Source organism: Paenibacillus sp. y28 (assembly GCF_037137075.1).
GTDB lineage: Bacteria > Bacillota > Bacilli > Paenibacillales > NBRC-103111 > JBBBNV01.
The window spans coordinates 57672-115342 of record NZ_JBBBNV010000005.1 but is presented as its reverse complement, the minus strand read 5'-3'; the positions used below and the strand labels follow the sequence as shown (position 1 = coordinate 115342).

General features: G+C 55.6%; 53 protein-coding genes and 1 riboswitch (2 of these 54 cut by a window edge). Of the genes, 14 read left to right on the top strand and 39 right to left on the bottom strand.

The window, feature by feature from the left end:
- The 3 genes from WBG83_RS06910 to WBG83_RS06900 form a co-directional block, all read right to left on the bottom strand.
- On the bottom strand, positions 1-1785 hold the 5' portion of the coding sequence (locus WBG83_RS06910) for an extracellular solute-binding protein (RefSeq protein ID WP_336743862.1). The gene continues 1209 nt to the left of window position 1, outside the view; only the first 1785 of its 2994 coding nucleotides appear in the window; the start codon lies at positions 1783-1785; the stop codon falls past the left edge of the window.
- A gap of 91 nt (positions 1786-1876) precedes the next feature.
- Positions 1877-2998, bottom strand: coding sequence for an ABC transporter ATP-binding protein (locus WBG83_RS06905; protein WP_336743860.1), 1122 nt, complete (start codon positions 2996-2998; stop codon positions 1877-1879).
- 47 nt (positions 2999-3045) lie between these two features.
- Positions 3046-4359, bottom strand: a complete 1314-nt coding sequence (locus tag WBG83_RS06900; protein ID WP_336743858.1) for an ABC transporter substrate-binding protein — start codon at positions 4357-4359, stop codon at positions 3046-3048.
- 375 nt (positions 4360-4734) lie between these two features.
- On the opposite strand from WBG83_RS06900, the gene WBG83_RS06895 reads away from it, so the two are divergent.
- From WBG83_RS06895 to WBG83_RS06885, 3 genes are all read left to right on the top strand, one after another.
- The gene (locus WBG83_RS06895; RefSeq protein ID WP_336743856.1) at positions 4735-5991 is read left to right on the top strand and encodes an MFS transporter; all 1257 of its coding nucleotides are present in this window, start codon (positions 4735-4737) and stop codon (positions 5989-5991) included.
- A gap of 114 nt (positions 5992-6105) precedes the next feature.
- Positions 6106-6228: a sporulation protein YjcZ gene (locus tag WBG83_RS06890; RefSeq protein WP_336743854.1), complete on the top strand. Its 123-nt coding sequence runs from the start codon at positions 6106-6108 to the stop codon at positions 6226-6228.
- 265 nt (positions 6229-6493) lie between these two features.
- On the top strand, positions 6494-6880 hold the full coding sequence (locus WBG83_RS06885) for a toprim domain-containing protein (protein ID WP_336743852.1): 387 nt from the start codon (positions 6494-6496) through the stop codon (positions 6878-6880).
- Here WBG83_RS06885 and WBG83_RS06880 read toward each other — a convergent pair.
- From WBG83_RS06880 to WBG83_RS06830, 11 genes are all read right to left on the bottom strand, one after another.
- Positions 6837-7760 carry an AEC family transporter gene (locus WBG83_RS06880; RefSeq protein ID WP_336743850.1) on the bottom strand — a complete coding sequence of 308 codons (924 nt, stop codon included), beginning with the start codon at positions 7758-7760 and terminating at the stop codon, positions 6837-6839. The genes WBG83_RS06885 and WBG83_RS06880 overlap by 44 nt on opposite strands.
- Before the next feature lie 39 nt (positions 7761-7799).
- A complete protein-coding gene (locus WBG83_RS06875; protein WP_336743848.1) occupies positions 7800-8465 on the bottom strand; it encodes an SCO family protein in 666 nt (221 codons plus the stop codon).
- Positions 8466-8532: 67 nt separating this feature from the next.
- Entirely contained in the window at positions 8533-9495 is a 963-nt protein-coding gene (cyoE, locus tag WBG83_RS06870) for a heme o synthase (RefSeq protein ID WP_336743846.1), read from the bottom strand.
- Between the two features lie 317 nt (positions 9496-9812).
- Complete coding sequence (csaA, locus tag WBG83_RS06865; RefSeq protein WP_336743963.1) at positions 9813-10142, bottom strand: chaperone CsaA; 330 nt, start codon at positions 10140-10142, stop codon at positions 9813-9815.
- A 15-nt stretch (positions 10143-10157) separates the two neighbouring features.
- Entirely contained in the window at positions 10158-11132 is a 975-nt protein-coding gene (locus WBG83_RS06860; RefSeq protein WP_336743844.1) for an aldo/keto reductase, read from the bottom strand.
- A 149-nt stretch (positions 11133-11281) separates the two neighbouring features.
- Positions 11282-12166: an urease accessory protein UreD gene (locus tag WBG83_RS06855; RefSeq protein ID WP_336743842.1), complete on the bottom strand. Its 885-nt coding sequence runs from the start codon at positions 12164-12166 to the stop codon at positions 11282-11284.
- Entirely contained in the window at positions 12159-12821 is a 663-nt protein-coding gene (gene ureG / locus WBG83_RS06850; protein WP_336743841.1) for an urease accessory protein UreG, read from the bottom strand. Before ureG ends, WBG83_RS06855 begins: the two co-directional genes overlap by 8 nt.
- 99 nt (positions 12822-12920) lie before the next feature.
- Positions 12921-13619 carry an urease accessory protein UreF gene (locus WBG83_RS06845; RefSeq protein ID WP_336743839.1) on the bottom strand — a complete coding sequence of 233 codons (699 nt, stop codon included), beginning with the start codon at positions 13617-13619 and terminating at the stop codon, positions 12921-12923.
- Between the two features lie 153 nt (positions 13620-13772).
- The gene (gene ureC, locus WBG83_RS06840) at positions 13773-15488 is read right to left on the bottom strand and encodes an urease subunit alpha (RefSeq protein ID WP_336743837.1); all 1716 of its coding nucleotides are present in this window, start codon (positions 15486-15488) and stop codon (positions 13773-13775) included.
- Positions 15485-15853 (bottom strand): urease subunit beta, encoded by a 369-nt coding sequence (gene ureB / locus WBG83_RS06835; RefSeq protein ID WP_336743836.1) that lies wholly within the window; start codon positions 15851-15853, stop codon positions 15485-15487. The genes ureC and ureB overlap by 4 nt, the downstream gene beginning before the upstream one ends.
- A gap of 19 nt (positions 15854-15872) precedes the next feature.
- Entirely contained in the window at positions 15873-16178 is a 306-nt protein-coding gene (locus WBG83_RS06830) for an urease subunit gamma (protein WP_336743834.1), read from the bottom strand.
- A 390-nt stretch (positions 16179-16568) separates the two neighbouring features.
- Between WBG83_RS06830 and urtA the strand changes: the two genes are divergently transcribed.
- From urtA to gerQ, 7 genes are all read left to right on the top strand, one after another.
- Positions 16569-17837: an urea ABC transporter substrate-binding protein gene (gene urtA, locus WBG83_RS06825; RefSeq protein ID WP_442955803.1), complete on the top strand. Its 1269-nt coding sequence runs from the start codon at positions 16569-16571 to the stop codon at positions 17835-17837.
- Between the two features lie 126 nt (positions 17838-17963).
- Entirely contained in the window at positions 17964-18869 is a 906-nt protein-coding gene (gene urtB / locus WBG83_RS06820; RefSeq protein WP_336743832.1) for an urea ABC transporter permease subunit UrtB, read from the top strand.
- Between the two features lie 29 nt (positions 18870-18898).
- On the top strand, positions 18899-19990 hold the full coding sequence (gene urtC / locus WBG83_RS06815; RefSeq protein ID WP_442955802.1) for an urea ABC transporter permease subunit UrtC: 1092 nt from the start codon (positions 18899-18901) through the stop codon (positions 19988-19990).
- A 322-nt stretch (positions 19991-20312) separates the two neighbouring features.
- A complete protein-coding gene (gene urtD / locus WBG83_RS06810) occupies positions 20313-21119 on the top strand; it encodes an urea ABC transporter ATP-binding protein UrtD (protein ID WP_336743831.1) in 807 nt (268 codons plus the stop codon).
- A complete protein-coding gene (gene urtE / locus WBG83_RS06805; protein WP_336743829.1) occupies positions 21112-21807 on the top strand; it encodes an urea ABC transporter ATP-binding subunit UrtE in 696 nt (231 codons plus the stop codon). The genes urtD and urtE overlap by 8 nt, the downstream gene beginning before the upstream one ends.
- Positions 21808-22105: 298 nt before the next feature.
- On the top strand, positions 22106-22477 hold the full coding sequence (locus WBG83_RS06800; RefSeq protein WP_336743827.1) for a hypothetical protein: 372 nt from the start codon (positions 22106-22108) through the stop codon (positions 22475-22477).
- A gap of 219 nt (positions 22478-22696) precedes the next feature.
- Entirely contained in the window at positions 22697-23116 is a 420-nt protein-coding gene (gerQ, locus tag WBG83_RS06795) for a spore coat protein GerQ (RefSeq protein WP_442955804.1), read from the top strand.
- A gap of 439 nt (positions 23117-23555) precedes the next feature.
- Here the strand turns inward: gerQ and WBG83_RS06790 are convergent, their stop codons facing one another.
- The 8 genes from WBG83_RS06790 to WBG83_RS06755 form a co-directional block, all read right to left on the bottom strand.
- Positions 23556-25295 carry a hypothetical protein gene (locus WBG83_RS06790; protein WP_336743825.1) on the bottom strand — a complete coding sequence of 580 codons (1740 nt, stop codon included), beginning with the start codon at positions 25293-25295 and terminating at the stop codon, positions 23556-23558.
- 5 nt (positions 25296-25300) lie between these two features.
- Positions 25301-26017, bottom strand: coding sequence for a hypothetical protein (locus tag WBG83_RS06785; RefSeq protein WP_336743823.1), 717 nt, complete (start codon positions 26015-26017; stop codon positions 25301-25303).
- Between the two features lie 2 nt (positions 26018-26019).
- Positions 26020-26967: a sugar phosphate isomerase/epimerase family protein gene (locus WBG83_RS06780; RefSeq protein ID WP_336743821.1), complete on the bottom strand. Its 948-nt coding sequence runs from the start codon at positions 26965-26967 to the stop codon at positions 26020-26022.
- A gap of 229 nt (positions 26968-27196) precedes the next feature.
- Entirely contained in the window at positions 27197-28069 is an 873-nt protein-coding gene (locus WBG83_RS06775) for a carbohydrate ABC transporter permease (RefSeq protein WP_336743819.1), read from the bottom strand.
- 26 nt (positions 28070-28095) lie between these two features.
- Positions 28096-29049: an ABC transporter permease gene (locus WBG83_RS06770; RefSeq protein ID WP_336743817.1), complete on the bottom strand. Its 954-nt coding sequence runs from the start codon at positions 29047-29049 to the stop codon at positions 28096-28098.
- A gap of 150 nt (positions 29050-29199) precedes the next feature.
- Positions 29200-30789 carry an extracellular solute-binding protein gene (locus WBG83_RS06765; RefSeq protein WP_336743957.1) on the bottom strand — a complete coding sequence of 530 codons (1590 nt, stop codon included), beginning with the start codon at positions 30787-30789 and terminating at the stop codon, positions 29200-29202.
- Between the two features lie 342 nt (positions 30790-31131).
- Positions 31132-33372, bottom strand: a complete 2241-nt coding sequence (locus WBG83_RS06760; protein ID WP_336743815.1) for a helix-turn-helix domain-containing protein — start codon at positions 33370-33372, stop codon at positions 31132-31134.
- 310 nt (positions 33373-33682) lie between these two features.
- Entirely contained in the window at positions 33683-34369 is a 687-nt protein-coding gene (locus WBG83_RS06755) for a uracil-DNA glycosylase (RefSeq protein ID WP_336743813.1), read from the bottom strand.
- 252 nt (positions 34370-34621) lie between these two features.
- A riboswitch (cyclic di-AMP (ydaO/yuaA leader) is annotated at positions 34622-34769 on the top strand.
- 212 nt (positions 34770-34981) lie between these two features.
- Between WBG83_RS06755 and WBG83_RS06750 the strand changes: the two genes are divergently transcribed.
- Entirely contained in the window at positions 34982-36163 is a 1182-nt protein-coding gene (locus tag WBG83_RS06750) for a KamA family radical SAM protein (protein ID WP_336743812.1), read from the top strand.
- A gap of 102 nt (positions 36164-36265) precedes the next feature.
- Here WBG83_RS06750 and WBG83_RS06745 read toward each other — a convergent pair whose 3' ends face one another.
- The 4 genes from WBG83_RS06745 to WBG83_RS06730 all read right to left on the bottom strand — a co-directional run bounded on the left by WBG83_RS06745 (position 36266) and on the right by WBG83_RS06730 (position 42281).
- Positions 36266-37816: an ABC transporter substrate-binding protein gene (locus tag WBG83_RS06745; protein WP_336743955.1), complete on the bottom strand. Its 1551-nt coding sequence runs from the start codon at positions 37814-37816 to the stop codon at positions 36266-36268.
- Between the two features lie 104 nt (positions 37817-37920).
- Positions 37921-38790, bottom strand: a complete 870-nt coding sequence (locus WBG83_RS06740) for a carbohydrate ABC transporter permease (protein ID WP_336743811.1) — start codon at positions 38788-38790, stop codon at positions 37921-37923.
- Complete coding sequence (locus WBG83_RS06735; protein WP_336743808.1) at positions 38790-39743, bottom strand: ABC transporter permease; 954 nt, start codon at positions 39741-39743, stop codon at positions 38790-38792. Before WBG83_RS06735 ends, WBG83_RS06740 begins: the two co-directional genes overlap by 1 nt.
- 237 nt (positions 39744-39980) lie before the next feature.
- Positions 39981-42281 carry a helix-turn-helix domain-containing protein gene (locus WBG83_RS06730; RefSeq protein WP_336743806.1) on the bottom strand — a complete coding sequence of 767 codons (2301 nt, stop codon included), beginning with the start codon at positions 42279-42281 and terminating at the stop codon, positions 39981-39983.
- Between the two features lie 373 nt (positions 42282-42654).
- Here WBG83_RS06730 and WBG83_RS06725 point away from each other — a divergent pair, with 373 nt between their 5' ends.
- Complete coding sequence (locus WBG83_RS06725) at positions 42655-43419, top strand: methyltransferase domain-containing protein (protein WP_336743804.1); 765 nt, start codon at positions 42655-42657, stop codon at positions 43417-43419.
- A gap of 263 nt (positions 43420-43682) precedes the next feature.
- Here WBG83_RS06725 and WBG83_RS06720 read toward each other — a convergent pair whose 3' ends face one another.
- From WBG83_RS06720 to WBG83_RS06710, 3 genes are all read right to left on the bottom strand, one after another.
- Positions 43683-45779: an ABC transporter ATP-binding protein gene (locus WBG83_RS06720; protein WP_336743801.1), complete on the bottom strand. Its 2097-nt coding sequence runs from the start codon at positions 45777-45779 to the stop codon at positions 43683-43685.
- Positions 45776-47614 carry an ABC transporter ATP-binding protein gene (locus tag WBG83_RS06715; RefSeq protein WP_336743800.1) on the bottom strand — a complete coding sequence of 613 codons (1839 nt, stop codon included), beginning with the start codon at positions 47612-47614 and terminating at the stop codon, positions 45776-45778. Before WBG83_RS06715 ends, WBG83_RS06720 begins: the two co-directional genes overlap by 4 nt.
- Positions 47615-47714: 100 nt before the next feature.
- Positions 47715-48002 (bottom strand): hypothetical protein, encoded by a 288-nt coding sequence (locus tag WBG83_RS06710; RefSeq protein ID WP_336743798.1) that lies wholly within the window; start codon positions 48000-48002, stop codon positions 47715-47717.
- 82 nt (positions 48003-48084) lie between these two features.
- Between WBG83_RS06710 and WBG83_RS06705 the strand changes: the two genes are divergently transcribed.
- Positions 48085-49068, top strand: a complete 984-nt coding sequence (locus tag WBG83_RS06705; RefSeq protein WP_336743796.1) for a metal-dependent hydrolase — start codon at positions 48085-48087, stop codon at positions 49066-49068.
- A gap of 436 nt (positions 49069-49504) precedes the next feature.
- Here WBG83_RS06705 and WBG83_RS06700 read toward each other — a convergent pair whose 3' ends face one another.
- Positions 49505-49735 carry an alpha/beta-type small acid-soluble spore protein gene (locus WBG83_RS06700; RefSeq protein WP_336743794.1) on the bottom strand — a complete coding sequence of 77 codons (231 nt, stop codon included), beginning with the start codon at positions 49733-49735 and terminating at the stop codon, positions 49505-49507.
- Between the two features lie 110 nt (positions 49736-49845).
- Here WBG83_RS06700 and WBG83_RS06695 point away from each other — a divergent pair, with 110 nt between their 5' ends.
- A complete protein-coding gene (locus tag WBG83_RS06695; RefSeq protein WP_336743792.1) occupies positions 49846-50016 on the top strand; it encodes a hypothetical protein in 171 nt (56 codons plus the stop codon).
- A 154-nt stretch (positions 50017-50170) separates the two neighbouring features.
- Here WBG83_RS06695 and trpS read toward each other — a convergent pair whose 3' ends face one another.
- From trpS to WBG83_RS06650, 9 genes are all read right to left on the bottom strand, one after another.
- On the bottom strand, positions 50171-51154 hold the full coding sequence (gene trpS, locus WBG83_RS06690; RefSeq protein WP_336743791.1) for a tryptophan--tRNA ligase: 984 nt from the start codon (positions 51152-51154) through the stop codon (positions 50171-50173).
- Positions 51155-51382: 228 nt separating this feature from the next.
- A complete protein-coding gene (locus WBG83_RS06685) occupies positions 51383-51511 on the bottom strand; it encodes a hypothetical protein (protein ID WP_336743789.1) in 129 nt (42 codons plus the stop codon).
- Positions 51512-51634: 123 nt separating this feature from the next.
- Positions 51635-51784, bottom strand: a complete 150-nt coding sequence (gene rpmG, locus WBG83_RS06680; RefSeq protein WP_336743788.1) for a 50S ribosomal protein L33 — start codon at positions 51782-51784, stop codon at positions 51635-51637.
- A 225-nt stretch (positions 51785-52009) separates the two neighbouring features.
- Positions 52010-52732 (bottom strand): ABC transporter ATP-binding protein, encoded by a 723-nt coding sequence (locus tag WBG83_RS06675; protein ID WP_336743786.1) that lies wholly within the window; start codon positions 52730-52732, stop codon positions 52010-52012.
- The gene (locus tag WBG83_RS06670) at positions 52722-53648 is read right to left on the bottom strand and encodes an ABC transporter ATP-binding protein (protein ID WP_336743784.1); all 927 of its coding nucleotides are present in this window, start codon (positions 53646-53648) and stop codon (positions 52722-52724) included. Before WBG83_RS06670 ends, WBG83_RS06675 begins: the two co-directional genes overlap by 11 nt.
- Before the next feature lie 15 nt (positions 53649-53663).
- A complete protein-coding gene (locus tag WBG83_RS06665; RefSeq protein WP_336743782.1) occupies positions 53664-54530 on the bottom strand; it encodes an ABC transporter permease in 867 nt (288 codons plus the stop codon).
- A complete protein-coding gene (locus WBG83_RS06660) occupies positions 54527-55516 on the bottom strand; it encodes an ABC transporter permease (RefSeq protein ID WP_336743781.1) in 990 nt (329 codons plus the stop codon). The genes WBG83_RS06665 and WBG83_RS06660 overlap by 4 nt, the downstream gene beginning before the upstream one ends.
- Positions 55513-57066 carry an ABC transporter substrate-binding protein gene (locus tag WBG83_RS06655; RefSeq protein WP_336743953.1) on the bottom strand — a complete coding sequence of 518 codons (1554 nt, stop codon included), beginning with the start codon at positions 57064-57066 and terminating at the stop codon, positions 55513-55515. Before WBG83_RS06655 ends, WBG83_RS06660 begins: the two co-directional genes overlap by 4 nt.
- Before the next feature lie 341 nt (positions 57067-57407).
- A protein-coding gene (locus WBG83_RS06650; protein WP_336743779.1) for a CobW family GTP-binding protein crosses the window boundary here: on the bottom strand, positions 57408-57671 show its 3' portion. The gene runs 972 nt beyond the window's last position; 264 of the gene's 1236 nt are visible here — the last part of the coding sequence; its start codon lies off the right edge, out of view; its stop codon occupies positions 57408-57410.

Sequence of the window (57671 nt, the reverse complement as noted above, 5' to 3'; positions counted from 1 at the left end):
CTGAGTGACATAGTCCCGTCCGCGCTGCACCCACACATTGAGCACCTGATCGTCCATCTCGCCCAGATGGTTCTTCGGTTGGAACGAATAAAAGAAATTCAGGACCAAGCCCTTCGCCCGGGCAAACAGCGAAGCCTCCATCTTCGGAAACGGCTGTTCGACTGGTGTCACATAGATTTCATCCAGCTGCAGCGGCTGCTGCACCAGCGTATCCATATTTTTGCCGATGCGCTCCATGACTGTGCCTATCGTATCAGCCCGGTAAGGGATGTCGTCCACTTTGTTCAGCAAATCGCGAAGATCATCCGCGGAGGTCGCATAGGACTGGCTGACGGTGTCGATGGCGCCGTTAACCTGAACGGTGTCCTTCTCCAGCCTGTCAATCATCTCCGCCGCCCGGCTCAGCCGTTCCGGCAAATCCGGCATCTCCTCGGCCATATGCCAGGTCCGGTTCGCATCGGATTGCTTTCCGGTAAGGGCTTTCAAATCCTGGTCTGCTTCACGAAGCAAATCAACAGCCTGCTCCGTGCCGAGAATGATATGCTTCACCGGATCATGCGTCACGGCCAGCGATAACGTGTGCTTGCCCTTTTCCAAATAAAACTCGTAAGGCCGGCCCTCGCCGGAACCAAGTACTCTGCCCTTCCAGGCGGTGTCATAATCAAAGCGGTACGTAAGCAGCTCCTGGAACGGCACCCGGCCGTCAATGCGGATGCGGCGGAATGAAGCCTTCTGGGACAGTGTATTCTGCAAGGCGCGGAAGGCCAGCTTGTAGTTTCCCGTTTCCGGGATTTCAAACGTCCAGGTCAGCTCCTGGTTTTGGGCAGACCATTTCTTCCCGCCGATGGAGTTGAACACAATTCGTCCCGCCGCTAACGGAACGGTGCGCTGATCCGTATCGGAAGCAATTTGAATCGCCGAATCGTTCTTGACCGCGCCTGACTCCGCCTGCAGCACAAGACCCTTGCTCTGTACCGGCTTCGCTTGTGGAGCCTGCTGAGCCGCCTGCTCATAGGCCTCAAGCGGCTGCTGCGGCACGAGACGAATGGCTTCCAGTGCCACGGCATCGGAGGTTTCCAGCCGCAGGGTACGCTTTCCCTTGGCAAAAAACCACTGCAGCGGACGGGCGTAGGCTCCGGCCGAATCGGTCAATGACTCGGCGGCCCATTCACTCACATCCAGTGAGCGCGGACGGATGTCATTGCCGTCGGTATCCTGTTTAATCAGGTCCAGATCCTTCCACTTCCGGTACAAGGTGACCGACCGCGCTTCCCGGAACGGCTGCTTGCCGTCTACGGTAACATGCAGCGTAACAGGCCGCCGGAAGCCGTACTGTGTCACGGGACGATACGTGAGCTCGATTTCGTACAAAGCGTCCGCCGGCACCTCAATCTCATATTCGGCCCAGGACGGCTTGCCCGTGTTCCAGAGCAGCACCTCTTGTTTTCCTTCATAGGCGGCAGGCCGGAGAACAGGCTCCGACTGCCGGATCGGAGCTGCCGCCCGGATAGTCAGCGGGGCTGCGCCAGGCTGCACCCTCTGCTGCTGCAGGCTCTGAAGCACGGCCGCATAGTAGGGCTCGGCTTCCGTCAGCCGGGATAGCCTGCTCAGGCTGCCCGCACGCGGCGGCTGCTTCGTCTCCTCCTTCACCGCCGGGACGGCCGCAGCCGCCGGAAGCTTCCCTTCCGCAGCCGCAGGCAGGTCAGGGCTGCTGATCAGCAGGCACGCTGTAAGCAGCACTGGTAGTCCCCGCTTCCCCAGACGGCCGATGTATTGCTTGTTCACTGCGCCAAGCCTCCTTTCCCGCACCATGCGCCAGTCCAGCGTGCAGTGCGGCGTCAAATGACGGTGCTGAACCAGCATGCCGCCGGCAGCTTCAGTCCGTGATGCGCTCTCCGGTGTCCGCGTGAAAAAACAGCGCCTTGGACATATCGGCGGCGACGCTTACCTTGGCCTCCTCCGCAAAATGATAACGGGGATTGGCCCTCACGATAAGCATGCGCTCCTGACCGATATCCAAATGCACGAAGCGGTCCGCCCCCATAAGCTCGCTAATATTATGAACGCCGGGAATGACGGCCCGCGGAAACGCCTGAAATACGATTTCGTCCAGGCTGACATTTTCCGGGCGGATGCCGAGCGTCACTACCTTGCCAATCAGCTTGTGTGTGATAAGCTGATGCTTTTTCCCATCCGGAATTTCGAGCGCGAACCGGCTTGTATGGAACGCAATGGTACCGCCGTGCCCTTCATGTAATCGGCCTGAAATGAAATTCATCGGCGGCGATCCGATGAAGCTGGCAACGAAGGTATTGGCCGGCTGCGTGTAAATCATCTCGGGCGTATCCACCTGCTGAATAATGCCATCCCGCATGACGACAATCCGATCCCCCATCGTCATCGCTTCGATTTGATCGTGGGTGACATACACCATCGTAACGCCCAGCTGCTTATGAAGCCTGATAATCTCGGCCCGCATCTGAACCCGCAGCTTGGCGTCCAGATTGGAGAGCGGCTCATCCATCAGGAACACCTGCGGGTTGCGCACGATCGCCCGACCCAGCGCTACGCGCTGCCGCTGTCCGCCGGAGAGCTCCTTCGGCTTGCGGGTCAAATAATTCTCAATTTCAAGTACACGGGCCGCCCGTTTGACGGCCAGGTCGATTTCATGCTTGGGCATTTTACGAAGCCGCAGCCCGAACGCAATATTTTCATACACGCTCATATTGGGGTACAAGGCATAATTCTGAAACACCATGGCAATGTCCCGATCCTTGGGCGGGAGATCATTCACCAGGGTATCCCCGATATAAATTTCCCCCTCTGTAATATCCTCCAGTCCGGCAATCATACGCAGCGTGGTTGATTTGCCGCAGCCAGAAGGGCCGACGAAAACAAGAAACTCCTTATCCCTGATCTCCAGATGGAAATCCTTCACCGCAATCTGTTTCTCCTTGCCGTACCGCTTATAGACGTGATGCATGAGTATACGGGCCATCGTGGCATCGCCTCCCAAGGGAAAGATGTGCTGCTCGGCTTGAATGTCTATTTTTTGGCCTTGACCGCATCAACGGCCTTCGCAGCGGTTTCTTCAATTTTGCGGAACAAGGTGTTGATGTCCGTGGCGCCCAGCGCCCCCTCATGCACCGCTTCCTCGTACGCTTTTTGCGCGTCATTCTCATATTGGGATTTCGAGGGCAGCTTCGCATAGCTGTTGAAAAATACGGCTTCCAGGTTTTTGTCCTTATGCTTGCTATCCTGGCCGAACTGCCTTTTAATCCCCTCATCGTTCAGCGTGGTCATGGTTCCGCTGCGGGCCTGCTGCGTCTGATATTCCTTGCCGGTCAAAAATTTAATCACCTCCATCGCTTCATCCTTATGCTTGCTCTGCTCCGTAATGCCCCAGTAAAACGGATAAGCCGAGGAGCCGATTCCCGGCAGCTCCTTGAAGACCGGCAGCGCCGCAATATCCCAGTTCAAGCCCTCCGCCCCGGATGCCGCCCAGTCCAGATCTGACAAATAAGCGAACATCGCCAAATTCCGATCCTTCAGGAACGGGTCCTTGTAGGGGAGCTTGTTTTTCAAGCCGGCCATCGCATGTTTATAGCCCGGATCGGAGGCAGGCCGGATGTAATAGGTTTCATAAATTTGCTTCCAGCTGTCGCTCGTATTAATGGTCGGCTGGTCTGTTTTGGGGTCCAGGAAGGTGGCGGAGAATTGGTTCGCCCGAAGCATATGGGCCGGAGAAGCGGCAAAGCCGAGGTACTGCTTGCCCGCATCTGTCCGGGTAAGCTGCTTCGCCAGCTCCCCCAGTTCATCCCACGTCATGCCGTTCGTCGGATAAGGCAAGCCGAACTTGTCGAAAATATCCTTGTTGTAGAACAATACAACGTTCTGCGACCAGACCGGCAGCCCGTAAATCGCCTGCCCGCCCGACATCGCTCTGGCATAGTCGATCATGGTAGGCTCGAATGCGCTCAAATCAAGATTCGACTTTTTCATGAGCCCGGACATATCATAGGCAAGCTGGTATGTCTTGACTGTGTTGAAGAAGGCCACGCTTTCGTAGTAAAGGTCAAAGGTTTGGCCCGCTGCAATCAGCTCCTCAATATTGGTGCCCTTGTCTTTGCGGATATACTTGATTTTTACATGGGGAAATTGCTTTTCAATCGGGTCGCTGAATTTCAGCCTGACCTCTTCCTCGGATGTAGCCGCCGTAGAATAAAGCACTAATTCGACCTGGTTCTCCTCTCCGGCCTTTTGCCGGGACAAATCTCCCGCTGCCCGCTCCGAGCCGGTGCATGCAGTGTTGACGGCTAACAGGGCCGCCGCAAGCAAGAACAAGCTTTTTCTTATCACACAGAACCCCCCCATTCCATTTGTTCCAGCCGGATTTTTCACTTGATGCTGAGCCGTATTGTAACAATCCGTCTGCAAAGACGACCACGATCGCGGAGCTGCACTGTTCTATCCCGTCCATTCCCAACGTTGTTGCTCACCGCTCTTCCAGAAGCGTGCCATGTGCCGGGTATACATAATTCTCGATAAACTTCCGGCTGCAGCCCCAACGAAAGCGCTGATGGCTCGGTTAGGTTCATTCTAGTACATCCGGTGTGAAGATGGTGTGAATATTGTAAGCGCTTCATATTCGCGGCTCTTTTCTATGGTCCGGTCATATGCAGCGGACAAGATGCGTACAAGTATAGGAGGAGGCTGGAGAGGAGGAGAGGTGTTTTGAAAACAGCGGTTTGGCTGTACTTTTTTATGTTTGTGGCTATTTTTGATTTGCATGCGCAATATCCCATCTTATCCCCCTTTGCATTATCGCTCGGCGCGGCGCCATCCTTTATCGGGCTGATCATGGGCATTTATTCGCTGACCCATCTGCCCGGCAATCTGCTCGCGGGGTTCGGCGTAGACCGTTATGGCAGCAAGCCGTTTATCGTGACAAGTCTGATCATTGCAGGGGCGGTACTATTGGTGCAGTCTCTGGTGACAGATCCGTGGCAGCTGCTTGCAGTCCGATCGGTAAGCGGCTTTGTGCTGGCCTTTCTGTCCCCGGCATGCCAATCCCTGCTGGCAAAGCTCAGTCAAGATCCGCTGATGCAAGGGAAGCTGATGGCAGGCAACGGGCTTGTACATACGATTGCTTCCGTCTTCTCCCCGGCTGCCGGCGCTTATTTGGTCGCTCAGATCGGCTTTGCCACGGCCTTTACTGTGCTTGGCTGGGTACTCATTGCCACAGGCCTGTTCGCAGCGTTGTTTTTGCGGGATATAAAGCCGGCTGCGGCCGGGATGAAACCGAATCCCTCCGCCGCACCTGCGGTCCCGGCTCCAATCCCTCTGCACGGCAAGCGGCCTGCTTACGGAGCGGCGGCGGCAGGCATGTCCTCCGGCAGCCAGAGCATACGATCCGGAATACCCTGGTTATTCTTCGGTATTCCGCTGGCGATTTCATGCTCGCAGGGCATCATCTCCTTCGAGCTGCCCTTGATGAGCGCGGCCAAGAGCTCCCTGCTTACCTCAGGACTGCTGTTCTCCATGATTAGTGTCGGGGCGCTGATCACCTTAAGCATGATGTTTTTACAGCGCTACTCCCCGCTGGCCCGCACGATTATCGGCTCGCTGGCGCTCGCCCTTGTGTTTTTCGGTATGGCGGTCCATTGGCCTGTGCCGCTGTACGGCTCGCTGCTGCTCATCGGGATGGCCAAAGGGGTTATTTTTCCAGCCATGGCCTCCCTGCTTATTTACTTGACCGGACCGGAACGCTATGGACGCGTGTTCTCGATTTTATCCGTAGCGCTGTCCATCGGCGCTTTCTTCGGCCCGACCCTGGCCGGCCAGCTGCGTGATAACGTGTCCTCGTACTTCATCGCCTTTGTGGTGCTGATGATCGCGCTCTGTCTGCTGTCGGCTATCCGGACGCTGCCGAAGCAGCCGGCCACGCCGCAGCCAGCGCCGCCTCTACGCCACCATCCGCCGGCCGGCTGAGAGGACTGGGGCCTATCTTTGGTGGAGGTGGGTGTATGCACAGACCTTTACCGGCCTCGGGCATAGTATAGAAGTGTCAGGTGACCCTCCGGTTCCGGAAAGGAGTGAAAGCAAATGTCTTGTGGCGAAAACATTGCTCCTGTAGCTGCAGGCTGCGGCGGTTTCTTTACTTCCACTGGCACGATCCTCGTTCTGTTCATCCTGCTGGTCATTGTGTCCCGAGCTATTCTGTACTAAATACTTCTTCTCTGTTGGAGGGGGCCGCAGGCCTCCTTTTTGATTTGGGCGGGTCTTTCTCCTATTCCATGCTGGACGGCGGCTTCCATCCGCCTTATCGGTTAAATTTCCAATGGGTTGTTCATCGGCATGGCAAGTTCGGGTATACTTTGATTATCCCGACGGCCGAACGGCCTTGCGCCTGGACCGGGACGATGACCGTAAGAAAACAGCCGTTCTTCATTTCATTAGAGGATGAAGCCGCGCAAGACAGGAGGAGACGGACATGTCAATCGTTATTATTGTTGAAGGGAAAAATGACCGCAGCCGCCTGCGGCGCCTCGTAACCGGGGAGGAAGTGGAGATTCTATGCACCTTTGGCACATTGAATACGCTTAAGCTGGAGCAGTTAAAAAAACAAATCGGGGACCGGGAGGTCTTCTTGTTCACGGACAATGACGCTTCAGGCAAAAAAATAAGAGCCGCCCTCCGCGACGCATTTCCCGACGCCGTACAAATGTACACGCGCCGCGGGTATGCAGGGGTGGAGGGGACTCCGGAAGAGTACCTGATTCAACAGCTGGAAAAAGCCGGGCTCGATGAATATATCGTCTATCCCGATCCGCTGCCTACGGAAGGAACTGCATCAGGTAAATCACAATCGTCATCGTAAACATGCTGAGCATCGTCGAGGAGAAGACGGCTTGGGAGGCAAATTCCGGCTCGTTATCGAATTCAACGGCCAGCAGCACACTGGATAACGATGTCGGCACTGCGCAGGACAGGAACAGCGCTTTGGCAATATCGCCCTGCAGGCCAAGCATCCAGATGACGACAAAGCCCAGCGCAGGCCCGATACATAACCGCAGGAAGTTGGAAATGAGCACATCCGAGAATTGAATGACCCACTTCATGCTGCCAAGCTGCACGCCGAGCGTAATGAGCGCCGTGGCCACAAAGCCGCTCGACACGTATTCAATCGGCGTATAAATGGGATCCGGCACTTCAATGTGAAAGCCGCGCAGAATGAACGCAAGCGGTATCGCATAAATGGCGGGCAGGCTGAAGATCGTCTTCATCGTCTTTTTCAACTGATTCTTATGCGCATTAACGCTGTACACGCCATACGTATTCGGAATAATATTTTGCATCATCATGATAATGATTTGTACGGACAGGGTGAACGGGTCTCCGCTAAACACAAGCTGGTTCAGCGGAATGGCATAGTTGGCGCTATTGTAGAACAGTACGCTGTTGCGCATCGCGCTGGCCATCGATCCCTTATAGCCCCGCACCCAGATCACGATTTGAACGGCCAGAATAAGCAAGGCGAAGAATAGGAAAAAAAACAGAAGCACCTGGAACAGCACCGCCATGGATAGCGTCGATTCGTATAGCTTGGTGAATATAACAGCAGGAGAAAACAAATAAAAATTAAGCTTGGACAACGTTTTGATGTCCAGCTTAAAGGCCCGCTGCAGGATTACTCCTACACCGAGCATAATTGAAATCGGCACGATATTACTCAGCAAAATGTGGAAAAAATATGCCATGATGACCGCTGCGCCTCCACTCGTGTCCTGATAGTCGTCTTATTTCTCTTTAACCAGCTGCATTAGGGCTTTGGCAATGTCCTTCGGGTCAGCGTCGGCTTGGGAGGCATCGACATACTTGCGGATGTTGCCCTTACGGTCAACAAGCGCGATATAATTGTTATGAGCGAAGTTTCCTTTCTCGTCCTGGATCACGGCAATCCCATACTGCTTGGCCAAATCCACAATCGTCTTCGGATCGCTGCGCAGGAAGTACCACGAGCTTGGGTCAGCCTCCAGCGATTTGCTGTACTGCTGCAGCCGCTCCAGCGTATCCCGCTGCGGGTCAAATGAAATGGAATACATCATGACGTCTGTTCCGAGCACGCCTTTGGAGCTCAGTTCCTTCTGCACATCGGACAAAATGTAGTTTGTCGGAAAGCATACATCCGGACAGTAGCTGTAGAAAAAGTAGACAACCCGTGCCTTGCCGTCGTTCTGCTGCAGGCTTACCTGCTGCCCGTCCATATTCGGAAGCGTAAAGTTCGCAGCCGCTTTGATGACCTTCAGCTGCTCCCCTTGGCTGCTCATGTAATATACAATTGCGCCTACAAGCAGCAGACTGATGACCGCGGTGATGGCGATAAAGCCGCGATTAGGCTTGCCGCCAGCCGGTCCGACGGGTCCCGCCGCTCCAGCCTGATTCATCTGATTTCCCTCACTCATCGCTAATTCCTCCCATGCGTAAAGCAAGTCCCATGGGCTCCATGGGACATTCGTTCGCGCATATTATTTATGTCGTTACCGTATCAATGACCATCACAATAAACAAGATGGTTAAGTAATTGATCGAAAAAACAAAGTTTTTCTTGGCCCAGGTCACATCGTCCTTCGTTTTGAAGCCCATAAAGGACATAACAACCCAGGTCATGCCGAGCACGGTAGCAACCGCCAAATAAATCAAGCCGACATAATTGTACAAATACAGCATCAGGGATACAGGAACCAGCATAACCGTATACCGGATCATGTGCAGCTTTGTTTCGAAATTCCCCTTCACAACCGGCAGCAGCGGAAATCCGGCCGCAGCATATTCCTCCTTGCGGCGGATGGCCAGTGCCCAGAAGTGCGGCGGCTGCCACAGGAACATGATGAGGAACAATATCAGCGCGCCCGCATCCAGGGTTTGCGTGACCGCACAGTAGCCGATAACCGGCGGAACCGCTCCGGCAATTGCTCCGATCGAGGTGCTGAACGTAGAAGTGCGCTTCAGCCAAGCCGTATACACCCACACGTATACGAACAGCCCGACAACGCCAAGCAGCGCCGCCAGCGGACTGCCCAACAGAAAACAGAGCACCGACAACCCGACAACGCCAAGCAGGATGCCGTACCCCAGCACCAGACCGGACGGCAGGCGGCCGGACGGCAACGCGCGTTCCTGGGTGCGGGCCATTTTCATATCAAAGTCCCGATCCAGATAGTTGTTCAGAACACAGCCCGACGCCATAACCAGAGCGGTTCCAATTAACATATATAAGAGTTGAACCCAGCTGACATCCCCTTTCGAGGCTACCCAGAAGCCGCCAAACGCTGTAATGGAATTTGAAAACAAAATTCCCGGCTTCGCCAGCTGCACAAAATCGCGCCATATCGGTTGAGCCGCTGCAGCTTCATTCATCCGTTCTTCCCCCGCCTCCGCGTCATGGCTTGCGGCATGATTGTCAGCAGCATCGATGATGATCGATTTACTCATCTTTATAATTGCTCCCTTCCAAGGCTTAAAGCCTGTCCTCGCCAGACGGAGAACATACAAACCCTATGATAACAAGAGCGGGGGAATTTGACAATAATGGCCCGGAAGCGTTCATAATATTGTCGAATACAAATCGACACCAAAACAAGCCCTGCAACGGCTTGTTTTATATTTTTTCCGCTCTACATCAGTTTGTTCAAGCCCGTCGTATCGTAAACCCGGATCGCCGCAGCGATCTCCCGCTTTTATATGAAAGGCAGCACTCGCCGTCCATTTCTGGCGGCAACCATCAGGCCATCATGGCTTTTCACCGCTGCTCAGGCAACCGGCGTGCCGTTCGGAACCCCCTGCTGCGGCGCCAGCAAAATGACATCGCCCTCGCTCGGCACGGCGCCAAGCACCAGCACCTCCGATTGGAAGCCGGCAATACGGCGGGGCGGAAAATTAACGACGGCGATGATCTGCTTGCCGACCAGCGCCTCGGGAGTATACCGTTTCGTAATTTGCGCGCTTGAACGCTTCACGCCCAAATCACCGAAATCCATGTGCAGCTTGATAGCTGGCACACGAGCCTCCGGGAATGCCTCCGCCTGAATAACCGTCCCGATGCGCAGATCCAGCCTGGTGAAATCCTCTATCGTCGCTATGACTCTCTCCTCCTCTTACGGTAACCGGTAAAAACCGAACGGCGACCCGTAGCGGGTCCCTGCGCTGATCTGATCCAGCAGCTGCAAGCTGTCGGCACCCAGTTGGACGGAAACGCTGCTGAGGTTCTCCTTCAGCTGGTCCGCCCGGGTCGCGCCTACAATGACCGTCGACACGGCCGGCTGGTGCATCAGCCAAGACAACGACAACGATCCGGCCGTTAAAGCAAGCGACTGGGCCAGCTCTTGTACCTGGCCGCCAAGCCGGACCCGCTCCTCGTTCAGAAACGCGCCGAAGCTCGGATCGGTCTGCACCCGGGAGCCCTGTGGAGCCGATTCCACAGCCGCGTACTTTCCGGTCAATATTCCTCCGGCCAGCGGAAAATAAGGAATAATGCCGACCCCTTGGTCCAGGCAAAGCGGAACCAGCTCCCGCTCCGGAGTCCGGTCGGCAAGCGAATAGCTGACCTGTGTGGAAACATATCGGTTCAGCCCGAGCTCCTGGCTGGTGCCCAGCGCCTTCATCAGCTCCCAGGCCGCATAATTGGACGCTCCGATATAGCGCACCTTGCCGCTTCTGACCATATCGTCCAGCGTCCGTAATGTCTCTTCCAGCGGTGTATACGGATCGAACGTATGAATTTGATACAAATCCACATAGTCCGTTTTCAGCCGTCTCAAGCTGCTCTCCAGCTCCCGCTCCAAATGATAGCGCGATGAGCCACGGTCATTGGGGCCTTGTCCCATCGGCAGTCCCGCTTTTGTCGCAAGCACCGCTTCATGCCGCCTGCCCTCCAGCGCCCGGCCGATTATCCGCTCCGATTCGGAGCCGGCGTATATATTCGCGGTATCAATAAAATTCACGCCCTGATCGAGAGCGTAATGGAGGATTTGTGCCGAAGCAGCCTCATCCGCCCGTTTTCCGAAGGCATTCGTCCCAAGTCCCAGTAACGATACACGCAGACCACTGCCGCCTAACTGACGATATTGCATGGACAACACTCCTTGTACAAAGATTATCCCTGTAGTTTACCACATTCCAGCACAATCAGCCGGGGCATACGGCCGAAAGCTTCATGATAATAAATTTGTATTCCGGCTTTCCCACTCGAGCGATTGAACAAAAAATCCCGCCGCACTGCTCATTTTCGAATGAGCGGCACAGCGAGATTCAACCATTCCACACGCAGCTTCGTCCAGATTTCGTCCAGCATACGTTCAATTTCCCAGGCGCGGTGTCCCAGCACCTGAACCGTGACGCCATGCTGCGCCGTCAAACTAACGCCGGCCAGCAGCTGCGGCCAGCCGGCCAGCACGCCGCGAACCATCGGCAGCAGTTCCGGGGTCACCCGGTCGGAGAATACCAGGAGCTGGCCCGTATGGGTATACTTCCCCAGCATGCCGGGAGCAGCAAGCGGCTGACGGCCGGGCTCCCAGTGCTGGGCGCTGTAATAGATCAGGCGATCCCCGTAAAAAACCTCCAGCTTCGTCTCGTAACGCCGATAGCGGAACAGCTCTCCCCGCTCGCTCCGGCCCGGGCAGACGATTTCACGCTGTATGTATACCGATCCGGGCGAGAGCCTGACTGTCTGCTCCGTACTGAAATCCGCATCGGTATACAGCATCACCGGCTCCGGCATCAGCTCCAGCAGCGCATCCTCCTCCAGCTCCACCGTCTGGCACTGGGAAGCCGGAGCCGAAAGGCAGGGATGAACCTTGGTATACGACTGATTCGTAACGAGCACCCGGCTCGCCTGCCCGAGCCGCCATTCCAGCTCATACCGATCTCCAGCCATAATGCCCGGAGAGCAATCCATCAAATAAACCGCAAGCTGTCCGTCCTCCATCGGGAACGTCTTGGCGATTTTGAGCGGAGCGGTGTGTCGATTCGTACGCATTTGCGTACGCATTTGCGGGCTATCGGACAAATTGGGCAATAAGGCGGCGGGGGAAGCCTCCCGGACCTGCGAGGGGTAGGACTGCCGCCCCTCAAAGGAAGCCGCAACCTGCCCCGTCACCCTAAGCATGCTTGAATTCGCCTTCGATCCAGCTGATAATTTGGTCCAGCCCTTGGCCCGTGAACAAATTGGACATGACATAAGGGCGTTCCCCCCGCATCCGCCGGGTATCGTCCTCCATAACATCCAGATTCGCGCGCACATACGGCGCCAAATCAATTTTGTTAATCACAAGCATATCGGAGCGCATAATACCCGGCCCGCCCTTGCGCGGAATTTTCTCCCCTTGCGCGACATCGATAATATAGATAAAAAGGTCCACCAGCTCCGGGCTGAACGCCGCCGCCAGGTTGTCTCCGCCGCTTTCGATAAAAATGATATCCAAATGCTCGAAGCGCTGCTCCAGCTCTTCAATAGCCTCGAAATTCATAGAAGCATCCTCACGGATTGCCGTATGCGGGCAGCCTCCGGTCTCGACTCCGATAATCCGCTCCTCCGGCAGCGCTTCAGAATGAACCAGAATCCGGGCATCCTCTTTCGTATAAATATCATTCGTAATCACAGCTATGCTGTACTTCCCGTTAAGCTGGCGGGCCAGTCTTTCGACCAGCGCGGTTTTCCCCGATCCGACAGGCCCCCCGATACCGATTCGCATCGGACGCGTCCGGTTGATCGCCGGCCTCTCCCATTCGTGATGATGATGTCCTGCAGCCCCTTGGCACATACATTCCACACTCCTTCAATTTTGGTTCGTTTGAGGCAGGATTGTCCGTTTGTCCCGGGCCTCAAAAAAACGCTTCATTAATATAGTGTCTCTCTGTACTTAACTCATAAACAACCGGGAGTACAGCTCCTCATGCTTCATCATAAAAATCTCCGATCCCAGGGCCGTGCTCCTCGGCGCTCCCGGGTCCCCGTCCGCCGCCCGCCGCCAAGCCTCCTGAACGAAGGGAAGCATCGCCACAATAAGCGCCTGGCCTTCCGTTTGCCCCATCGACATCAAGCGCAGCGCGCTCCCTACCGACGTTGTCAGACAAGTATACAAATAACCTTCCGCCGCCATCTCCAGCGGCAGGCCGAACTGCCAGCATGTCCAGCCGTGGACTACAGCATGAGTCCCTGCCGTGTGACGCTGGCGGACAGCCTGTTCAAGCGGCTGCCACATCAGCTGCGGATGCATGTTCTGGCACAGCAGCAGCAGCCTGCGGCCCATTTTTTGCACACCGTCTCTTGTCTCGCTCGCCAGACGCTGGGCATGCAGCCGCTGATCCGTGCGCCACAGCTCTTCCCAGCGCGCTTCCGGCGCATAGGTGTATACGGCTTTGATCCCCATGCCATCGGCCGGGGCCCAGTTCCACACCAGCATCGCCGCCAAGTACCGTTTCAATTCATCGACTGTCTGAATCTCGCCAAGCTGCACCATCGTTTCCAGCCCGAATGAATGCGAGAACGCCCCGATTGGAAGCGCGGAATCAAGAAGCTGGGTGTACGCCAGCCAGGCTGTTGTCCGTTCAGATGACATGGATATGCTCTCCCCCTCTCCGCTCTTTTTGTTTGCTGATTTGACATGCTATGCTCCTCGTTCAAGGGGCAGGGCTGCTCTGTGCCGTGCGTTTTTCAAGGCTGCGCGGAGCAGGGACAACCTCATCCGGACCGCTATGCCTCGGAGCTTGCGCTAGAACATGAAGTACAGCTGCGCCATCGGCAGCTTATGCGCTGGCTCGCACGTCACGAGCTGGCCGTCCACCTTCACCTCATATGTCTCCGGATCCACTTCAATGTGCGGCGTCTCCCCGTTGTGCACCATGTCCTTTTTGCTGATGCTTCGACAGTTCCGGACCGGCTCCACCCGCTTCTCCAGCCCCAGCTCCTCGTGAACCCCATGGTCATAGGCCGCCTGGGAGACAAAGGTCACGCACGTTCTGCGCAGCGCCTTGCCGAACGCGCCGAACATCGGCCGGCCCCATACCGGCTGCGGCGTCGGTATAGAGGCATTCGGGTCCCCCATCTGGGCGTAGGCGATCATCCCGCCCTTCAATACGAGCTCAGGCTTCACCCCGAAATAGGCCGGGCTCCACAGCACCAAATCGGCCAGCTTGCCCGCCTCGACCGAACCGACCAGATGCGAGATGCCATGCGTGATGGCGGGGTTAATCGTAAATTTGGCCACATAGCGTTTAATCCGGAAGTTATCCGCTTCGGCATCGTCAGGCGCAAGCGGCCCGCGCTGGCTCTTCATTTTGTCAGCTGTCTGCCAGGTGCGGATAATAACCTCCCCGACCCGGCCCATCGCCTGCGAATCGGAACTGATAATACTGAATACCCCCATATCATGCAAAATATCTTCCGCCGCTATCGTTTCCGGCCGAATCCGGGAATCGGCGAAGGCGACGTCCTCGGGAATTTGGCTGTCCAGATGGTGGCATACCATCAGCATGTCCAGATGCTCTTCAATTGTATTAATGGTAAAGGGACGTGTCGGATTCGTTGAGGATGGCAAAATATGAAGCTGCCCGGCTGCCCGGATAATATCCGGCGCATGTCCGCCCCCGGCTCCTTCCGTATGATACGTATGAATTGTCCGGCCTCCGATGGCCTCCAGCGTGTCCTCCAAAAAGCCCGCTTCGTTCAGCGTATCCGTATGAATCGCGACCTGCACGTCATACTGATCGGCAACACTCAGGCAGGTATCAATCGCCGCAGGCGTCGTCCCCCAGTCTTCATGCAGCTTGAGACCGATCGCTCCGGCCTCGATTTGCTCGGCAAGCGGAGCCGGGAAGGCGGCATTGCCTTTGCCCAGGAAGCCCAAATTCATCGGAAAAGCCTCCGCCGCCTCCAGCATCCGGTGAATATGCCACGCGCCGGGCGTGCAGGTCGTCGCATTCGTGCCGGTAGCCGGCCCCGTCCCTCCGCCGATCATCGTTGTGATGCCGGAGGCAAGCGCCGTTTCGATTTGCTGGGGGCAAATAAAGTGAATGTGCGTATCGATGCCCCCCGCCGTGAGCATTTTGCCTTCCCCTGCAATAACCTCCGTGCTGGCGCCGATCACAAGATCCGGGGAGACGCCGTCCATGATGTCAGGATTGCCAGACTTGCCGATTCCGACAATAACCCCGTCCCGGATGCCGACATCGGCCTTCACAATGCCCCAGTGATCAACAATGACAACGTTGGTAATGACGGTATCCAGCACTCCCTCAGACCGTGTGCTGCGGCTCGACTGGCCCATTCCATCGCGGATGACCTTGCCGCCGCCGAACTTGCTTTCATCGCCGTACACCGTGTAATCCTGCTCGATCCGGGCCCACAAATCCGTGTCGGCAAGCCGGACCGCATCGCCTGCCGTCGGACCGAACATGGAAGCATACGCTTTGCGCGACATGGTGCTCATGATCTGCGCCCCTCCCATTGCTTCAGACGTGCCGCCGCTTCCTCCGGAAGCGTACCCTGTATCGCCAAGCCCTGGCTCAAGGCATGGAGCCCGTAGGACAGCTTGGCACCGCCCAGCTCTACGAGCTGTACCGGTTTTTCCTCCCCCGGCTCAAAGCGGACCGCCGTACCGGCCGGAATATCCAGCCGCATGCCGAACGCCTTCTCCCGATCAAAACGGAGAGCCAGGTTGACCTCGAAGAAATGATAATGCGAGCCCACCTGCACCGGACGATCCCCGGTGTTCACGACAATCAGCTCCAGAGTCCTGCGCCCCTTGTTGAGCGTGATGTCACCTTTTCCTACACGGTATTCTCCTGGAATCACTTGACTCCCTCCTCGAATATCAACCGCGAATCGGCTGATGAATGGTGACCAGCTTCGTTCCGTCCGGGAATGTCGCCTCCACCTGAACCTCCTGCACGATGGCCGCAACCCCCTCCATCACTTGATCCGCGCAGATCAGATTGGCTCCTTCCTCCATCAACTGAGCCACCGTCCTGCCATCCCGGGCGCCTTCCAAAATTTCCGAAGTCAGTAAAGCCATCGTTTCCGGAACATTCAGCTTCAAGCCGCGGGCCAAACGGCGGCGGGCTAAATCAGCGGCGACGGTAATGAACAGCCTTTCTTTTTCTCTTTCCGTAAAATGCACCTTTGCACCTCCATACCCCTCTAAATCCGAATATTTCCATCTGTTCAGGTCAATTATATTCGATTCTGGCTATGCATGTAAATAAAAATAGTCATTAATGTAATAAAACATAACCCGAACAATCCTAAATAACTACGCTGTATTTAGAACAAAAGTTCGCATTCGCATCCTTTTACCCCCACTAAAACCAAATAGTTAACATAAATATAACTTAAAAACCAGCTAATCACGATGATTTTGTCTTTATTTGTCGTTTTCCAGGAAGTTACGTCATTTATATTGACGTGTATTTTACATTCCTATAACATAATTGCTGTACCCCGGCAGATTACATTTCACTCCTGATGATAGCGGGTATCACGTAAAAAATAGAATGGGGAGTGGAGAGAAATGATGCTGGTAAGAAAAAAATTCGTTTGGGGCCTCTCGCTGCTGCTGGCGCTGTCCATGCTGCTCGCTGCATGCGCTAAAGAGACAGCGGCTCCTGCCGCAGCACCTGCAGGCGGCAAAGCCGAATCCACACCTGCCGCAGGCGGCGGGGATGAAATTCCGGTCGGCGTGCTGCATTCTCTGACCGGCACAATGTCCATCTCGGAGGTTTCGGTCAAAAACGCCACTATCATGGCGATTGATGAAATCAATGCCGCCGGCGGTGTGCTCGGGAAGAAGCTGAAGCCTATCGTTGAAGACGGCGCCTCCGACTGGCCAACCTTTGCCGAGAAGACCAAGAAGCTGCTGCAAAAAGACAACGCGGCCGTTATTTTCGGCGGATGGACCTCCTCCAGCCGCAAGGCCGTCCTGCCGGTTGTGGAGCAAAACAAAGGCTTGTTCTTCTACCCGGTTCAGTACGAAGGACTTGAATCTTCGCCTAACATCTTCTACACCGGAGCAACGACGAACCAGCAAATCGTACCCGCTGTCACCTGGCTTCTGCAGAACAAAGGCAAGAAGTTCTTCCTCCTTGGTTCCGACTACGTCTTCCCCCGCACCGCAAACAAAATTATTAAAGAGCAGCTGAAGGCTGAAGGCGGCAACCTCGTTGCTGAAGAATACACCCCGCTGGGGCATACGGACTACAATACAATCATCGCCAAAATCAAAAAAGACAAACCGGACGTTATTTTTAACACGCTGAACGGGGACAGCAATGTAGCCTTCTTCAAGCAGCTAAAGGATGCGGGCATCGGACCCAAAGACCTGACCACCTTGTCCGTCAGTATTGCTGAGGAGGAAATCCGCAGCATCGGCGCCGACATCCTGGAAGGCCACTATGCAGCCTGGAACTACTACCAGACGACCGATACACCGGAGAACAAAAAATTCGTGGCCGCCTATAAGGCCAAATACGGCGCGGACAAAGTAACCGATGACCCGATCGAAGCCGGCTACTTCGGCGTGTACCTGTGGGCTGAAGCCGTGAAAAAAGCGGGCTCCTTCGAGGTGGAGAAGGTCAAGGCCGCCGCCAAAGGGCTCGAATTCAACGCTCCGGGCGGTAAAGTGACCATCGACGGCGAAAATCAGCACACCTACAAAACCGTCCGTATCGGCGAGGTCATGAAGGACGGCCAGTTCAAAGAAGTGTGGAACTCCGGCCAGCCGGTGAAGCCCGATCCGTTCCTGAAGACGTATCCGTGGGGCGCGGCGGTTCAAGCCAAATAAGCCTCCTTCACCGCAATCGTCATGATCCGCTTTATCCGCACCACCATTCAGGGCTGCCGCTATGGCAGTCCTGACTTGTATCCCGGACAGTCCCCCATTCACGCGCAAAGAAAGAGGTGAGGCGCCTTGAGTATCCTTCTGCTGCAGCTGTTTAACGGCCTCAGTCTAAGCTCGATTCTGCTTCTGATTGCCCTTGGGCTTGCGATTACATTCGGTCTTATGAATGTGATTAACATGGCCCACGGCGAATTTATTATGGTCGGCGCCTACATGGCGTACATGACCCAGCAATTTTTCCAATCCATGATTCCCCCCGCCTATTTCGGCTTGTATTTCATCGTTTCCCTGCCCGTCGCCTTTGCTATGGCCTTTGTACTCGGCTGGCTGCTGGAAACCTTGCTGATCCGGTATTTGTACGGACGGCCGCTAGACAGCCTAATCGCCACCTGGGGAGTCAGCCTCGTGCTCCAGCAGCTGGCACGCACGATTTTCGGCGCGCCCAACGTTGCGGTCAAATCGCCGGAATGGCTGGAGGGCGGCCTCGCACTGACAAGCGAATTGACGCTGCCTTATAAGCGCCTGTTCATTATCGGACTGGTGACGCTATGCGTAATCGTCATTTATTGGTACATGTACCGCAGCGCGGGCGGGCGGCGAATGCGGGCGGTTATGCAAAACCGGGCAATGGCCTCCTGCCTGGGCATCTCCACCCGCCGGGTTGACGCCCAGTCGTTTGCCTTTGGCTCCGGCGTCGCCGGTATTGCAGGATGCGCCCTCACCCTCATCGGCCCGATCGGCCCTTCTATCGGCACGAATTACATTGTGGATGCCTTTATGGTCGTCGTGCTCGGGGGAATCGGCAAGCTGATCGGGACCGTTGCCGGAGCCCTTGGCATCGGGATATTCAATACGATGCTGGAATACGGGACCAGCGCAACCATCGGAAAAGTGCTTGTATTCACGCTCATCATAGCGTTCCTGCAATGGAGGCCCTCCGGCTTCGTCACCGTCCGCTCGCGCAGCCTGGACTAACTTAACGCCCCTGAGAGGAGAGGTTTCCTGTGATAGCTGCTTCCCCAAGAATAAAGCTGCTGCTGGGCGGACTGGCGGTAGCGCTGCTGCTGGCCGCGCCCTGGCTGTTATCGGATTTCCGGCTGTCGCTGCTGGGCAAATTTCTGGCTTATGCGATACTTGCCATTGGCATTGATTTAATTTGGGGCTATACCGGCATTCTGAGCTTGGGCCATGGTGTATTCTTCGGCCTGGGCGCGTACTGCATGGCGATGCACCTGAAGCTTGTATCCGCAGGCGGCGCGCTGCCCGACTTCATGTCATGGAGCGGCGTGAAGAAGCTTCCCGCCTTCTGGGCACCGTTCTCTTCCGCCGGGTTCGCTATCGCCATGGCCATCGTGCTGCCCATGGTGGCCGCAGGCATACTCGGGTATTTAACGTTCCGCAACCGGATTAAGGGGTCGTTCTTCTCCATCCTGTCGCAGGCTCTGGTCATCATTACGGTCACCCTGTTCGTCGGGCAGCAGGGATTCACCGGCGGGACGAACGGGCTGACCAATTTCAGCACATTTTTGGGCTTCGATTTGAGCAGCCCGGATACTAAGCTGGCCTTGTATTATGTCACCAGCGCCGTGCTGATCGCCGTGTTCCTGCTCTGCCGCTGGATGCTGAACGGCCGGACCGGCAAGCTGCTGATCGCGATTCGGGACGGGGAGAACCGGGTGCGCTTCATCGGCTACAATCCCGTCGTTTACAAGGTGTTTATTTACGCTTTATCGGCCGGGCTCGCCGGACTTGCCGGGATTTTCTTCGTTCTGCAGGAGGGGCTAATCTCCCCCGCGCAAATGGGCATCATCCCTTCCATCGAAATGGTGCTGTGGGTCGCCATCGGCGGACGCGGCACGCTTAGCGGCGCCGTCTTGGGTGCGGTTGTAACCAATACGGCCAAAACGACGTTCAGCGAAACCTTCCCCGAGTATTGGCTGTATTTTCTGGGCGGGCTGTTTATTCTGGTCGTGCTGTTTCTTCCCAAGGGCATTGTCGGAACCGTGCAGCATTTTTTTGCAAGGCTTGGCCGGACCGGCGGCCGCCAGCATGCCGAAGCCTCCGGCGCGGAGCCTAGCCAGGCCGCAGCAAAGTAAGATGGTCTTGGACGTATCGTGACAAGTGACAAACATAGCCGGAGTGCGGGATGAAGTGGAACAGCGCAAGCCATTGCCCTTGCAGAAGGATCTTTTGCGATGAGTGGGGTTCGATCGACCGACCGCCACGCAGTGCCGCAACTTGAGGCTTAAAATGGAAAAAAGTCAGGCTGCGAACGGCGAGTGGAGCCCCACTCTGACCACAAACAGTTGACTTTTTTCACCGGATTTCTAGCCATAGATTACTCGTTTTACATCGCCTTGCCATTGATCATCACCCGACCGCCGGACATCCGGCCGACTATTTAAGGAGGAATCAACCATGAATAGCACAGCCCCCCATCCCGCCGAAGGCCATACTGCAGCCGCAGCGGAAGGCAAGCTGCTGGCAAGCGATCAGCTTGAGGTCAGCTTCGACGGCTTCAAGGCGATTCAGAAGCTGAACTTTTCACTCGACAAGGGCGAGCTGCGGTTTCTGATCGGGCCCAACGGCGCAGGCAAAACAACCCTGCTGGATGTTATCTGCGGCAAAGTGAAGCCGTCCAAGGGCACCATCCTGTTCCGGCGGCATATTGATCTGTCCCGGCAGCAGGAGCATCAAATCGCCCAGCTTGGAATTGGCCGCAAATTCCAGGCCCCTTCGATTTTTGCCCAGCTTACGGTGCTTGAGAATATGGAGCTGTCCATGAAGCAGCCCCGCGGCTTGTGGGCGACGCTGACCGCGAAGCTTACCGGCGAGCAAGCCGACCGGATTGCCGAACGACTGGCAATGATTGGCCTGGACGGCAAAGCCGCGCTTCCTGCAGGCTCGCTTTCCCACGGGGAGAAGCAGTGGCTCGAAATCGGCATGCTGCTGATGCAGGAGCCGGAGCTGCTGCTCCTCGATGAGCCGGCGGCCGGGATGACCGACAGGGAAACGGAAAAAACCGGCGAGCTGCTCCATGAAATCGCCGCCAAGCAGTCCATTATTGTGGTGGAGCATGATATGGAATTCGTCCGCCAATTTGCCCGCAAGGTGACAGTCCTGCATGAAGGCAGCGTGCTGCGGGAGGGGACAATGGACGAAATCCAGCAGGATGACCGCGTAGCGGAAGTGTATCTCGGAAGGCGGGTGGAGCGCAGTGCTTAACATCAAGCAGCTTGAAGTCGGTTACGGAGAAAGCATGATCCTGCGAAATGTGAACGTGCGGCTGGAGCCGGGCCAGGTTGTTTGCCTGATGGGCCGCAACGGGGTCGGCAAAACGACGCTGATGAAAACGATTATGGGGCTGCTAAAGCCGAAAAAGGGAGAAATCCGTTTTGGCGAGCGCGACATAACGCCCCTTCCGCCGGACAAACGGGCCAAGGCCGGAATCGGATATGTGCCGCAGGGGCGGGATATTTTTGCCCAGCTGACTGTGGAAGAGAACCTGCTGCTTGGCTATGAGGCCGGACTGCTGCGCAAACCCGCCATTCCGGCGTCGATCTACGACATGTTCCCGGTGCTCAAGGAAATGCTCCACCGCAAGGGGGGCGATTTGAGCGGAGGCCAGCAGCAGCAGCTTGCCATCGCCCGGGCGCTTATGTCCGAGCCTAGGGTGCTTCTGCTGGATGAGCCGATGGAGGGCATTCAGCCGTCTATTGTGCAGTTAATTGAAAGCATTATTGAGAACATCAAGAGCAACCGGGAAATCGCCGTGCTTCTGGTCGAGCAGAGCCTTGAATTCGCCACACGCATCGCCGACTACTACTACGTGCTGGATCGCGGCACGATTGCGGCCGAAGGCAGCTCCTCCGAGCTGAGCGAGGAGCAGGTGCGCCGCCATCTGACGGTTTAACGCCTCCCCCGCCAAGGACGATCCTGAAAGCAGGCCTCGGGCTTGACCGGGGGATTTTTGCATGGGCCTGCAAAAAATTTGTTAAAAAAAGATACGCCATCGGGAACTAAAGACAAGTGCCCATAATAAGATGTATAGTGAGTTCGCCTACTGGGTCAATGCCTATTGCACCGATAGCAGTGCTGGGCGGATCGTTTGGCGTATAAAGGCACAGCGCAAGCATCATGAAGCGGCCTGAACGGCAGGGCTCTATAAACAGGCCGGAATAACGGCGGAAAGGAAGTGAGGCTGTTCAACCATGAGTGTCATTCAGGCGCGTGAGGAGCACACCCGGACCTTGGGCCGGCTCATGCGGGCGGACTGTCTCGATATCAGTAATATCCGCAGCATTGACGACAGGGGCTATCAGAACCCCGGCGGCTTCGAGGCTATGACCCAAGGCGGCTTCTATCAACGGTCGCATGATCAGAAATGTCCCCCTGGCCCCCGCAGAGTCCTTCACGTGCACCGGATTCACCCGGCCCCCTTCGCTCTCATTTTTCTGACCGGCCACCCGCTTTATACCAAGCGGCCCAGCTGTATCAGCGTACCGATGGACATACGGGAGTCCGATATCTCCATGCCGTCCTGTGAACAGATTATGCCTGCTCATCAGTCGAATAGGCAATAGGCGCTTACATCAGCGTGCTTATTCAGAAATAAAACAACGATGCCTTATAGGGCACGTTCATTAGGAGGAACTATACTTATGTTAGCATCTAACTTCAGACCGGGAATGAACACACCTATGCCATACAGCATGCCGGGAAGCGCCACCTTGCCGGCCGGAACCTCCGTTCCGTCAGGTATGCCGATGGGCAGCGGAATGCCAATGGGAACCGGGATGCCGATGGGAACCGGAATGCCAATGGGCAGCGGAATGCCGATGATGCCCGGAATGCCGATGATGCCCGGAATGCCCGCGTCCACGATGCCTACCGTACAGCAAATGAGTTCGCCGATGATGCCTACGGCCATGTCCGCGCCTGCGCCTTCCGTTTCCGGCCAGCTGCCTCTGGAGCAATCGTACATTGAAAATATTTTACGTCTGAACCGCGGCAAGCTGGGCACCTTTTATATGACCTATGAAAATAACTCCGAGTGGAACGCCAAAATTTTCCGCGGCATTATCGAGGCGGCCGGACGCGATCACATCATCATCAGCGATCCCAAAACAGGCATGCGCTACTTGCTGCTGATGGTCAATCTCGATTACGTCACCTTTGACGAGCCAATCGTGTATGACTACCCGACGATTCAACCGCGTTAATATCCTCTGCCGGCTGCCGCAGCTTCCTTCTTGTACCCGTCACCGCATGCCGAGCTTACCTGATTGTATAGCTATTAGAAGTTGAGCGATACTTCTCAGAAAAGGGCGCCGTGCGACCTGATTTTCCGAACAATCGCTGCCGGTTTCAGATTTCTGTAAACACCTCCTCCCAGGGTGAAACCCGGAAACAAAGGCGAATGCTTCGCTTCTCCAGAACAGGTCGCACTCTGTACCTAATTGAATTAAGCTCAGTGAAAAAACAGCGGTTTTTCCGTTGCGGTGAGGATGCTACCGCAAAAGGAAAAACCGCTGCTTGCCGTTCAGCCGTCATGAGAAGGCTTGATGCTTTATGATCTAAAAGACTTGCTGCGCTGTTTCCCTGTAAAGGATTGGTTTCGCTCCCAGCGCCTTGATTACATCATCGCCATGCTGCCTCCGGTTACTTCAGCGTGATTGTAAAGGTATGGTCAAACGGAGTAACCAGATTCACATGTACATAGATGCAGCCTGCGGCATGATGATCCTCGCGCAGCACGGGAATATGATGGTCCCAGGCCCCGGAGCCGATTTCAATGGCATCGTCCCCGACTGAATAAACAGCGCTGCCGCTCTTCAAGAAATACTTATCTTCACCGGCAGCCTGCACGTCGTCTCCGGTCAATTGGCCCTCCGACCCCAAAATAAATGTAAGCTGAGCGCATACATCCTCCCGCTCATCCGAACGGATGCGGATCGACCAGCCGTCTTCTTCTTGAGTCACTACAGCGTTCAGCTCATGAGTCTGAACATGTGTCTTCGACCGATGCTGATGCGGCAGCAAGTACCATGGGCTGATGTCCGCTCCGCCCGTTACATGCTCCGGCAAGTGCGCGCGCGGAATAGGGCCGTTATAGCCCTTTTGCAGGCAGGTGCTGAATTCATACTGGTCGTCCTGCACAGTCAGCTGATCAAACTTGACCACGCCGGGGGAAAAGGCCGACGTCAGCTTCACTCCTAGCAAACGGACCTTGCCGTGCCGCAGCGAAAAGAACGACGGCGTTCTGCTCATCACCGTTACGCTCGTCTGCTCCTCGCGAATACGTATAACCGGCGCTCCGAAGGCCACATGCATGCTGCTGTGCTCAATCTGCATATGGTGCCCGGCCTGCTTCGCCTGCAACAAATTGCTGTCGATCGGGTAATCCAGATTCAGCGTCTTGTTGTACCGTTTGGGCAAGGCTTCCCGCGGAACATCGGAAATCTCCATTTCCGGATACAGTAAAAACCCGAGCAGCGCGTTATTGTTGACCGCCTCAGGATGCGTCACGAACGATCCGGCATAGTCGGACAGGGCGGCGAACTGCGGATCACGGTCATAAGCGGCCATCAGCCGGTACACGTATAAATAATTGGCCAGGCTGGACATCTGACCGAAATCCTGGCGTCCCGAATAATCGGTCACAACCTCGCCGGATGGATGAACCAAATATGCCATCATCTTCAGATTGCGCCGTACGGTATCCAGCAGCTCCGGCTTGCCGAAAATACGGGCCGTAAAATAAAGAGCGATATCGCTTACGGCGTTGTAGATGCCGTTGCTGCGCTCTGTCCATTCTCCGTCTGCTGTAATATCCATGCCTTCCGCCAGCCATTCCTCCGCACGCTCCACAAGCGCAGGCAGACCAAAAATCTCATATAACAGCGCCAGTGCCGCCGTAATGACCCAGCGGTGGTTCGGCGTATGGCAGCCGCCGGTCAGCATAGCCGGAATAGTACGCTCCAGGAACAGCCTCAGCTTTGCTGCTACTGGCTTTATGTTTTCCCGGTCCATGCCCTCCAGCAGCCGGTACACCTGGGTCAAGCCGCCAACGACAAAAGCTGTATCCGGCGGGGAATTGAAATTGGTGGACCCCAGCGACACGGTTCCATCCGCATGCTGCCGGTTCAAAATAAAATCAGCCGCCTTATCCAGCGCCTGCAGCAGCTTCCCGTCGCGGTAATACCGGGAATCCGGGCCCGCCAGAGCGCATGCCCACACAGCCATGACACTCGGGGTTCCCCCATGATTCGGGCGAGGGATGCCTGTAGCATCCATAATTCCCCCGTTATATTTGGACGCCGGGTCGTTTACCTGCTTCTCCAGAAATTGTTCTGTCCATTCATCATTAAGCTGGACCAGCCTCGCGTAAATTGCGTCCATGCCCCTCACTCCTTGTCTCCCATGCTGTCCTGTTTGCGCAGCTTCTCTAATTCGGCCTCCAGCCGTTCCGGAATTTCAGCCAGCAGCGCCGGCCAAGAAACCAGCAGCTCCTGCGGAATCCGGTATTCCTCGAAAACCATAGCCGGCTCAAAGGCCAGCGTCTGCAAATAGCTGCGAACCAGACGGTGATCGCTGTCACCAACCTTGACCCGGTCTTGGATCATTGCCGGCACGGTAACACCGTCAAGCCCCGCATTCACCCCGCACGCTTCCAAAAAACCGGGCACCAGCTCGAACAGCCCGGGATCCGGCAAAAACGCATGCTTGCCCGGCTGGGAATACAGCCGGACATGGCGGTTCTCAACCAGATTGCGGCGATCCTGCCAAAGCCCTCTCAGGAATTTGCCGTGGAAGCTGGCTTCACAATCCAGCACCTGCCCGTCCCGGCCGACATACACCCAGACGTGCTCCAGCTCATACAAATGCTGAATATCATAATCCCAATAAATTGCATACTCCACAATCGCAGCCAGCTGCGAATCATGAAAAGCAAACGATCGCCGGAAGGAAGGGGACGGGCCCGCCTCCCGCAGCACCGTTACACCGACCCGGACCGGATAGAACGGCTCCGCCCGGTCAAAGCAAAGCACCGGCGCAACAGCCTCAGCCAGCTCCCGGTCCGCATCCGCAAGCGGCTGAACAAGCACGTCCCGATTCATCATGCTCACCCTTTCATGGCCTTGATTTTCCCCGTAATGAGGTTATGGCTTTCATGAATTTCATCCGGCTGGCAGGCAGCCTTCAGCTCATACACCTTCACCTGGGCATAATCAATCGCTTCCAGGAAATGATCGAAGTAGGACAAGTCCTTGCTGTGCACATACGGGCACCAATGATCCGACAGCTCCAGCGTTTCATGGATGTGCACGCCATAGATTAAGCGCTTAACCTCGCGCAATTCGGCCAAATTATCGTACAATCCCATCCTATCCATCATCATTGCATGACCGATATCATACCACAGATACACCGGCGCTCCCTTTAAGCCTTCACATATCGACTTGGCCTCCATCAGCGATGGCATCTGGTAGCAGCGGGATCGCGTCTCAATGCCAAGCGCCACATTCCAGCCCTTCTTCGCCGCAGCCTCGCACGCCTGCTCCAGACTGTCCCGGATACGTCCTGCGTACAGCGGGCTTAACCGCTCCCTCCGTTCGGACATCTCCTGCCACAGCTTGCGGTATTCCGGTGAATCCTTGCCAAACTCACGGTACAGCTTCTTCAGGTCCGAGTCAATATTGTAATCGAACGGGACCTCCCCGGGATGAACAACCACCGCTTTCGCTCCGTACCGGTGCGCGTATTCCATGGAACGGATGAGCAGCTCGACGGAACGGCGGCGCTTGGCCTCATCATCAAAGCCGAGCATAACCGAATCGGTATCGTAATCCTTATCCGCAATAAACGGAAACACGTTGTGTACACTGGACACGCCGATCTCCCCCTGCTCGATCATCGGCTCAATCGTTTCCATAAACGCATCGGTCACATTATAATTAAGCTCCACATAACGAAAGCCCAGCTCCTTGATTTCCTCAATCATACTGCGTCCCGTCGTATGCCGCTTAATATTCCAGCATGTTGAGAACGAATAGTCTCCTTTATCCAACACTCACGTCTCCTCCTTGTTCCCGCTTGTACCCATCATACACCGCTTCACAGGTAGTTTGGAAGCACTTTATTTGCGAACTCCGCGTCCGCGTCAATTGCCAAAACCGCCGCCGGATTTGCCATGGAGCATAGGATTCATAAAAAGCCTGTTTAAGCGCTACTGCGAATCCCAATCCAGCACCGCTTCATAGGGGGCGGCCTCCCCGGTTATGCGGTTATGCGGTTACCCTTCATCCCTTTACCGAGCCAATCATAATTCCGGAGACGAAATACCGCTGCAGCCAAGGATACACAATCAGAATCGGTACAGTCGCAAACACGATGCTGGCCGCCTTCAGGCTTTCCGGCAATATCTGCACGATTTGCGATCCTTCCATCTGCATCACATCCGAGGCCATACTGTTCATAATTTGCTGATACAGCTTCAGCTGCAGCGGGTACAGCTCCGGCTTGCTGATGTAGAACAGCGAATCCATAAAGCCGTTCCATCGGTTCACCGCATAGAACAGGCTCAGCGTCGCCACCGCAGGCATCGACAGCGGCAGAACAATTCGAAGCAGGGTGCCGAAGTGGCTGCTGCCGTCCAGCTCGGCGGACTCCTCCAGGCTTTTTGGAATGGAATTGAAGAACGAAATCAGAATGATGAGGTAGAACGGGTTAATGAGCAGCGGCAAAATTAGCGATCCGATCGAATTGACCAGCCCGAGCTGCTTAATGAGAATATATTCCGGAATAATACCTCCGCTGAAAAACATCGTAAATACGATAAGATACATTATCGGCTTGCGGCCCTTCAGCTCCGTCTTGGTCAGCGGATATGCGGCCAGTATCGTCATAGTCATGCAGGACACTGTGAAGATGACGGTCAGCATTACCGTAAGCCCAAGCGACTTCAGCATCGCTTCGTCCGCCAGCACCCGGCTGTACGCCTCGAAATTCAGGTCCACCGGAAAAATCGTAACCGTCCCCGACATAATCGGCTCGTTCGAGCTGAGCGAGATCGATACGATATGCAGAAACGGCGCCAGGCATAAAAGAAGACACACGGCCAGCAGCACCATGTTTATGACATCAAAGGCTCGTTCTCCTGCAGAATGCTTCATCAATAGCGCCCTCCTTTTCGCACACTTTAAATAATGCCTTCATCCGTCGTTTTCTTGGCAATATAGTTGGAGGTCAGAATGAATACAAGCCCGACCACCGCCTGGAAAAATCCGACCGCCGTTGCGACCGAATATTGGCCGGTCTGCATCCCCATTTTATACACGAAGGTACTGAGCACCTGGGAAAAGTCCGCAACTGTCACGTTGCCGATAACAAACGGGCGCTCAAAGCCGATTTGCACCATTTCCCCCAGCTTCAAGACAAGCAGCACGATGATCGTCGAACGAATACCCGGCAGGGTAATGTGCCATATTTTTTTGAGCCGGCTGGCCCCGTCCACATCCGCAGCCTCGTACTGCTCCTTGTTAATGCCGGTCAGCGCCGCCAAATAAATGATGGTGCCCCAGCCCGCGCTGTGCCACACGCCAGTGCCCAAATACGTAATCAGCCAGTAATATTTATCCGATAGAAACGGAATCGGTTCGATTCCGAGATTGCCGAGCAAATGGTTGACAATACCGGTATTGGTGGCGAACACCTGATACACAATCCCGCCGATTAGCACCCACGAGATGAAATGCGGGAGATACAATACCGTTTGAGACAGCTTCTTGAACCATACCGTACGCAGCTCATTCAGCATAATGGCCAGCACAATCGGTGCCGGGAAGGAAACGACGAGATCGAGAAAATTAAGCATGAACGTATTGCGCAGCGCCTCATAAAACGCATCCATTTTGAAAATTTCACGGAACGTGTCCAAGCCAATCCACGGACTGGCGTTAATGCCTTGAAACAAATTAAAATCCTTGAAGGCAATCGTTACACCGTACATCGGGCCATACTTGAAAATACCGAAATACACGACAGGCAAAACGAGCATCATATACAGCTGCCAATACCGTGCGAAATAAACCCCGGTGTTTTTCACTCGCGCACGCTCCCCTTGCCTTACTGCGTAAGCCTCTGCACCTTTCATCCGCTCACAAGCTCCCCTCCCGCATACACGCGGGGCCTCCGCGGCTCGCCTGCTTGACGCAAGACGCGCCTTCCGCCGCTTGCAGGGGCGGCCCGGCTGCGCCGGACTGCCCTGCCGCGCGTGGAACGAAGCCCGCGGGATACGCAATCTTTATTTTTTCATGCTTTTGTATGCTTCCTGGCGTTCCTTCTGAATCGCGTCACCGCCGCTGGACATGAAATCCTTCAGAGCGTCGTCATACGTTTTGTCAAAGCTGTCCGGCTTCGCCATCATCGATTTGACCAGCATCTGCTCATATTTATCCAGCAGGGCCTTGCCGTTCTTCACCTCCGCCTGAATCGGGCGCGGGAAGCGCAGCGGCGCGGCTCCATCCGTCAGGCCGTTCTTGTAGGAGACCATCGCGTCCGCCCGGTAATTTTCCGGCAGCACCAGCGATTTGGCCTTCAGGTTTTTGTCCTCGCTGCCAAAGTCGATATCATTGGAAATGATCGCATTGTCGCCCGGATTGTACAGCAGGTTTTTCGTTTCATCGTTATCCATCAGCACCGGCAGTCCATCCACCAGCTTGTGGTTTTTGCCTTCTTCCCCGTACACAAGACGGGTCAGTACATCCTTTTGCGCCATCCAGTTCAAGTATTTGACCGCCGCTTCGGCATTTTTGCTGAATTTCGGCACCATGATGAACATACCCGCCGGCTGGTAGCCCGGCTTGGCGTGCTTGCCTTCCTCGTTCGTGTACGGATCAATCGGCTGCAGCTTGGCGCCCTGTACGTTTTTCTCCAGAATCGGGTATACGCCCGGCGTCGTTTTGTAGCTGTCGCCCGCATCCTCCGCATACATGCCGACCTTGCCGGTCATAATGTCCTGCCACATCTTCTTCTTATCCTTATCCAGGGCAAAATCCGGGCTGACAAGCCCCTCATTGTACAGCTTGTTCAAGAAGCGGAACGCATCCTTATGCCCCGGCATCAGGACCGGATACTCCCGCGATCCGAGCATCATCATCGAACCGTATTTCTCTTCCTCCGACGTGTTCTTGATGAAGGACCACACCAGCGGCTCATACGAGGCCGCCCCTAAGAAGAAGCCCAGCGGAATCGTTTGATCGCCGCCCGGTTTTTTCTCCTTAAACGCCTTCAGCGTCTTGTATACCTCGTCGGTCGTTTGCGGCACCGGCAGGCCGAGCTTATCCAGCCAATCCTTACGAATCATGGAGGAATACTTGCCGAGATACACCCGTCTGGCCGGGATGGCATACTGTACGCCATCGAACTGCCCGTACTTCAGGGTCGCCTCGCCGAGATAGCTTTTTAAATTCGGGCCATGCTGGTCGATCAGCTTGCCCAAATCCGCAAGTCCCCCCTGCTGCACATAGTTGAATACCACATTGGCGTCATAGGTAAACACAATATCCGGCGCATCGCCGCTGGCCATCATGACGTTCAGCTTCTCCACCTCCTGAGTGCGCGGCACCGGGGTGAATTCTAATTTCATGTTGTTCGGATCACCGAAGCTCTGCTGTATCCATTGGGTCATCGGGTTATTGGAAACGGTCACGCCGGATGGGGAATTCCCCCGGTCGAACACTTCTACCTTTAAGGTTATCGGCGTTTTGGACGAAGAGGTAGTGCTGCCGCCTGCTGCCGTTGTCCCCTCGCTATTTCCTGTGCATCCCGCCAGAAGGCCGAATGCCGTCAAAGCCGCTAATGCAGATACCGCCCTTTTTTTAAACGCTTTCATTTTCAAACTGCTCATCTCCTTCACCCTTGTGTTTCCATCGGCCCGTCATCATTGGCTGTCACCGAAAGGAAGAACGGCGCGATGTAGTTCCGTTATACCGGTAATCGGCAGGCAGGGTCAATCAACATAATTCATCCGGCTAAACCGAATTCCCGGTCTGCCCTTGTACATCGATGAAAACTGTTTTCCGCCAGCAAACTTTTATCCGTTGACGCCGGATTCAGCCTGATTTGACGGCATTTCCAGCCGCCTACTGCCAGTCTGGTCAACAAGAGCGGGCTATCCTCCGGATACCCGCTCTTGTTCAGGATGCCTGCTTTCTTTTTCTTCCATACATGACCGCTACCGGGACCGCATATATTTCCGGTAGTCGCCGGGCGTAACGCCGACGATTTTTTTGAACGTGCGTCCGAAGGAGATCGAATGGGTGTAGCCGACCTGCTCCGAGATATCCTGAATCGGGGCCTCCGTTTCCAGCAGCAGCTGCTTCGCGCGGTCCATCCGCAGACTGACGAGGAAATCAACGAATTTCATGCCCATCTCCTCCTTGAACAGCTGGCTTGAATATTTGGCGCTAACGGAAAACTGCTCGCTGATTAAATTCAGCGACAAATCCGGGTTCGCATAATGATCTTCAATATATTTGCGAATGGCATGAACAAGCTGGTGATGATTTTTGGATTCGCGGATAGCGGTATAGTCCTGATGCAGCTGCTTCAATGCATCCGTCACGGTAGGGAGCAGCTCCTCCAGCGTTTCCGCCTGCTGCAGCGACCGGGTGATGAGCGGGCTTACCTCCCGGCTCCAGCTCTCCGCTGTTTCCGGGGGCAGCCCCTCCAACGAGCGCTGGAACAGCCGCTGGAAGTACTCCAGCAGCTGACGGATATCCTCCCCGCTCAGCACATCCTGCTCCAAATAATGCGCCAGCTGATCCACCTGAAGCGGCCAGGTGTCGTCGGCAATGCGGAATTGCCGGCTCATGGCGTCCATCAGCTGGAAATATTTATGCGTATCGCCGGGCGCCTCGGCTTCGATTTCCTCCACACGGATGACCTGATTGTTGCCGAGCGACATTTTGTAGCCCAGCGCCCGCCCGGCTTCATGGAACGAATCCCGGATCGCGTCCAGCTCCGTTACCTCGCGCCCGATGCCGATAGTAACCGTCAATCTCAAATTGACGGCCACCCACGTGCGCAGCTTATCCAAAATATAATCGGCCTGCTGCTCCTCCGTCCGCTCCGTGCCGCTCTCGTCCACTGCCGTAAACAGCACCGCCAGCCGCGCGTCCCCAATCCATTCCGCCCAGGCCGACAGCCGCTCCATATGGGCGAATTCCTGAACAACATTGGCGAGCGCAAACTTGAACAAGCCTTGATCCTGGCTGCTGTATGCTGCGCTGAAGTCAGCGTACCGGTCCAGCTCGATCACAGCAACAGTGAGGCTGGTAAATCCGCCGGGCAGCTGAAGGCGGCTCATGCTTGCCTCCCAGTCTGAGCGCGACAGCGGCGTCTTGCCTTCCAGCAGCTCCTGGAAAAACTGCTTGCGCCGGATCAGCAGATCCTCCTTGTACTGCTTCTCATACAGGGTTGTCTGATCCGTCAGGCTTTCAATCACTTTTCCGATAAACGAAAATTCATCCCCCGCTCCCCCGGGCTGCCCGCGGAGTTGATGCAGCTGAATTTGCTGCAAAATCATCTCGATCGGCCGATAATTCCGGCGTGTCACATACAGCATATAAACGATACCGAACAAAATCGTGCCAGCCCCAATCAGAATCCAAATATGGGAAATGGCCGAAACCCATCCGAACATACTGCTTGATTTCATCCCGCTGACGAAGTCCCAGCCAATATAATCCGAATGGGCCCTGGTAATGATTTTCCCCTGTTCCTCCGAACCTGATTCGGAATTTATAAGCTCAACCGGATACACCCGATTTCCGCCGCTCCAAATATCGATAAAGGTGATGTCCCGGTTCAGCATCTCATCTACAATGTGCAGCAGCATTCCCACCCGGACATTGACGACAATCAGTCCCTGATTGCCGAAGGGAAGCAGCGCTTTTTTGCTAAGCGAAATGACCTCCTCGCCGGGCTGCAGGCTGAAATCGGTATAGGTCCGGATGGCGGACCAGCCCATCTGCTGCTGCCGAACTGACTGCTCTACAAAGGCTTTATCAGGGAAATTGTCCAGCTTCTCCATCATATTGGTCGTCAGCACCAAGCCGTCCTCAGCCCGGTACAGGTAGATCGATTGAATCAACGGATTATCATTCATCATCTTGCGGATTTCCTTGGAAATCTCATAGTAAATCAGCCCGGACTCAGACTGCTGATTCCGGACAAAAAAGCTGTAAAACGCTTCGTCGCTGACAATCGCATCAAGCACCATCCGTTCAATGCCCTTCAACGACGTTTCCATCGAATGAATGACATAGCTGGAAAAAATCCGGTTCGCCTTCTCGGTTTCCTTGATGGAAACCTCGCTCATCATGGACACAAATATAAAAATGATAACGCTTACAGTAATGAGTAGAACCGGGAAGTAGGACAGCAGCAGACGGTTATACCATGTTTTTTTCATGCGCATCGTTGCTCCTCATAGATAGCTTGCCGACCCAGCAGGCCAAGTCAAAGGTAAAGCGGTTTACCTATTCATATTATATCGTGTTCCCTCGAATGTTCAACCGATATTATTTCCAGAAACAGATGCGCTAAATCAATGTATTCTCTCAGGACGGGAGATAAAATTGGAAAACGGCCGTCCCGAAGCTTCATCGCTGCAGGACTGCCGTTCCGGGTCATTCACTGGAGCCGGGCCAATATTCATTGCATGGCTGTGCCCGTCAAGGCTTTACAGCCTCCGGAAAGTCCATCATTTTCCAATCCAAGCATCATACCTGCGGCAAATCAGGAATTTGCCAGTCGATCGGCTCGCTGCCGATTTCCTGCAGATAGGCATTTGCCCTTGAATACGGGCGGCTGCCGAAAAAGCCTCTGCTGGCCGACAGCGGGCTCGGGTGAACGGAAGAAATAATAAAATGGCGGCCGGCATCAATGAGCTCCCGCTTCTGCAGCGCATGATTGCCCCATAAAATAAACACAATCGGCTTGGCCCGCCGGTTCAGGCACGCAATAATCTCATTGGTGAACATTTCCCAGCCCTTGCCCTTATGCGAATTCGCCTGGCCGGAACGGACCGTCAGGACTGTATTCAGCAGCAGCACGCCCTGCTTGGCCCAATGCACCAGGTAGCCATGGTTCGGTATTGTGCAGCCGAGATCCTGCTGCAGCTCCTTGTACATGTTGCGCAGCGAGGGCGGAATATCCACACCGGGCTTCACGGAGAAGCTCAGCCCATGCGCCTGGCCCGGGCCATGATACGGGTCTTGTCCGAGAATAACGACCTTGACATCCTCATAGGGGGTTAAGTGAAGAGCGGAATAAATATCATACATGTCCGGGTGGATGGGACCGCTCCCGTACTCTTTTTTCAAAAACTCACGCAGCTTGATGTAATAAGGCTTGGAGAACTCCGCATTGAGCAGCGGCGCCCAATCATTGTTTAAGATGGCTGTCATTCCTTCACTGTTCCTCCTGTTCCAGTCTTCTGCCGGGTTCCGAAGCAAGCTGAACGAAGGCTTATCCGCTATTGCCGTTCCGGTGTTTCTCGGGATTCCCTTTGTTCAGCCTGTGTAGTTCGATTATATCCCGAATGGGATAAAGCCGCTACCTCCGTTCGGCCTAGAGCCCGCCGCCGCTTCCCGGCTGACCGCAGCCAAATGTTTTAATTTTCAAAATATTTCATTGACTTCTCAGGTACACTCCGCTACACTAACACTACGCTTAATTTCCGGCCTTGCTCCGGAAAGCGGGGGAACCAATGTTTTTGGGGCGAATCGAGTGCTCTTCCAGGCACCGTAGGGAACCATCTTTCCCGAGTCCGTCAGCTAACCTCGTCAGCAGGAGATGGGTCAATTGAAGGAGTCTGCAATGATTGACCCGTATAGGGTCTTTTTGTGCTTTTTTTGGCCCTTGCTGGCAGAGGTGGCGATAGCCCTGCGTGTGGGGGCTCTTTGCCATTCGCTGTATTTTTGAAGAAAAGGAGGTTGAGAAGTGCCGGTTCCGCACACCCCGCATCCGTATCTGACGGCGCTCACGCGTACGAATGAACCCATGAGGAGGAATGCATAATGCCGCAGCCAAAGTACATCACGGATATTGGTAAAATTACAGCTATTCCGAGTGAAGAACGGAAGCAGCTGATGCAAATTACGGACAAATTCGTATTCCGCGTCAACGACTATTACTTGAACCTTATTCACTGGGACGACCCGGACGATCCGATTCGCAAGCTCGTTATTCCGAACAAGGGCGAGCTGCTGGAATACGGCCGCTGGGACGCTTCGGACGAGGATACAAACTATGTCGTGCCCGGCTGTCAGCACAAATACCGGACCACCGCGCTGCTCATCGTCTCGGAGGTTTGCGGCGCGTACTGCCGCTACTGCTTCCGCAAGCGCCTGTTCCGCAACGATGTGAAGGAGGCCGTGCCGGATATGGAGCCGGGTCTGGACTATATTAGCCGTCACAAGGAAATCAGCAACGTGCTCTTGACCGGCGGCGACAGCCTCATTCTCGGCACACCGAAGATACGCGCCATTCTGGAGCGGCTGCGCCAATTGGAGCATGTTAACATCATCCGCTTCGGCTCCAAGCTGCCTGTATTTAATCCGATGCGCATCTATGAGGATGAAGCGCTGCTTCAGACGATTTCCGAGTTCTCCACGGCAGAGAAGCGCATCTACATCATGGCTCATATTAACCATCCGCGGGAAATTACCGCCGAAGCCCGGCGCGCCTTCGAGGCGCTGCATCAGGCCGGCGCCGTCGTCGTAAATCAGACGCCGATTCTGAAGGGCATCAATGATGATCCCGCCGTTCTTGGCGAGCTGCTGGATAAGCTGTCAACGGCGGGCGTAACCCCGTACTACTTCTTCATTAACCGACCGGTCGCCGGGAATTGCGATTTCGTTCTGCCGCTGGAGCAGGCATACCGCATCACCGAAGAAGCCAAAGCCCTGACCTCCGGGCTCGGCAAGCGTATTCGTCTCTCGATGAGCCATACGTCCGGCAAAATCGAAATTCTCGCCATCGAGGACGGCAAAGCGTACCTGAAGTACCACCAGTCCCGCGATGGCGATTACGGCAAATTCATGGTGCTGGATTGTCCAAAAACAGCGGCATGGTTCGATGATCTGCCGGGCAGCGAGCAGTATTGGAGCAAGCCGCACAAAAAACGTGCGGACATCGTCTCCGTCAACGAGCTGGAAGATTTGAGGCCGGTCGCGGAGCATTCCCGGATAACCGGATAACCGGATGATGACATGCAGACAGCGTTTGCTGATTCATTGAAAGCAGCTTCCCTCATAAGGACGGCCATGCCCGCGTTTTCCTCGCGGCATGGCCGTGTCCTGTTATTTTTGCTGATTATTGCCCTGCACTTTGCCGTACCAGTCCTGAACCCGTTTGGTTACGGCGTCGCCGCCTGATTTTTTCCATTTGTCCACATACTCGTCGAACTTGTCGATCGGCCACTCCCCAATTACAATCTTGGTCAAATATTCCTGGTACAGCTTGTGCGACTGAATGTCCGGGTATCCCTCGTACACCGAGCTCGGCATGCCGTCTCCGGCAATTCTGCGGGCATCCTTCATCCCTACGGCGAATATATCCTTCACCATCCGGGCATCCGCTTCGGAATACAGCTGTTCAATCCGCTTATCCATCGATTCCTTCGTCGTATAGTTCAGCATCCCCAGCGCCAGCGGCTTATCGTCCGTCTGGGGCAGCAGCTTCTTCTTGCCGCCGACAACCTCATGCTGCAGCCCTTCCAGCCCGAACAGCACAAACTCTTCATTAGCCGGGTCATAAAAGAAATCCAGCAGCCTGAGCGAGTGCGGCGCCTGCTTCTCGGCCGATTTCGGAATCAGCCATTCGGCTTCGCCGATGCTTTTCTGGGTTACAAATCCGGTAAAGCCATCCACCTTGGGCAGAGGGAGACCGGCAATATAAGCCTTGGGCGCTGTTTTGCGCATCGCGTCCACCTTATCCTTCAAGGAAGCCGGGAGATGATACCAGTTGCCCACGAGATTGTTGTTGATTTTGGCCTGCCAGACGTCGCCCTTGTTCAGGAATGTCTCGTTATCGAGCAGCTTCTTGGCATACAGCTCCCGCAGGAAGCCGATAGCGGCCTTCATATTGGCCGTCGTCCCCGCGTACCCGATTTTGCCCTCGTAGATGTCCCACTCCGGCTTCCCTTCCCACATCGCAACGCCATACATCGCAAACGTATGATCCATCCAGGTCCCGAGCTCGCGGCCTACCGTCGGAAGCTCATCGGCTTTTCCGTTCTCGTTGGGGTCCTGCTCCTTAAATGCCTTCAATAAGGCGATGTATTCCTCCTTCGTCCCCGGCATCGGCAGGTTCACTTTATCCATCCAGTCCTTGCGGATCATCGGCACCCGCTCCGGGATGAGGTACACCTTCGGAACATAGTAAATTTTGCCGTCCGGCGAGGCGGTTCGAACGACGTCCCACGCTTCCTTCGGTATCCGGCTCCATACATGCGGGGCATACTTCGGCAGCAAATCGTCGAGCGCCAGCGCCCCGCCCTGCTGAATGAGCGCCTGCTCGACACCGCCTACGGGCCGCATAATGTCAGGCAGATCGTTAGAGGCTATCAGGACATTGATATTTTGCGCCGGGTCCGCGCCAGGTGGCGTCGTTTCCAGCTTGTAGGAAACTCCGGTTTTCTCCGCCACGTACTTGACATGCGCATTGTTCGCGTCCGGCGTCGTGCCTTTGCCCAAATGAGTTTTGAGCACTCTTACAGTAACCGGTCCGCTGGCGCCCGCTTCTCCGCTCTCGCTGCCTTCTCCCTCCTTCGGTCCGCTGCAGCCAGCCAGCAGCATGACCAGCAGCCCGGCCACGAGGGGGATAAACCGTTTTTTCATATTCCGCGCCATCATTTAACCGCTCCTTCTCAGCATGTCGCTGTTGTTCTGAATTGTTGCAGAAAAAGCTGCCCTGCGGCTGGCTCCGTTTGCCGTGTTAAACCGGCTTTCGGCGCCTATCCTTTTACAGAGCCGAGCAGGGCTCCTTTCACGAAATATTTTTGCAAATACGGGTATACCAGCAAGATGGGAACAGTTGCAAAAATAATCGTCGCCGCCTTCAGGGTCGTCGCATTGAAGTCGAAGGCCCCTACCATCTGGTTGACAGGGAGAATCTCCTCTGTGTTAATCAAATATTCCCGCAGCTTCATCTGCAGCGGCCACAGCCCGGGATCGCGGATAAACAGCACCGCCCGCTGAAACGTATTCCAATACCCCACGGCATAAAACAAACTGACTGTAGCCAGCACCGGCTTGGACAACGGCAAATACATTTGAAACAAAATCCGGTAGTCGCTGCAGCCGTCTATCCGCGCCGAATCCTCCAGCTCTCCGGGAATGCCCATAAAAAATGTGCGGATGATAATCAGATTGAAGGTGCTGATTAGCCCCGGAAGGATAAGCGACCAAAGTGAGTTCAGCATGCCCAGCTCCCGAATCGTCAGAAAAAACGGAATCATCGGCGCATTAAAAATCATCGTAATAACAATAAACAGCATCACCTGCTTACGGATGAGAAACACCCTTTGCGCAAGCGGATAAGCGGTCAGCACCGTAAACAGCATACTGAGCAGCGTGCCAATCACCGTAATGTACACCGTCACGCCAAACGATGCCCACAAATCGCGCTTCTGCAAAATGTACGCCCAGGAGGCGGCCGTAAATTCGACCGGCAGCAGAAACACCTGCTTGGCATCAGCCGCATAAGGCGAGCTGAACGAGAGCGCCAGCATGTTGACCAGCGGCAGCAGCATCGTCAGGGACGCCGCTCCCAGCACCGCGTAATTGACCCAGGCAAACCCTTTTTCACCCCATGTCTGCTTCATTACCACAGCCCCTGTTCCATTTTTCTGGCAAACCGGTTGAAAATCCACAGCAGCGCAAACCCGATTACCGACTGAAATATGCCAATCGCGGTCGTTACGCTGTACTGCGCCTGCAGCACCCCGGCACGGAAGACGTAGGTTTCAATAATATCGCCGACGGAGTACGTCATCGGCGTCAGCAGGTTGTACAGCTGATCGAAGCCGAGCTCCAGGAAATTGCCAATGCGCAGCAGGAACAGCGTCAGGATCGTCGGGAACAGCGCCGGCAGCGTGATGTAGAAGGTCTGCTTCCAGCGCCCCGCCCCGTCGACAACGGCCGCCTCGTACAAATGCGGATTCACACCGGCCAGTGCCGCCAAATAAATGATGGTGCCCCAGCCGACCTCCTTCCAAATGCCGGAGATGACGACAATGGACCGGAAGAAGCGCTCCTGCTGCATAAACAGCACCGGCTCGAAGCCAAACCACCCGCGAATGACATTGACGATGCCCTGATTGGCCAGCAGCTCGAATACGATGCCGCCGACCACGACCCACGATAAAAAATGCGGCAGGTAAAAGAAGCTCTGGAGCGTCCGCTTTACCAGCATCAGGCGTACCTCATTAAACAGCAGCGCCAGAATGACCGGCGCAGGAAACCCGAACACCAGCTGATACAGCGCGATTAACGCCGTGTTGCGCAGCACATTGTAGAAGTCGGGGTACGTAAAAATAAATTTGAAATTGTCCAGCCCCACCCAAGGGCTGTCCATGATGCCCCGCATAATCTGATACTTCTGGAAGGCAATGATGCTTCCGGCAAGCGGGACATATTTGAAGACGATAAAAAATAAGATCCCGGGTAAAATCATCACATACAGCGCGCGATGCTTTCGGACATTTTCGACATAACGATTCCGGGCTGTCTTGGTTTTGGGGGCACTCGTCTCCCGGCTGGGAACCGCCCTGGCCATAGGCATCCGACCACCTGTCTCTGAGGTTTGTGAAGGAACGCTCTTATCGTAGCTCCTGTCCGGGAATGCTCACAATATGTCGTTTGCCCAGCGAATACACCGTTTGTCCAAAGCTTGCCCCCGCTGGGGGATCGGTTGATCCGCTGGCGCATCGGTTGGCTGCCGCGAGCCCCTCCCAACACGGAAGCCTCCCGTCACCGCGCCGGCACGGTTCAGAGAGGCCTTGAATAAGCAGCTTTAAGAATTCAGTTGATTTAATGCGGCTTCATGATTACGCATCAGCTCCCTATACTTTCCGGGCGTGATGTCCTTATATTTGCGAAATACGCGGATGAAGCTGTTCTCATGCTGGTAGCCGACCTGCAGGGCAATATCCGAAATTTTGCTCGTGGTTTCGATCAGCAGCTCCCCTGCCCGCTCCATCCGCAGCTTCGTCAAGTATTCATGGATGGTTTCGTTTGTTTCCTGCTTGAACATTTGACTTGCCAGGCTGACACTGATGCCGATGGAGGAGGCGATTTCCTGTACGCCTACATTGTCGCCCAGATGCTTCTTCATGAATTCCATCATGTGCTGCACCATGATGAATTCCTTGCTTTGCATCATATCTGCGTACTGCGCCGCCACACGCTTCGCCTCCGCCAGCACAAGCGCCGCGATATCCTCCAGTGTCAGGGCTTCATAGGAGCGCGGCTCCTCGCTCTCCTCTGCACCGGACAGCTCCTTGCTGCGGGCGGTACGGCTCAGCTTGGCGGCCAGCTCCCGCAGGAAGCTTCTTGCTGCGGAAGGCTCCCACTGTTCCTCGCGAATCCCGTTCAACAGCCGTTCCGCCATACGAAGCGCACGCTCCTCCGAACCGGTCTCGACCGCCTCAAGCAGCTCCTGAATCGCTTCTTCCGCGGCATTTCCCTGCCCCATCCCGCAATCGGCCACGTCCTCGTAAGACACCATGCTGCCGTAACCGAAATACAATCGGTATCCAAGCGCATCGTCCGCTTCGTGAATGGCCTGCTTCAGCTTGCCCGCATCGGCATAAGGCTTGCTGAAGCCCGCAGATACGCTGAAATTGAGCAGGCGCCGGACGACTTGCGCCGCTTCATCGAGCTTGTGCTTTAGCGGCGGGCCCGCTCCGTCGGCAGGCTGCAGCACAATGGCGATACGGTCGTGGCCCAGGTCCAGGCAGACACTGCGCCAGCTCGCAGACAACAGCTCCTCCATGATGTTCGTCAGCGCATATTTGAGCAGCACCTGGTCCTGCTCCGGAAGCCGGCCGGCCCACTCCGGATACCGATCGATGGAGATGACAGCCGCCGTCAGCGGAGCATCCGTCCAGTCCGGGAAGTAGCTCGTCCATTTCTGCTCTAATTCTTTCCGGGACTTCAAATTCCCGGTAAACAGATCCTGTATAAATTTAAGCGAGGCCTCGGGCATGGTTTGCCGGACCAATCGGGACAGCTTGTCGTGATCGTTCAGCAGCTTCCCCGTGATATGCTCCAGCCCCACTAAATCCGGGCTCACTTCCGCCTGTCCGTAAGTGGTGAGCATTTTACGCATGCGCCGAACCGGCTTGAACGCCACTGAATGCGTATAGAAGATTGCCACGCCGCCAAGCAGTAACGCGGCAAAGGAGACGGCCAGCACCACGTCCCGTATCACGATGGATTTGGCAAGCAAGCTGTCCTGGGAAACGAGCGACACGTAATCCCATTCTGTCAGCGGGGAGCGGACATGCGAGATCAGCAGGCGATCGCCGTCCTGCACGTAATCTCCGAACGGCTCGCCGCCCAATCTTGACAGCGCTTCCTTTACAATCCTGGCATTGACCGTCCCCACCCCGGCCGAATAAACCAGCTCGCCGTTCTGGTCCAGAATAAACTGCATACGGTTCAAGCCGGATACATAATCCGGCTGCATATTCATCAGCAGCTGATCGCTTTTGAAATTGACCGCGATGATTCCCTTGAATTCTCCCTGAATCAAAATTTTTCGAAACAGCGTGATCTTGTCCGTACCCGAATTGCGTACAGCGGCCGGAGCGATGCGCGGGCGAACCAGCATCACCTTGTCCCCGAACTGGTCCGCAATGTCGATCCAGCTGGAATCGGCGAATGTAAGGGACCGTGAGCTGAAGCCCTGCGGAAATGCAACGAAGCTGTCGTGCATCCGGTCATAAATATAGATGCTTTCCAAATAGGGTGAATTATCAAGAAGCGTTCCGAGGAATTGGTACAGCTCGTTAATGTTGCTGTAGGAATTTTGCTCCTCCATCGTCAGAAACCGGTACACATTGGGATGCAGCGCCACCTTAATGGAGGTGTTATTGGTGTCCTGAATAAATTTGTCGATATAATTCATCCCAATTTGCAGGGCTTGATGCTGGGGGGCGCTCAGTTCACTTTGAAGCACCGCTTTCGAGGTGTAATAGGAGGTAAGGCTGACTGCAAGAATAATAAAGGAGACGAAAATCGTCATCGTGAAAACAAGCCGTGTCTGGGTATCCGCCGGATAATACTTCATTTGCTGGATATGCTTCAGCATGTGTTCCTTTCCCCCACCTTCTGTACAGCTTGGATATGGCTTGAGATCGAGCATAGGCATGTGTCCGCTTTCAATGAACCGGTCCCTGCTCCCGAAGTAAACCGGGAAACGGGTGCAACCGCTCTCTAATTTCATGTTCAACTTTAATGTTCAACAAATCGGCCCGGAATCCTTTTTCTGATGCATGGTTATTCAATTGCAGCGCTCCCGATAACCGGACATGCAGGACAACCCTGCTGCATAATCAGCTTCAGCGGGGTTAAGAGCGCTCGTTCATAGCTTTAACCTATCAACGCTATTTGTTTTATATATTTTTCAATATGACGCTGCTATACTACAATGAAGGCAATTCATCGTAAGGAGGATGCCTGTCATGAATTCGCCACAGAGCTGGAAGCCGGAAATGTATGATGCGAAGCTGGGCTATGTCTCCCAATGGGGGAAAGGGGTGGTTGAGCTGCTGGATGCCCGGCCGGGGGAACGTATACTGGATTTGGGGTGCGGCACGGGAGATTTGACCTATCAGATTGCCCAAACCGGGGCGCATGTTACTGGCCTGGATTTATCCGTTCCGATGATTGAGCAGGCCCGGGCAAAGTATACGGGCATTCCTTTTTTGATCGGCAATGCGGAGCAATTTACTCTGGATGAGCCGGTGCAGGCCGTCTTCTCCAATGCCGCCCTGCACTGGGCAAAGCGTGCGCCGGACGTCATCGCCTCGGTTTGGAACGCGCTTGCGCCCGGCGGCCGGTTCGTGGCTGAATTCGGAGGAAAAGACAACGTCGGCAGCCTTATAAACGCCTTGTCCGGCATTCTGGCTCGGGACTACGGCATAGATGCGACTAAGCGCAACCCGTGGTATTTTCCCAGTATTGGACAATACAGCGAGCTGCTGGAGCGTCAAGGCTTTCGCGTCACCTACGCGGTTCATTTTGATCGCCCCACCATGCTTGAGGACGGAGAGCAGGGGCTGGCCCACTGGTTGAACGGGTTTGCTGATGCGTTTTTCAGCGGCTTTGACGAGTCCGCCAAAACCCGTCTCTATGATCAAATCGCAGCGGCGGTCAGACCGGCTTTGTTCCGGCAGGGCTCCTGGTTTGCGGATTATAAAAGACTGCGGATTGTGGCTGTAAAATAAATCACCCGGCAGTCCCGGCCAGCCTCGTAGATGCATCAGAACTATGGTAATTGTTCAGGTGAGCCTTTTGGTTTCCGATCCATAATAACTTCTTATAGGTTGAGCCGAGAAATATATAAAAAAGGCCCGAACCCTAAGGCCCAGACCAAACTTACTGATTGCTAGAATCAACGTATAGGTGAATATCGATGCATCATTATATTTCTCCATAATTACAACAACCAGCTCACGAATTATAAGTAAGAGTTTTCCCCAAATAACAGCTACTTCGCCTTCTCCAACATCTGCTGATCCTTGTACTGAAGCTCAAACAAGCGGTAGTAATACCCCTGCTGGGCCAGCAGCTGGAAGTGATTCCCGATTTCGCGGACCTTCCCTTTGTGCATGACGATAATTTGATCGGCGTGCTGAATGGTCGACAGCCGGTGCGCGACCACGAGCGTCGTGCGCCCCTTGGAGATGTTATGCAGCGCATCCTGAACGACCAGCTCTGTCTCCGTATCGATATTGGAGGTCGCCTCATCCAAAATCAATATTTGCGGCCTGTAAGCAATCGCCCGGGCAAAGGACAGCAGCTGGCGCTGGCCGAGCGACAGGTTTACGCCGCGCTCGCCAAGCAGCGTCTCATAGCCCTGCGGCAGCTTGCGGATGTACTCATCCATATGCACCATCCTTGCCGCTTCCACTACCTGAGCATCGCTAATCTCCGTGCTGTTCAGCCGGATATTGTGCTTGATGTCCCCGGTGAACAGGAAGACATCCTGCTGCACAACACGGATGTAATGCCGAAGCTGGTCCAGCGGAATATCGCGGATGTCTATGCCGTCAAGCCGGATGCTCCCTTTTTGAATATCGTAGAAACGGTTGATCAGCTGAATGATGGAGCTTTTGCCCGCTCCCGTCGCCCCGACGAACGCCACGGTCTGCCCCGGCTGAATCTTGAAGCTCACATCCTTCAGCACCCATTCCTCGTTGTTGTAGGCAAACCAGACACCGTCAAATTCAATCTCGCCGCGAACCTGCTTCGGCAGCCGCTTGGTCTCCGCTTGGTCTACAATTGCAGGCTGCTCCGACAGCATGCCGAAGATACGCTCCGCGCCGACCATCGCCGTCTGAATCTGGTTGTACTTCTCCGCCAGACTCATCAACGGATTGAAAAATTGGCGTACATAATGGGTAAAAGCATACACGACCCCAAACGTAATTCCGCCGTCCAGCACCGCGCCCCCGCCGTACCATATGAGCAGCGCAATCGAGATATTGCCGAGAAACCCGATCGCCGGCTGGAAAATGGAGTTGATAATCGTTCCCCGCATCCCTGCCCGGTAATGATCCTGGTTATGCTTGTTAAACTGCTCCCACTGGCGCTCCTCCCGGATAAACAGCTGCGTGATGCGCATCCCGGACAGGTTCTCCGACAAGAAGGAATTCAACCGGGCCAAAATGGTGCGCGTGTCCCGCTGGGCCTCACGCTGCACCCGGCGGTACCAGAACGTCATGACCGCCAGCACCGGAATGACCGTGAAGGACAGCAAGGTCAGCTTCACGCTCAGCTGCAGCATGACGATGAAGATGCCGAGCAGCACCAGACAGTCCTTAATCAGATTGACGACGACCTGCGTGTACAGCTGGTTCAGCGTCTCCGTATCCTGCGTCACCCGCACGACAAGCCTGCCGACCGGGTTGCGGTCGAAATAGCCCATATGCATTTTGCTTAGATGGCGGAACAATTGCTCCCGGATGTTATAAATAATGGTTTGCCCCGTATATTGCAGCAGGTTGCTTTGCAAATAGCTCAGCACGGACGCCCCGACGACGGTGAGCAGGAACAAGACGCCGAGTACGGCAAAGCCTTCATAATCCTGCCCGTGGAACACGTCAAGCGCCTCCCGGCCAAGCGGCTCGGCCAGCAGCTCGCGGCCGTCCGCCGCAAGGTACAAATGCTCTCCCCGTTCCACAAGCTGTGTTGACCCCGAAGGGTCGACCCAGTCGCGGATCATGACCTTCCTGCCGTCTGCCTCGACAATCATCGCCTTCTGCAGTCCCTTCGGCACTTCCTGCAGCGCGTTCTCCTGACGGACGTAGGCGAAATGATCCCATTCGATGATCTTGCCGTACTGCTCCAGCTCGCTCTTTTGCGCTTCCGGCACAGCCAGCATCGGCTTCTGCAGCCCGCTGATATGATCGTCAATCGCCACCTTGATAATATACGGGCGGGCCAGATCGGCCACAACCGTCACCAGGGCAAGCAGCATACAAAGCGCAATCATTTTCCAATACGGCTTGGCGTAGGACAGCAGTCTGGCCAGAAGCTGAGAATCCTTCAGCTCCGTATATTCCCGTTCATCTTGAATACTCATCCCCGGGCACCTCCCTGCTGCAGCTTGCCTGCGGCGAGTCCTGTCTGCAAAGAACGCTGCGGCTCCCGGGCATACTCTTTCTGTTCTACGCGCTCCGCTTCCTCATCCAGCATCTGCTTGCGGTACATATCCGCATACAAGCCGTCCTCCAGCAGCAGAGACTCGTGTGTCCCCTGCTCGACAATGCAGCCGTCCTCCAGCAAAATAATCTGGTCCGCGCCCTGCACCGACGAGATGCGGTGGCCGATAATGATGGTCGTTCGTCCCTGCATCACCGATTTCATTCCCTGCAAAATCAAATCCTCCGTCACCGTGTCGACAGCCGACAAGCTGTCGTCAAAGATGAGGATGGACGGCTGCTTGATGACCGCCCGGGCAATGCTGACCCGCTGCCGCTGGCCCCCGGACAAGGAAATGCCCCGCTCTCCTAACGCCGTGTCAAACTGCTTGGGGAATTCCACGATATTGTCGTATACCTGGGCAAGCCTTGCAGCCGTCTCCACCTGCTCATCCGAATACGGACGCGGATCGAAGCCGATGTTATCCCGAATCGTGGAGGAGAACAGAAACTGGTCCTGCGGCACAATGCCAATCTGGCTCCGCAGCGTGCGCAGCGGAATTTCATGAATATCCCGGCCATCGATAAATACGGTGCCGGGCGGCGAGTTATACAGCCGGACCAGCAAATGCACCAGCGTGCTTTTGCCGCTGCCCACCCGGCCCACGATTGCCAGACTGGAGCCCTTGGGCACCTTCAGATTAATATTCGTGAGCGCCGGTTCAGGCGCTTCCGGGTAAGAGAAGGTCAGGTTGCGAATTTCAATAGCGCCGTCGATGTGGTCAATCGATTCATCCGCAACCGTATCATCTACAACTTCAGGCTGTGTATTCAAAATTGCAAGCAGCCGCTTCTCCGAGGCAACTCCCCGCTGCAGCTGGTTGACGACCTTGCCCAAATTTTCAATGGGGCCCATCAGCAGCGACAAGTAGGTGTTAAAGGCGACAAAATCACCCAGCGAGATGGTGTCCTTGAGCACCAAAATCCCGCCAAACACCACCGAGACCAGAAAGCTGAAGCCGACAATCCCGCTGCTCAGCGCGCCGAACAGCGAGTTGGACCGGACGAACCGGCGGTTCATCTCGACCGCATGAGCGTTGTCCTCCGAGAACAGCCGCCGCTCCGCTTTTTCCTGTACGAACGCTTTGACAATCCGGATGCCGGCCACGAATTCCTGTACCCGGCTCGTAAGCCGTGACACCGCATTCTGCACATCGGCAGACTGCTTCTGGATGCGTCCGTTAAACTTATAAGCAACAATACTGAGCAAGGGCAGCGGAAGCATCGTGAGCACGGTCAGCCAAGGGTCAATCATCATCACCATCGCCGCCACCGTAATGGTAATAAGCACAATCGCTTCCAGCACGTTGAACACGCCGCCCATCATGACCTCGCGGATGACACCCACATCACTAATCGCATGGGACATCAGGTCCCCCACCCGCTGATTGTTGAAATATTGTGCAGACAGCCGCTCCCAGTGCTGGAACAGCTGGCCGCGCACTCGCGTTTCAATGACTCTGGACAGCCGGTAAAGCGAGATACGGCCGCTGGAACGGAAAATCGCGACACCGAAGCCCGCGGCAATCATCCACAGCGCGTACTTCACCGCTTCCTGATACGTCAGCTGAGACAGCTCCAGCTTATCGGTGAATTCCCCGAGCAGTTTCGGAATCAGGAGCTGCAGCAAACAGGATATGGACAATAATGCAAAGCCAACTACATACGATGACTTATGTTCCTTGATAAAGCTCCAAAAAATCCGCTTCTTCTCCACCTTGCTCCCTCCGTCATGTTTAGGTCTACATGTAAGGTTACATGGTATAAGAAAGCGTTACAATGGATATCCATGCTGCAAAATATGGACTATTTTATCATCATCTATTCATCTGGATGAAAGGCCACATATGAATCTTGGCTTTCCCGCCGTCCACCCATTGCTCCAGCGGCTTCCAATCCAGGCTGCTTCCGTCCCGCCGCTGGGCGATCCAGTGATTCGCTTCGGCCAGGCCGGCGAAGGTCCACGATTCGACGAACAACCCGGGCTGGTCTGCACCCTCCAGCCATTCCAGATCCGGATAAGCTGCCGTAAGATCCTTCATAAAAGCGCGATATTCCGCAAGTCCACCCACAGTAATTTTATATTCCACCAAAACTTTGACCAACTTTTTCAGCTCCTGTTGATTTAAATTGGACCGAATCATGTTAAAATAGTAGGAAGTACGCATCTTAGGGAGGTACCCTGTATTGGATACTGGCACACATCTTGTGGTCGGCTTTGGCCTGGCCGGGTTAGCCTACATCGACCCTGTCGTCGCATCGGATTCCGCAACAGCCACCGCTGTACTTCTCGGCACAGTACTTGGATCTCAAGCTCCGGATTCAGACGGGCTGCTCCGGCTGCGGGGCAATGCCGTTTACATCCGCAACCACCGCGGCAAGTCCCACTCGCTGCCGGCTATAGTCTTGTGGAGCTTGCTCCTGACGACAGTCCTCGGGTTTATTTTCCCGGCTGCGTCCTGGTGGCACTTGGCCCTGTGGACCACGATTGCAGTAAGCTTTCATGTGTTCAGCGACCTGTTCAACACCTATGGCACGCAAGCTGCCCGCCCGTTCACAAGTAAATGGATATCGTGGAACATTATCCATATCTTCGATCCTTTTATATTTGTATCACACTTGGCGGCGATCTTCATCTGGTCTGTCAAGCTCGCGCAGCCGCAAGTCATATTCCCTATTTTGTACAGCGTGATTGCCCTCTATTATATATGGAGAACCGCCGCTCATGCGGTCGCCGAGCGCAGCATGCCGCGCCGCGATCCCGGCTATAAGCCCGGAGATCGCTATATGCTTATTCCAACCATTAATCTGTACATTTGGAATATTGTCAAGCAAAAAACGGACGGCAGCTATGAGCTGGGCGAGCTGCGCCACGGCCAGGTGCGCTGGATCGACAAGGTCCGCCCCCACAGCCATCCGGCCATTGAGGCCTCCCGGAATCACCCGGATATTAAAGCGTTCCTCTACTTCTCCTCCCACGCATGCGCCGAATACAAGGAGCATCCCTGGGGCTATGAGGTCCGCTGGGCGGATGTGCGCTACCGTCACCGCAAGCAATATCCATGTGTCGGGGTTTTAATTATGGATCGAGACTTGAACCCGCTGGACACCTATGTCGGCTGGCTGAGCGAAACCAGACTGGAGAAACGGCTAAGGATGGACAGCTATTAGGCCGCCGTCTGTCTGGACCTCCGCGGCGCGCGGCGCTTGCAGGCGGTGCAGCCTGTATGTGGTCGACCGACCGCCGTCATGCAGCGAAGCACCGCGCGCTGGGAGCTGCGCGCGGGTGCGCAAAGATGATTTGAAAACTGGAATGAATCTGATGCAAGCTGTTGCCCGTTCGGCTCGCTCTGCTCCCCTCTGGCCTGGCGCACAGGCCATGGCGAGTGGCCGAATGCAGGCCGGGTACACAACAGCGGGCCTGCGGCCGTAAGGACGGTTGGCAGGCCTGTCTAGTTTTTTTAGCGCCCAGGGTTTTACGCTGTATAGAAAGTAACCGGTCATCCATAGTCATATGGTCATACTATGCCCGTTCCTCTTGTTTACAACAGGGAAAAGCCCAAGGGGAATGCCCCTTGAGCTATATCTTTGGTGCCTATGGATGGGCTTAACGGAAAGAGCTGTTGCTGCCAGCAATGGACTGCTCCGCGATTTGAACCAGACGCTTCGTGATGTAACCACCGATAGAACCGGTGTCACGGGAGGTCATGTATCCATAATACCCGTCCTGAGGGATTTGAATGCCAAGCTCCTGAGCTACCTCATACTTCAATTGTTGAAGCGCTTGGTTAGCTTGAGGAACCACCAGAGAGTTGCTGCTGCGAGATTGACCTGCCATAAGGAAAGCACTCCTTTCAATTCGCGATTCGTCTTTGATGTATTTTGCAAGCTTGCAAGCTTAGTATGTTACCGTTGTAGAAGAATATACATCCTAGAGGTGAAAATATTTTGAACCGATTAACCGCTCTTGTACTCGCGCTGCTCTGTACCGCACTGCTGGTCGGCGTCGGGGCTGCGCTCAGCTATGCGCGGCCCGGACTAGCCCTGCTCTTCTTCCTGGCCTCCATGGCCGTCGCCTTCGTCGGCTTCGTGATTAAGGCACGGGGGCGCAAGCGATAGCCCGTACACGATTGCAATCCTGCGCAGCCCAATCAAGAGAAAGCAGCAAACGGGCTTTCTGCCGGTAAGCCGGCGGAGAGCCCGTTTGCTGCTTTTCGTATCTGGTCCATCGGATTTTCAAAGAATACACAGGACTTTCCGCGTGCGCATGGAATTAAGGCAGCAGGAAGCCCATCCGTTCCTTGACCTGGCGCAGTGTGGCATCAGCCACGGCGGAAGCCTTCTCCGCCCCTTCCTTCAGCAGCTTGCCAATCTCACCCGAAGCGCGAATGTCGTTGTAGCGCTGCTGGATCGGCTCCAGCACCCCGACAACCTGCTCCGCCAGGTCCTTCTTGAACGGGCCGTAGCCTTGTCCCTCATAACGCGCTTCCACCTCGGCTACGGTCAAGCCGGAGCACTGGGCATAGATGCTGATCAGGTTGCTGACCTCCGGCTTCTCCGCTGTATCAAACCGCACTTCGCGGCCGGAGTCGGTTACAGCACGGCTAATTTTTTTGCGGATGACATCCGGTGTGTCAAGAAGCGCAATGAAGCTGCCCTGGTTTGGGTTGCTTTTGCTCATTTTTTTGGAGGCATCGTCCAGGGACATAATTCTTGCCCCTACCTTCGGAATGTAAGGCTCCGGAATCGTGAAGGTTTCGCCGAAGCGGTGATTGAAACGGCCGGCCAAGTCGCGGGTCAGCTCCAGATGCTGCTTCTGGTCGTCGCCCACCGGCACCAGGTCGGCATTGTATAACAGGATGTCCGCCGCCATCAGAGACGGATACACGAATAGACCGGCGCCGATCGCATCCTTGCCGGCCGATTTGTCCTTGAACTGGGTCATGCGCTCCAGCTCCCCCATATAGGAAAGCGTCGTCAGCAGCCATCCAAGCTCAGCGTGCGCCCGTACATGCGACTGCATAAACACGTTGGCTTTGGCCGGGTCAATGCCCGCCGCGATAAACAGCGCGGCGACGGCTTCGGACTGCTCCCGCAGCGCGGCCGGTTCCTGCGGCACTGTGATGGCGTGCAGATCCACCACCATAAAGAAGCATTCCGCCTGATGCTGAAGCTCCACGAAATTGCGCATAGCCCCGATGTAGTTGCCCAGGGTCAGCCGGCCGCTGGGCTGGATGCCGGATAATACTTTTTTCATAGGTAACCCCTCCAATGGTTTCTGATAATTTATCAGAAATGTATATAACAAAAAAAGCCTTTCGCCGAAGGGACGAAAGACCGTGGTACCACCCTAGTTTACTTCATGCCTGCCTGCAGCCTCCTTGCAGCAGCACTGCCGCGGCAAACAGCCGCCGTACGTGCTTACAGGAGCCGGCTTACAGCACAAAGCCTCCAATGCTCAAATAACGGTGAGCTGCCGACCGGACTACTTCACACCCGCCTGCCGGACGCTCTCCGGCAAAGCACGGGGCTGTTCACCCGTATGCTCAAGGACCCACTTCACCTGCAGGCTGCACCGGTTCACACCCTCCACCGGCTCTCTGAATTCGCTCATGCAGACTACTGTTCCTGTCATCGCTCGTACTCATATATCATCAACTGAAGCGTTTCCTTGTTATCTGAAATCCGAAAAGTGAAAAACACACCGAACATAATTGTCCGGTGCGGTTGTCATCCATTAGCGGGTTTCGCGGTGCAAAGTTACCCGTTTCAAGCGCGGGCAATATTTTTTCAATTCCATACGCTGCGGATGAGTCTTCTTGTTTTTGGTGGTCGTGTAGTTACGATCCCCAGTTTCGGTGCAAGCCAAAGTTACAACAACGCGCATCGAGGACACCTCCTATAATTTGTGCATACCTAATATCATACCAGCCTGCGCAAAAAACGTCAATACGCTGTAAGGCTTTCATCCAAAAAAGAATGAATATCCGCCTCACAAGCTGATAAAACCATGCAGATTCAACAAGAATGAGGGTTCTTGCGAATATTCCGCCAAATTCCTACTCAGAAAACGGTGATGACAATCAAGGTTATCAGGAAGTACTCCCGCTTCCTATCGGCCGAGCATCTGCGCTGCCTGCTTCCCGGTCAGAGCATTCCATTCTACAATCCGATCACACAGACGGTTCATCAAATGCCGATCGTGACTGATGACCAGAATGCCCATGCCCCGTGTGCGGGCCTCCTCCAGAACCGTGTGCCAGATTTGCGCCTGCGTCATGGCATCCAGCATCGTCGTCATCTCATCGGCGATGAGAAAGCGGGTTTGCGGCCCAAGCGCCCGGGCAACGCAAAACCGCTGCAGCTCGCCGCCCGACAGCTCGCCCGGCCAGCGGTTCAGCCAGCGTGCCTCGATGCCGAGCCGCTCCAGCAGCGAGCCGTCCGGCGTACCGCTCTCTGCAAGTATCCGGCGCATGCGCCAGCGGGGATTCACCGCCTTCTCCGGATGCTGATACACGAGCTGCACGGGACAGTAACCGCGGCCGGATAACGGCAGCCCGTCCAGAAGGACCCGTCCCTCTCCGGGACGGGCATAACCGGCTAGCAGGCGGCCCAGCGAGGTTTTGCCGCAGCCGCTCGGCCCGGCAAGCCCGACAATCTCCCCGGCGCCAATCCCGATATTGATGCCCTGAAACAGCCAGGGCTCCCGGCTTCCATGCCGGTAGGCGAGGTGCTCCCCTTCGAGCCGGGGGCCGGCCGGCGTGCTGCGCCCGCTATCCCGATCCGCTATGGGCGCAGCAGTCTGCTGCTCATTGCGCCGTTCCTTAAGAAGCATGAATGCACCTCACCGTTCCGCCGCGCAGCTCCCGCAGCACCGGCCGTTCTATGCCGCATTCGGCGGTCGCCATCGCACAGCGCGGGGCGAACAAGCAGCCATGGGGCAGGTTGTCCGGGTCCGGCTGCGCGCCGGGCAGCGGCGTAAACCCGTTTTGCGGCAACGCGTGCCACAAGGCCCGGGTGTACGGATGCCGCAGCCGTTCCCCGCCGCTGCGGAAATCGGACGCAGGCGCCGATTCCACCGTCGTCCCGGCATAAAACACCGCCACCCTGTCCGCGATATCAAGGGCCGACTCCAAATCGTGCGTAATCAGCAGCACCGCATTGCCTTGATCGGCAAGCTCGCGGAAGCAGCGGAGCGCCTCACGCAGCGATTCGGCATCAAGCCCCGGTGTCGGCTCATCCGCAATAATTAGCCCGGCTCCGCTTACCGTCGCGGTCGAAACAAGCACACGCCGGGCCATGCCGCCGGACAGCTGAAACGGATAGTGATTCTCGACGTTCCGCGCAAGCCCGTAACGGGCGAACGCTTGTCTCTGCTTCTCGACCGCAGACCCGTCCCGGACGGACAGCCGGACCTGCGCCCCGACCCGCATCAACGGGTCCAGGAAATTGACCGACTGCGGCACAAGCACAATGTCCTTCCCGCGAAGCTGCTCCAGCCGGTCTGCCGTGAGCTCCTGCCCGCGAAAGCGCATCGCGCCCGTCACAGCGGCATGGCGGGGCAGAATGCCCAGAATCGCGTGCGCCAGCAGGCTTTTTCCCGATCCGCTTGCCCCCACGACAGCCAGCACTTCTCCGTCCTGCACCGAGATGTCCAGCCCCTGGATGGGCGAAGCTGCGCTTTGCCGCCAGCCGCCGCGGTACTGTTGAAACGATATAGTCAGATTCTTCACTTCCAGAGTGGGACTCATAGCACCGGCTCCTTTCTATTCCTGAGACTGACGCGGGTCCAGCAGCCTGCGCAGCTGCTCTCCTGCGGCATCGAAGGCCAGCACAATCATAAGCAGGCTCAGTCCCGGGAAAAACGCCAGCCACCACATGCCGGTGGACAAATAGCGCATCGACTCCGACAAAATAATGCCGATCGCCGGCTCATGCGGCGATAGGCCCAGCCCCAGGAAGCTGATGGCCGCCTCATGCAGAATCGCATGCGGGAACAGCAGCAGCAGGCCGACGGCCATTTGCGGCAGCACATGCGGCATGAGATGATGAACGGCAATCCACATCCGGCTTTTGCCGAGCTGCCGTGAAATCTGTACATACTCCCGGCTGCGCAGCTGGATCACCTCGGCCCGGATAATCCGCGCCAGCGCCGGCCAATGGGTCAAGGCCACGCCGACAATAACCCCCCTGGCTCCGCCGCCCATCACAAAGGAGATCAGGATCAGCGAGACCAGATGCGGCACACTCAAAAAAATATCAATCACCCCGGTGACCAGCCGGTCCAGCCACCGGCCCGTAACTGCGGCCGATATGCCAAGCGCCGCAGCAATGAGGACGCTGATTCCGGCTGCCAGCAAGCCGACCTGTATACTGAGCGACAAGCCTTTTATCGTGCGGGTAAACATATCCCGGCCAAGCCAGTCCGTTCCGAACGGGTGGGCAAGCGAGGGCGCCAGATTGCGCCACTCCAGCTTGGCTGCAATCGCATCCGCACCGAGCTGGGGACCGGCAATCCAGATACCCGCAATAAGCCCTATGCAGATAACAGTAAGCAGGAGACCGCGCTGTCTTCCGTTCCAGGAGGCGGTCATCCCCCTGCCGCGCGCCTGACCGGGCAGCAGCCGTTTCATAGACGCCTCCCTTCCCTTATTCTCGGATCAACCAGCCGGTAAATCAGATCGGCAATCGTATTTCCCGTAAACACGAAGCAGGCACTGAACAGCACCAGCCCGAGCAGAAGCGGCACATCCCCCCGCAAGCCCGCCTCTACCGTTGCCTGTCCAAGCCCCGGGTAGGAGAATACCTGCTCCGCCAGCACGGCTCCGCCGAACAGCTCGCTAAAGGAAGCAAACTGGAGCGTCACCGCCGGCAGCGCCACGCCGCGCAGCCCATGCCGCATAAACAGTCTCCAGCCTTGTTCCCCCCGGGCCCGCGCGAACAGCACATATTCGCTTTCCAGCACATCCAGCAGCTTCTGGCGGGTGTGCAGCGCAATTGCCGCCACCCCGACAATACTCAAGGTCAGCGCCGGCAAAATCATATGCTGCAGCCGGTCCAGCAGCGTCACTTCCCCGGCCAGCACGCCGATGGGGACCCCTAATCCGACCGGGAACCAGCTGAGCCAAACCGCAAATACAATCAGGAGCAGCAGCCCCATCCAGAAGGTCGGCGTGGAGGCCAGAACGAAGCAGTAGCCCTTGATGGCCCGGTCAATCCAGGTGTCCCTGTTCATCGCCGCGACTACGCCCGCCGCAAAGCCGATTAGGCCGGACAGCAGCCAGGACACGCTCATCAAAGCGACCGACTGCACGAAGCGTTCGCCAATCACCTCCGCGACCGGACGCCGGTACATCATTGACGTGCCCAAATCGCCCTGAACCAATGCGCCCGCCCACGTGACAAACCGCTCGGCAGGAGGCTTATCCAGCCCCCAGTGCTGTGCAATTTGAGCCCGCTGCTCCGGACTGACCATCATCATATCCGCACCCACATACGCTTCAATCGGGTCAACCGGCGAGATTTGGACAAGCACGAAGGCGGCCGTGCTGACCGCCCCCAGCAGAAGACACAGCTTCACGCTCTTTTGAACCAAAAAACGCACCCATCCGAAGCTCATTTACTCCATGTCCATTCTTCAATATTGTCTGTCACCGGCCAGCCGTGCCCATGCGGATGCAGCCGCTGCTTCCCGATGTCCAGGCCGTCCTTCACCAGATACAGGTGGTCAATATTAACCAGCCACGCCCACGGCGCATCTCCCTTGGCGCTCAGGCCGGTCTGGCCGTCCCATTGGGCTTTTTTCCAAAATTCCAGAGCCGCTTCCGGGGAAGCCGCCCTCAATCCCTGCTCCAGATATCCGTCCACAACCGGATTGCTGTAATAGCCCGTATTGTAGTAATCGATACCGCGATATTTGCTGCTGTAAATGCTAATCATCTCCAGCGGGTCCTGACTGCCCCAGCCGAACAGTACGGCGTTAGCATGCATTTGCTTCTTGATTTCGTCACGGCTGACGCCATTGACGTTCATTTTAATCCCCAGCGGCTTGATCATGTCGGCCGCGGCAATCGCCAGCGACTGGCGGGTAATGTCACCGGCAAAATAAAGCAGGTTAAACTCCGCCTTCAGCCCCGCTTTTTCCAAAATTCCATCCCCGTCGGCATCCTTCCAGCCGGCATCGCCAAGCAGCTGCTGCGCCGCCTTCAAATCATTGTCGGGGACGACCGACTGCGGGTTCCACCAGGGCATCCCGTCATTCACCGTATAAGCCGGAGTTCCATAGCCCTCGAGAACGCCGTTCACCAGGGCCTTCCGGTCAATCGCCGTATTAATCGCCTTGCGGATAGCAATATCTGCGGTGACATCGTTTCCGACCGGGCTGCCGTCCTTATTCCTGGCGCCCGACTTCACAACCGGAAATGCGATGCCGCGGTTGTCGATGGAATGCACCGCTTCCAGCCGCATCCCCGCCACCTGCTGCTTGCTGAACGATGCCGGAATGTAGGAAACATCCACTTGTCCCGCTTTGGCTGCGGCGAATGCGGCATCTTCACTGAGGAACAGGAAGGTCAGCCGTTTGAAAACCGGCTTCTTGCCGTAATATTCTGGATTGGCTTCCACAATAAGCTGCTGTCCTTTATCCCACTGCACCAGCTTGTACGGCCCGGAGCCGATCGGCTTCCCGGCATAATCCTTGCCGTAAGCATGCTTCGGCACAATCCCGGTTCTGGCCAGCAAATAGACGAAGGTGGATTGCGGCTCCTTCAGCGTGAACTTCACTGTAGCGTTATCTACCGCTTCCACCGATTTCATCACCGTCAAATCCAGCACCGAATTGCTTTTGGCGGAGGTTTCATATGTAAACTGCACATCGGCCGCCGTGACCGGCTGTCCATCCGAAAACTTCGCGTCGGTGCGCAGCTTGACCGTCCAGATGAAGCCGTCTGCGCTCACGTCGTAGCCGGTCGCCAAATCATGGATGATGTTCATCTCATTGTCCTGCTTGAGCAGTGTGCTCTGAAACAGCGGCGAGCCGTAACGCCCCCAGCCTGTTGTCGGATCGAATCCCGTTTCGGATTCGGAGCCGACCGCCAGTATTAGCTGATCCCGCGCAGCTTGCGCGCTTTCTGCATTGTGCTGCGTCTTAGGGGTGCAGCCGGCCGCCATCAGGCTCAAGGCAATCCCCAGCACAGCCAGCAAACGAACCTTTTTTTTCACCAATGCCCTCACTCCATCTTCTCTTTATTCGTGTTACGAACAATTGAAATTGTAACACGATACAAAAGCCTCGTCACCTGTTTTTTTCCGCAAATGTGATGACCATCGCACCAGATCAGCGGTCCAACGAAAAAAAAGAACATGCTTCCCGTCACGAAAGCATGTTCCTTATGAAGTGTTCTTCTCCCTGCTTTTTGCACTGCGCGCAGCTCCCGGCGCCCGGTGTGCGCCTTATGACGATGACGGTGGTCGTTCACACTACTCCTGCATCTGTGGCGCAGTAATTCTGCTTATCCCTCCACATCCTGAAGCAGGAGCTCAAGCATCTGTACCGGCAGCGCCTCGCCAATCAGCACAGCCGTATCCGGGATTTGGAGCTGCCTCCTCATCGGAATGAACACCGTTTCCCCAAACGCATATTGAAACATCACACGTTCCGGCGCATCCGTAAACCGCACCAGCCCCTTGGCCCGCAGCACCTGCCCCGGCAAGCTGCGCAGCAGTGCCTCGAACCGCTCCCGATTCACCGGTGCGTGAAAATAATGCGTCATCAC

What these genes read in the sequence shown, in the direction of transcription:
- WBG83_RS06800 (WP_336743827.1), top strand. Translation starts at nt 22,106, where the DNA reads ATGAGTGTCATTCAGGCGCGTGAGGAGCACACCCGGACCTTGGGCCGG.
- WBG83_RS06725 (WP_336743804.1), top strand. Translation starts at nt 42,655, where the DNA reads ATGAATTCGCCACAGAGCTGGAAGCCGGAAATGTATGATGCGAAGCTG.
- WBG83_RS06855 (WP_336743842.1), bottom strand. Translation starts at nt 12,166, where the DNA reads ATGCTTAGGGTGACGGGGCAGGTTGCGGCTTCCTTTGAGGGGCGGCAG.
- WBG83_RS06775 (WP_336743819.1), bottom strand. Translation starts at nt 28,069, where the DNA reads ATGAAGCATTCTGCAGGAGAACGAGCCTTTGATGTCATAAACATGGTG.
- WBG83_RS06745 (WP_336743955.1), bottom strand. Translation starts at nt 37,816, where the DNA reads ATGGCGCGGAATATGAAAAAACGGTTTATCCCCCTCGTGGCCGGGCTG.
- WBG83_RS06760 (WP_336743815.1), bottom strand. Translation starts at nt 33,372, where the DNA reads ATGAAAAAAACATGGTATAACCGTCTGCTGCTGTCCTACTTCCCGGTT.
- WBG83_RS06740 (WP_336743811.1), bottom strand. Translation starts at nt 38,790, where the DNA reads ATGAAGCAGACATGGGGTGAAAAAGGGTTTGCCTGGGTCAATTACGCG.
- WBG83_RS06665 (WP_336743782.1), bottom strand. Translation starts at nt 54,530, where the DNA reads ATGAAACGGCTGCTGCCCGGTCAGGCGCGCGGCAGGGGGATGACCGCC.
- WBG83_RS06770 (WP_336743817.1), bottom strand. Translation starts at nt 29,049, where the DNA reads ATGAAAGGTGCAGAGGCTTACGCAGTAAGGCAAGGGGAGCGTGCGCGA.
- urtA (WP_442955803.1), top strand. Translation starts at nt 16,569, where the DNA reads ATGATGCTGGTAAGAAAAAAATTCGTTTGGGGCCTCTCGCTGCTGCTG.
- WBG83_RS06655 (WP_336743953.1), bottom strand. Translation starts at nt 57,066, where the DNA reads ATGGCGGCCGGCTGCACCCCTAAGACGCAGCACAATGCAGAAAGCGCG.
- WBG83_RS06730 (WP_336743806.1), bottom strand. Translation starts at nt 42,281, where the DNA reads ATGCTGAAGCATATCCAGCAAATGAAGTATTATCCGGCGGATACCCAG.
- WBG83_RS06845 (WP_336743839.1), bottom strand. Translation starts at nt 13,619, where the DNA reads ATGTCATCTGAACGGACAACAGCCTGGCTGGCGTACACCCAGCTTCTT.
- WBG83_RS06860 (WP_336743844.1), bottom strand. Translation starts at nt 11,132, where the DNA reads ATGCAATATCGTCAGTTAGGCGGCAGTGGTCTGCGTGTATCGTTACTG.
- cyoE (WP_336743846.1), bottom strand. Translation starts at nt 9,495, where the DNA reads ATGAGTAAATCGATCATCATCGATGCTGCTGACAATCATGCCGCAAGC.
- WBG83_RS06885 (WP_336743852.1), top strand. Translation starts at nt 6,494, where the DNA reads ATGTCAATCGTTATTATTGTTGAAGGGAAAAATGACCGCAGCCGCCTG.
- gerQ (WP_442955804.1), top strand. Translation starts at nt 22,697, where the DNA reads ATGGGAACCGGAATGCCAATGGGCAGCGGAATGCCGATGATGCCCGGA.
- WBG83_RS06750 (WP_336743812.1), top strand. Translation starts at nt 34,982, where the DNA reads ATGCCGCAGCCAAAGTACATCACGGATATTGGTAAAATTACAGCTATT.
- WBG83_RS06720 (WP_336743801.1), bottom strand. Translation starts at nt 45,779, where the DNA reads ATGAGTATTCAAGATGAACGGGAATATACGGAGCTGAAGGATTCTCAG.
- WBG83_RS06700 (WP_336743794.1), bottom strand. Translation starts at nt 49,735, where the DNA reads ATGGCAGGTCAATCTCGCAGCAGCAACTCTCTGGTGGTTCCTCAAGCT.
- WBG83_RS06685 (WP_336743789.1), bottom strand. Translation starts at nt 51,511, where the DNA reads ATGAGCGAATTCAGAGAGCCGGTGGAGGGTGTGAACCGGTGCAGCCTG.
- WBG83_RS06675 (WP_336743786.1), bottom strand. Translation starts at nt 52,732, where the DNA reads ATGCTTCTTAAGGAACGGCGCAATGAGCAGCAGACTGCTGCGCCCATA.
- WBG83_RS06765 (WP_336743957.1), bottom strand. Translation starts at nt 30,789, where the DNA reads ATGAAAGCGTTTAAAAAAAGGGCGGTATCTGCATTAGCGGCTTTGACG.
- WBG83_RS06785 (WP_336743823.1), bottom strand. Translation starts at nt 26,017, where the DNA reads ATGATGAATCGGGACGTGCTTGTTCAGCCGCTTGCGGATGCGGACCGG.
- WBG83_RS06670 (WP_336743784.1), bottom strand. Translation starts at nt 53,648, where the DNA reads ATGAGTCCCACTCTGGAAGTGAAGAATCTGACTATATCGTTTCAACAG.
- WBG83_RS06735 (WP_336743808.1), bottom strand. Translation starts at nt 39,743, where the DNA reads ATGGCCAGGGCGGTTCCCAGCCGGGAGACGAGTGCCCCCAAAACCAAG.
- WBG83_RS06660 (WP_336743781.1), bottom strand. Translation starts at nt 55,516, where the DNA reads ATGAGCTTCGGATGGGTGCGTTTTTTGGTTCAAAAGAGCGTGAAGCTG.
- WBG83_RS06755 (WP_336743813.1), bottom strand. Translation starts at nt 34,369, where the DNA reads ATGACAGCCATCTTAAACAATGATTGGGCGCCGCTGCTCAATGCGGAG.
- trpS (WP_336743791.1), bottom strand. Translation starts at nt 51,154, where the DNA reads ATGAAAAAAGTATTATCCGGCATCCAGCCCAGCGGCCGGCTGACCCTG.
- WBG83_RS06790 (WP_336743825.1), bottom strand. Translation starts at nt 25,295, where the DNA reads ATGGACGCAATTTACGCGAGGCTGGTCCAGCTTAATGATGAATGGACA.
- rpmG (WP_336743788.1), bottom strand. Translation starts at nt 51,784, where the DNA reads ATGCGCGTTGTTGTAACTTTGGCTTGCACCGAAACTGGGGATCGTAAC.
- ureG (WP_336743841.1), bottom strand. Translation starts at nt 12,821, where the DNA reads ATGTGCCAAGGGGCTGCAGGACATCATCATCACGAATGGGAGAGGCCG.
- ureC (WP_336743837.1), bottom strand. Translation starts at nt 15,488, where the DNA reads ATGAGCACCATGTCGCGCAAAGCGTATGCTTCCATGTTCGGTCCGACG.
- WBG83_RS06875 (WP_336743848.1), bottom strand. Translation starts at nt 8,465, where the DNA reads ATGAGTGAGGGAAATCAGATGAATCAGGCTGGAGCGGCGGGACCCGTC.
- WBG83_RS06890 (WP_336743854.1), top strand. Translation starts at nt 6,106, where the DNA reads ATGTCTTGTGGCGAAAACATTGCTCCTGTAGCTGCAGGCTGCGGCGGT.
- WBG83_RS06880 (WP_336743850.1), bottom strand. Translation starts at nt 7,760, where the DNA reads ATGGCATATTTTTTCCACATTTTGCTGAGTAATATCGTGCCGATTTCA.
- urtD (WP_336743831.1), top strand. Translation starts at nt 20,313, where the DNA reads ATGAATAGCACAGCCCCCCATCCCGCCGAAGGCCATACTGCAGCCGCA.
- WBG83_RS06905 (WP_336743860.1), bottom strand. Translation starts at nt 2,998, where the DNA reads ATGGCCCGTATACTCATGCATCACGTCTATAAGCGGTACGGCAAGGAG.